This is a genomic window from Brevundimonas sp. 'scallop' (assembly GCF_011045535.1).
Classification (GTDB): Bacteria; Pseudomonadota; Alphaproteobacteria; order Caulobacterales; family Caulobacteraceae; genus Brevundimonas; species Brevundimonas vesicularis.
In genome coordinates this window covers 168,344-224,853 of sequence record NZ_CP039382.1, presented here as the reverse complement: position 1 = coordinate 224,853, position 56,510 = coordinate 168,344, and the positions used below count along the sequence as shown (strand labels likewise).

The window sequence follows — 56,510 nt, the reverse complement described above, 5'->3', positions numbered from 1 at the left end:
CTATGCCGTCACATCGACGGATGCGGATCGACAATGGCTTTTGCGCTGTCAACAACTGATACCCGGCGATGACGACAGCATAGGGTTTGCCGCACACCGAATGGCGGACCGTGTTTCGTACGAAGCAATGCTCCAGATTCACCACCTGACACCCTGCGAAAAACACATCGTGACGATGATGTTGGCGGGGATGGAGACGGGGCGTATTGCTTAGAAGCAGGACATCTCCATTGAGACACTGCGCACTCACATCAAACATGCCTATCGCAAGTTGGACGTCAGCAGTCGTGGCGAACTATTCGCCAAGGCTGTGGACTTCGCGGGTCTTTAGGCAGTGGCACGATTCGGCGGAGACGTAGGTTCCGTTTGGCGGGCCATTGCGTGAACATGCCGTCCGGTCCGCGACGCAGCGGCTGATCGAGCTACCCCTTCAGGGGCGCTCCAATTTTCGTGGCAATCTCCCGGCTCGCTATCGGCGCCGGGCAGATGCCTTGGTGCTCGCGCGCGATTGTACCTGCGAGAAGCCGTAGAATGGATATGGCGCCGGCCACACGAACCCTTAACCGTGCCTGATATACAACCCGTGATAGTAATCGTGAGGTTGGCATGCGGACGTTCGGACCCATTCCTGCTGCAAGGCGACGCGGGCGCGAGGGCGTGGCGGCGGTGGAGTTTGCGCTGGTAGGGCCGATCCTGGTCCTGCTGCTGATCGGCATCGTCGTTTATGGCGGCTGGTTTTTGATGGCCCAGGCGGTTCAGGCCCTGGCGTCGGAGGGCGCCAGGGCGGCGATCGCGGGGCTGGACGCGGCCGAGCGCGACGGTCTGGCGCGGCGCGAGGTCAGCGAGGCGGTGCGGGGCGTGGCGCTGAACCCCAAGCACACGACCATCGAGGTGATGGAGGACGCCGGCCGGCTGCGGGTCGTCGTCGTCTATGACGCGAGCGACAGTCTGATCATGGCGCTGGGCGGAATGCTGCCGCGTCCGCCGTCTGTCATTCGGCGGTCGGCGGTCATCCATGTGGGCGACTATTGATGAGCGTCCGGGCGCCTTGTCTGCGGCTCCGGTTCGGCGCCGATCGGCGCGGGGCGGTGGCGGTGATCGCGGCGGTCGCAGGCGGCCTGCTGTGCCTGTTCACGGCGGCGGTGATCGACCTGGGCGTTCTGGTTCTGCACACGCGCCGGGTTCAGGGGGCGGCGGATCTCGCGGCGCTGTCGGCGGTGCGAAACCTGGCGCAGGGCGAGGGTGCGGTCTTGCGCGCGGCCCAGGCGACGGTCGAGGCCAATGTGGCGCCCGACGTCTCGGTCACGGTGGCGACGGCCCTGGGCGTCTACACGCCCGACCCGGCCAAGGCGCGCAATGACCGGTTCATGACGGGCGGGATGAAGCCGAACGCCGCGCGGGTCGAGGTCACCAGCCGCGCGGCGATGTTCTTCACGCCGCTGTTGCTGGGCCGCGATCAGGTGCGGGTCACCCGCCGGGCCACGGCGACGACGGGCGGCGGGATGCCCAAGGCCATGATCGCGATCGGGTCGCGTCTGGCGCGACTGGACGGCGGCGTGGCCAATCAGGTGCTCGGCGGCCTGACCGGGGCCAAGGTCTCGCTCAGCGTCATGGACTATCGTCGTCTGATCGATCTGGACGTCAATCTGCTGGGGTTCACCGACGCCCTGGCGTCCGATCTGGGCGTCCAGGTCGGCGACTATGACCGGCTTCTGGCGACCCAGGTCGACGCCGGCCGTGCGCTGAGGGTGCTGGAGCGGCTGGCGGGCGGCCAGGACGGCGGGGCGCTGGGCAAGCTGGCCTCGGCCTCGGTCGGAACGAAGGTCAGGCTGAGCGACCTGATCGGGCTGGAGGCGCAATCGCCCCACGGGATCCGCGAGGGGCTGGACGCGTCGGTCTCGGCCATGGATCTGGTCATGGCCATGCTAGAGGTCGGGGGCGGGGACCGACAGATAGCGCTGAACCTGGGCGTGCCGGTCGGGCTCGCCGATCTGAAGACCAGCCTGGCGATCGGCGAACGGCCCAATCGCTCCCCGTGGCTGACGGTGACGGCTGACGGCCAGCCGATCATCCGCACGGCCCAGGCGCGGCTCTATGTGCGGGCCAGGACGGCGCAATCCCTGTCGGGTCTGGCGCGGGTCGAACTGCCGATCCTGATCGAACTGGCGGCGTCCGAGGCGCGACTGAAGTCGCTGTCCTGCGATCCGACGCGCGCGGTCGAGGTCGATGTGCGGCCGGGCCTGGCGCGCGCATCGATCGGTGTGGTGGACGAGGCGAAGTTGGGCGATTTCAAAACCCTGCTGGCGCCCCAGCGCGCGACCCTGCTGTCAGTCCTGGGCCTGGTCAGCATTGCGGGCAAGGCGGATGTCGAGGCGGCGGACGCCGGCTTCAGATCGCTGAGGTTCGACGCGGGCGACATCGACAATCAGCGCACCAAGACCATGGCCTCGCGCAGCTTCGCTAGCGGGGCGGTCGCCAGCCTGCTGGCGCGGCTGGACGTGGATGTGAACTTGATCGGCTTGGGCCTGGGGCTCGGCGACCTGACCAAGGCGCTGGGGCGGCTGCTGGAACCGCTGGGGCCGGTGCTGGACGGCGCGCTCAATCCCGTGCTGGACCTGTTGGGCCTGAAGCTGGGCGAGGCCGATGTGACGGTCCACGGCCTGTCCTGCCCGACGCCGGGGCGCGCGACCCCGCGTCTGGTCGGCTGAACCTTAACCGCGGGCGGGACGCAGACCTTCAGCCGAGGCCTGCTGCATGGCCGGACGCTTTTGACCGCCCGAGGCGATGATGCGGTCGATGCGGGCCTTTTCGGCGCGGAAGGCGGTCAGGTCGGCGCCGGCCAGTTCGGTGCCTTCCTGGGTGCGCACGCCGGCGGGATTGATCCGCTGGCCGCCGCGCCACAACTCATAGTGAAGGTGCGGGCCGGTGGAGGCGCCGGTCGAGCCGACGTAGGCGACGATCTGACCCTGGCTGACCCGCTGGCCGGCGCGGATGCCCGAGCCGTAGCGCGACAGGTGGCCATAGCCGCTTTCCAGTCCGTTGGTGTGGCGGATGCGCAGCCAGTTGCCATAACCGCCCCAGCGGCGCGCCTCGACTACCACGCCATCGGCGGGAGCCACGACCGGCGTGCCGGTTCCGGCGGCGAAGTCGATGCCTTGGTGCATCTTCTTGTAGCCCGAGATCGGGTGGGTGCGGAAACCGAAGTTGGAAGACACGCGGCGGAAGCTCTGCAGCGGCGTGCGCATCATGGCGGAGCGCAGGTTCTTGCCGTTCGAATCGAAGAACTGGGCCTCCTTCGCGCCGGCGGGCTTGAAGCGATAGAAGGTGACGCCGCGCAGTTCGGCGTACATCAGGTCGCCCACGTCCACCGTGCGTCCGGCCTCGGTCACTTCACGGTCGAAGACCATGGTGAACTCGTCGGAGGCGCGGATGTCGCGCTGCATGTCGAACTTGGTGGCGAACAGGCGGCTGGCCGAACGAACGATGGAGGCGGTGGCGCCCAGTTCACGCGCGCTGGCCGACAGGCTGCGCTCGACATCGCCCTTCAGGACGACGGTCTCATGGGTGACTTTTTCTTCCAGCGAACGCAGGCGCAAGGCGCCGTCGAAGCTGCGCGACACTGTCAGTTGCGACGCCGGGCCGGTGCGCATGGTCAGGCCGATCAGGCGGGCGTCGCCCCGGCCGTTGCGCGGTTTGGCGATGGCGGTTTCGAACTTCAGTCCGGCGCGCAGATCGGCCAGGTCGAAGGCGTTGGCGACGGTGGCGGCGACGGCGCTGGCTTCTTCGGGGGCGACGCCGGTGCGGCGCACGGCCTGTTCGAAGGTTTCACCGCGGCGGATCTGGACGTTGACGGCCTCGGGCGCCGTCAGGCCGGCGGGCGCATTGGCGGCGGCGAAGGCCTTGGCCTCCATGGCCGCCATCTGAGCCGAAGTCAGGGCGGGAACTTCTTCGGCCTGAGCGGGTTGATAAGCTCGACCAGCGAGCATCGCCACCGAGATTGCAGCGGCCGCCGTGAGCATATGCGGCGCGAGCCGCGTCGGCTGGCGGCGTGGGTCGAACTGAGCCATCGGTCCCCGTCGTATTGCGACGCCTTCGGCGCCAAAGCTTTACTCGTTCTCGAAGATCGCGCCGTATCGCCCGTGGCGCGAAGGCGGTCCTATACCGCGCTTGTCTCATTTTGGAAAGCAGACCGTTACAAACGGTTAACGTGCGTCAGACAAAGCTCGACGGTGAGGGGATCCCGACCTGTCGATTCGCCGTTATCTGGCCCAGCTTGACCGGCAGGAAGCGGGCGCCGACGACCGACCGTCACGCTTTGATGTTGTGCTGGAGACAAGGATGACCAAGGTGGACGGCCCGCTGTTTCAATCACGCGATCGATCCGTTTGACCGACACACCGTCCAAGCCAAAGCCAAAGCCAAAGCCGCAGGCCAAGACCCGTCGCGTCCTGCGCGCCGTCGCTGTCGGCGTTCTGATCCTGGCGCTGCTGATCGGCGTGGTGGCGGCCCTGATCTATCTCAATCGCCGCGCGGTGGCGCGCAATGTCCTCGTTGGCTGGCTTGACCAGCGCGGGATCCCGGCCGATGTCGAGGTGGAGCGGATCGAGATCGACGGCTTCGTCGGCCGCATCCGCATCGGCGATCCCGACAATCCGGATGTCGTGGTCGAGCGAGCCGAGGTCGACTACGCCGTCGCCCTGCCGTGGTCCAGGTCGGGCCTAGGCGTGACCCCCAGCCGCATCCGCCTACTGCGACCGGTCGTCCGGGCCAGCTGGAAGGGTGGAAAACTGTCGTTCGGCTCGCTTGACCCGCTGATCAAGGAGTTCACCGGCGGACCGCCGCGCCCGGATTCGCGCGGGCCCCTGGTCATCTTCGAGGGCGGCCGCGGGCGGTTGAATACGGAATACGGGCCGGTCGATCTGCTGGCTGACGCCCGGATTGACGACGGCAAGCTGATGCGGCTGGCGGCGCGCCTGCCGAAAGCCGCGCTGAAGAGCGGCGAAACGCAGGCCCAGGGCCTGACCGGACTCCTGGACCTGACCACGACCGGCGACCGGATGGCGATCAAACTGTCGGCCGCCGCCGACAGCTTCGCGACACCGGCGGCCCGAGGGCAGGGGGCTGCGCTGACGCTGACCGGCGATCTGCCCTATCCAGATCTGAAGACGCGGCGCGGCGACGGCCGGGCGGTTCTGGACGCCCGCCTGACCGGCGAGCGCCTGGGAACCCCGACGCTCAGCGCCCGCAGCGCCGATGTCGCCGCCCGGTTCGACGGCGTCGTCTCCGGCTGGATCGAAACCTTCCGGCTGGACGGCGATGTCACGACCGCGCTGAAGGCGGCGGCGGTCGAGGGCGCGGACCTGCGCATCGCCGATGTCGACGCTACGGCGACGCGGGGCAAGCTGACGGTGTCGCGCGACGACGCCGTGCGCTGGCGCATGCAGGGGCCGCTGGCCCTGACCGCCGGTTCGGGACGGACGGGTCAGACGACGATCGGCGGATTGTCGTTGACGTCGCGCGACCTGGCCTTGGGCGGCAAGGATGCGGCCTTCGAGGCGACAGGCCCATTGAGCGCGACCTTCGACCGTTTCGGTTTCGGCGACCTGGCGCTGAAGCGCGGCCGCGCCGACCTGGATCTGGACGTGGTCAGCGACGGCGGGGTTCAGATCGCGGCGAACGGATCGCTTCGCGCCGCGGACGGGGCCTGGCCCCTGTTCGGCGCCGTCGGCCCGGACGACATCGCCGAGCTGGCCGAGATGAAGCGCGCGCTGGGACGCTTCGCCCTTAACGCGCCCGCCATCCGCTTCGCCACGGGCGCGGCCGGCACGACTGTATCCCTGTCGCGTCCTGTCACCCTGACGCCCGCCAACGGCGGCGTCCTGACGGTGGCTCAAGGTCAGGGCGGCGCCTATCAGGCCGAGCCGGGGCGGCTGGGCGGCGGGGCGCTGACCCTGACCGCAACGCGCGGCAAGGGCCTGCCGGAAATGTCCGTCGCGATCCCGAACTGGCGCCTGACCGAAGGCGGGTTCGAAGCGACGCTGGACGGTCGCGCCCGACTGGATTTCGATCTGGCGCGCGGCATCGACGCCCGGACGCGCGGCGTCCTGGCTATGAACGCCGGCCGGCTGACCTATGCGACATCGGACTGCGTCGACCTGACCGTCGCGCGGCTGGAGCTGGACGAGAACGACGTCCATCAGGTCGCCGGCAAGCTGTGTCCCCAGGGCGGTCCGCTGTTGACGTCGAAGGACGGCGTCTGGCGCGTCGCGGGCGGTTTCGCCCAAGTCTCGGCCCAGGCGCCATTCCTCGGCATGCGGTTCGCCGACGCCTCGGGCCGTGTAACCGTCGATGGGACCAAGGCGGGCATCGGCTTGACCGCCAATGTGGCCGCCGCCCGCGTCATCGACGCCCTGACGCCGGAAAGGTTCGAACCGCTTTCGGCCACAGGATCTGCGACGCTAGCCAACGAACGCTGGAGCGGCGCCTTCGATCTGAAGGGCACGGGCGCGGCGGCCGCCTATGGTCTCGGCCGCCTGACCCTGGCGCACGATGGCCGCACCGGATCGGGCGGCATCGTCATCACCGCCCCGAACGTGACCTTCGCCGAGCATGGGCTTCAGCCGGCGATGCTCAGCCCCTTGGCCGCCGACTTCCTGCAGTCGCCGGTCGAGGGCGCCGTCAGCTTCGACGGGCGTTTCGACTGGACCAAGGACGCCGAACCGACCTCCAGCGGCCATCTGGTAACGCCGGCCCTGGATTTCGTCAGTCCGGTCGGGGCCGTGAAGGGCCTGCGCGGCGACATCGTCTTCAGCAGCCTGACGCCCCTGATCACCGCCCCGAACCAGAAGCTGACGGCCGACAGCCTGGCCGTCGGCACGGCCGTCACGGCGCTGGATGTGACCTTCTCGGTCAATGAGGCCGGGGTGCTGATCGACGGCGCCCAGGTCGTCGCCGGCGGCGGGACCGTCTCGGTCGAGCCCTTCACCGTCCCGCTGGACGCGACCCAGCCCTACAGCGGCGTGATCGTGCTGGACCGGGTGCAGCTGGGCGATATCGTCGCCGACACCGGCTTTGACGACAAGGTTCAGCTGGACGCGGTCGTCTCCGGCCGCCTGCCCTTCATCATGGACCCCAAGCGCGGGCTCAAGATCACCGCCGGCAAGCTGGAGGCGGTCCAGCCGGGCCGCCTGTCGATCAAGCGGGACGTCCTGACCGATGTCGCCGCCAGCGGCGGGGGCGGCGAGGTGTCGGAAAACGTCGTCGAGGACCTGGCCTATCAGGCGATGGAGAACCTGTCCTTCGACCAGCTCAGCGCCGATGTGAACAGCCTGGACGGCGGGCGTCTGGCGGTCCTGTTCCACATCCGCGGCCGCCACGATCCTCCCAAACGCCAGGAGCTTCGGCTGACGATCGGCGAACTGATCAGCCGCCAGTTCCTGAATCGCAAACTGCCGTTGCCGTCCAACACCCAGATCGACCTGACTCTGGACACGACCCTGAACGCCAACCAGCTGATCTCGGATCTGCTGGCCGTCAATCGCGCGCGCCAAGGGCAGCAGGATGCGACGCCCGCGCCCGTCCCGGCGCCTGCCGATTGAACTTCACCATTCAGCGCGCGTTCATTGGACGGCGTGCTATTAGAGACATCACCCTCGGCCGAACCGGAGCCCACGTCATGATCCACAAGCGCCAATTGGCCGGCCTCGGTTTCGGAGCCGTCGTCGTCGCCCTCGCGGCCTGCGCCCCGACCATCCGTCTTGAGGTCGCGCCGATCCAGATCTACGCCAAGCTGGACGCCGACGTGCGCGTTCGGCTGGACCAGGAGCTGCAGCAGCTGTTGCAGCAGAACCCCAACCTCTTCTGATTTCCCGCTTCTCTCTGAAAGGGACAGGCTGACATGACCTTCCGCAAACTCTTCGTCATCGGCGCCGCCGTTGCGGCTCTGGGCGTCGCGGGCGCCGCCATCGCCCAGACCAGCGCCCAGAAGGCGCAGATCGACCAGGCCAAGGCCGCTGGCACCGTGGGTGAGCAGGCCGACGGTTACCTGGGCTTCCGCACCCCGACCTCGGACGCCAGCCTGCGCGCCGCCGTCGACGCCACCAACTCCGGCCGCCGCGCCGCCTACGCCCGCAGCGCCGCCGACGCCGGCACTTCGGCCGATGTCGCCGGGGCCCGTATGTTCGAGGCCCAGCTGTTGCCCCGCATCTCCTCGGGCCAATGGTACCGCAACGCCCAAGGCCAGTGGGTCCAGCGCTAACGACCGCATGTTTCCCACCCCTCGGGCGATATCCCGGGGGGTGTTTTTATCTGGCGATCAGTGACGGCGTCAGGCGGCGGCGCGTCGATCCATCAGCGCCGGCAGCAGCAGCCCTTCGGCCAGCGCCCTGACCACCGGCACGGCGACCGCATCGCCCATCAGCTTCAGCGCCGCGCTTTCGCTCGACGGCAGGCGATAGTCGTCAGACACGCCCATCAGCCGCGCGGCCTCGCGCCCGGTCAGCCGCCGAACCCGCGCCAAGCCCCGATCGCACACCACCACATATTGACGCGATGAGCCGCCGGCCGGCGTCCTCAGGCATCCGGCCAAGCCATCGAACCGGATTTCCAGACGCTGGACCTTGTGGCCGTTCTCGGTCCGCACCCGGCGATAGGCGGCGCCGACGCAACGCTGTCCAGAGGCCAGGGCCGACGCGATCCGGGCGCGGTGCAGCGGCGCGGCCAGGGCCAGGATGGCGTCCGCATCATCCAGCCAAGTGACGGAGTCTTCCGGCTCCAGAATGGCCGCCAGGTCCAGATTGCGCTGCGACGGCGCAGGCAGCGACCACCAGGCCCAAGCCGCCTTCACCGCCTCGGGCAGCCGCGCGTGGGCGGCGACCAGACGCGCTGAATGGAAGGGCTGGGTCGGACCGGCCGCGCGCGGGGCCTCGCCCTGAATGGCCACAACGAACAGGCGCGGCCGCGACTGGGGCAGCCAGTGGGCGGCGTCCATCTCCAGCGCGCCGACCGTATAGCCCGCCTCGACCATCGCTGTGCAGACGGCCGCGAAATCCCGCCCCACTTCGGTCCTTGGCCCGGAAGTCAGCAGGCCGATGACGTTTTCCAGCACGATCACGCGCGGGCTGCGCCCCTCGGCCGCCAGCCCTTGCATCAGCCGCCAGAAGCCCCAGAAGGCCCCCGATCGCCCGGCCTCCAGCCCGCCGCGCGCGCCCGCCAGGCTGACGTCCTGACAGGGCGACGAGGCCCAGGCCAAGTCGGCCCGCCCCGGCAGATCGTCGACGGTCAGGGTCCAGACATCGCCCTGACGAAACGGGGTATGTGGATGATTGGCCGTGAAGGCGCGCGCCTTGGCCCCGTCCATGTCGTTGGCGAAGACGGTGTCGATGCCGGCGGCGGACAGTCCCAAACCCGCCAGGCCGCCCCCGGCGAAGAACTCGAATGCGGTGGGGCGAATCGACATGGGACCAGCATAACCCAGCCGCGCCCCTTGACCGAGGGCGGCGGGGACCTCACCTGCGCCCGAACCAAAAGGAGCCGTCATGCGCCTCATTCCGCTCGCCGCCGCCCCGTTCGCCATCGCCCCAATTGTCATCGCCCTTGCCGGCGTCTCGCTCAGCGCCTGTTACGACCGCGAGGATTCCAAACCCAAGCCCGCGCCGCAGCCCCAGGCCGCCGTCACCCTGGGCGGGGTCGATCTGGGCCAGCCGGTGCGGGCGCTGGGGACCGAACCCTTCTGGGGCGTGGAGATCACGCCGGACGCCCTGATCTACACCCGCGTCGATCAGCCGACCCAGCGCGCGCCGAACCATGGCGCGACGGTCCAGGGCACGGTCGCGACCTTCGCCAGCTCGACCAATCTGAACAAGGCGCTGAACGTCGTGCTGATCGCCACCGAATGTTCGGACGGCATGAGCGACCGCACCTATCCGCTGACGGCCAAGGTCGAGATCGGCGATGACGAGCTGACCGGCTGCGCCGCGCCTGCGTCGATGCTGACCACCCAGCCCGCGCCCTAGCGCGTGATCGTGTCGGATCGGGGCGCAACGCGGCCCCGTCCGAAGCGTGAATCATGCGCTTAAAGAGAGCGTCACCACCATTCGGCGTCGCGCAGCATCCGTGCGTAGCGGCGGCTGACCGGCGCCGACAGGCCGCCGGTAAGCGTCAGGGTCGCGCGGCCGTCGCCGCGTTCGACGGCGCGCACCGCCTCGCGCGCCACCCACCAGCTGCGGTGCGTCTGGGCGCCCTCCAGCCCCTCCAGTTCCTCCACCGCGTCCGACAGCCGCATCAGGATCAGGTCCGATCCCCGGTCGGTGTGGATGCGCAGATAATGGTCCTCGGCCTGCACCGCCCGGATCGTCGCGCCTTTCAGCTTGATGGGCAGACGGTCCAGAAACCGAACCGGGCGAGCCGCTGTCTCGGGCGGCGCCGCATGGGTCTGGACCGGCACGGCCCGCCCCAAAAAGACGTTCAACGTCGTCACCGCCGCCGTGATGACCACGACGGGCACGACCAGTTCCGGCAGCACCGCCAGCGGATAGAGCCTCTGGGCGAAGAACAGGCCCGTCGCCGCCCAGACCAGCACGCACAGCGGCCCGGTGATGATCACGACCATGACCGCAATGCTCAGCCATGGCCGCTCGTCGGAATCCAGGAACCGGCTGACCAGCACCCCGCACAGATGTCCCCACAGCCCGCCCAGCACCATGACCAGCACCCAATAGGCCAGCCGTACGGGCAGCGACGCGCCCGCGCTGCCGAAGGCGCCGGTCACCGCCAGAAAGACGCCCGCCAGAACGGCGACGATGAGACCGCGCAAGAAGGTGCGGCGGCGGTCGGCGGCAGGGGACGTCATCGGGGCTTTCGCAGTCGGAAGATCGCGCCTTGAAACCACGATTTTCGGCCGGGCGAAAGCCGGGCGCGCGACGGCGCCCCGGCGTGACCGATCAGCCCTGGCGCGGGGTCATTCCCGCCACGGCGCGGAAACCGGCCGCGGCGAACCGGACCATATAGTCGCCGGCCGTCTCCAGATCGCCCGACCGCGCCCGCCCGTTCGACAGCCGGTCCAGGCGCCCCGTCTCGCCCAGCGTCAGGGTCAGCGCGCCCGATAGATTGTGATAGCCCCAATACAGGTCGACCTCGCTGGCGCCGGGCAGCACCTTGGCGATTAGCTCGATCAGCCGGTGGATGGCCGGGTCGAAATAGCGCGCCATCGTCTCGCCGCCGAAACTGGGGTTGGCGTTGGTCTGGGCCACCAGGGCGGAATAATGTTTCCAGCCCGGCCCGCCCTTCAGCGACCATTCGAACGGCGGTCGCAGGAAGGCTTCCAGCAGGCCCTCCAGCGTCATGTCGTCACCCGCCGTCTCGGCATAGCGATCGATGGCGGCGACGCGGTCGTCGTTCCAGACCTCGGCCCGGCGCAGGAAGACCGCGTCGAACAGCTCGCGCTTGGCGCCGAAATAGTAGTGGACCAGGGCCGTATCCACGCCCGCCTCGCGCGCCACCTCGCGGATGGTGACGCCGTAGAAGCCGTGTTTGGAGAACAGATCCTCGGCTGCATCCAGGATCAGATCGCGCGTCTCGCCCGCCGCCTTGGCCTCGGTCTTGGGCGGGCGGCCGCGCCGCGCCGGCGCAGCGCCCGCCGCCTTGCGACGCGCGGCGGCGACGGGGCGGGGAAGGGGGGCGGCGGCGTCCGGCTTGCTCATCCGGCAAGGCTAGGCGCACGATCGCGGCGGTGCAACGGCGCCACGGTCGACGACCCAAGTGACGCTGCGTCAGTCCAGTGTTTGACAGACGGCCGAAACCGGGTAGGTTCCGTGAAAATCATTGAACGCTGAATAAAAGCGTCCATCGGGCTGGAAACGACAAAGGGGTCTAGGATCATGAACCGTCATGTGAAGTGCGCGCTGCTGGCCGGCGCGGCGTGGGGCGTGCTTGCGGGGGCCACTGTCGCCCAGGACGCGGAGGCGACCGCTCAGGCCGCGAACGCCGATCAGAGCGCAGCGACCGTCGACGACATCGTCGTCACCGCCCGCCGGCGCGACGAGCAGCTGAAGGACGTGCCGATCGCCGTGTCGGCCCTCAGCGCCGAACGGCTTGAACAGACGGGCGCCGTCAACATCACGGCCCTGCAGCAGCAGACGCCGAACGCCACGGTCCAGATCGCGCGCGGCTCCAACTCCACCCTGATCAGCTTCATCCGCGGCGTTGGCCAGCAGGATCCGCTGTGGGGCTTCGAGCCCGGCGTCGGCCTCTATGTCGACGACGTCTATGTCGCGCGTCCGCAGGGCGCGGTGCTGGACATCTTCGACATCTCGCGCATCGAGGTGCTGCGCGGCCCGCAAGGCACGCTTTACGGCCGCAACACCATCGGCGGCGCGATCAAATACGTGACCAAACGTCTGGGTCAGGATCCCAGCCTGACCGCCCGCGCCGAGCTGGGGCGCTTCAATGAGCAGAACTTCCTGGTCTCCGGCTCCATCCCCGTCGGCGACACCTTCGCCATCGGCGGCGCGGTCGCCACCTACAACCACGATGGCTACGGCAAGAACCTGAACACCGGTCAGGACCAGTACGACAAGGACGTCATTGCCTATCGCGCCAGCGCGGAATGGACGCCGAACGACAACCTGTTCTTCCGCCTGGCCTGGGACCGTGTCGAGGACGACTCCAGCCCCCGCCACGGCCACCGCGAGGTCACCTCGACCGACGGCCTATGGCGCGCGCCAGCCGGCAAATATGACACCTACGCCGGCATCACCGGCGAGCAGAAGGTCGTGACCGAGGGCGTGGCCCTGACCGGCGAATACCGGGTCAACGACATGCTGACCCTCAAGTCGATCTCGGCCTATCGTTCGGGCGACACGGCCACCATTATCGACTTCGACCAGACGCCGAACCCTACCCTGGACGTGCCGGCCATCTATGCCGACCACCAGTTCAGCCAGGAGTTCCAAGCCCTGTTCACCGGCGAGCGCTGGTCCGGCGTGGCCGGCGTCTATTATCTGGACGGCACGTCGTCGGGCGTCTTCGACACCATCGCCGGCAACCTGGGTCTGTCGATTGCGGCGGCGGGATCGGTGGACACCAAGTCCTTCTCGATCTTCGGAGACTTCAGCTACGATCTGACCGATCGCCTGCACCTGTCGCTGGGCGGCCGTTACACCCGCGACGACAAGGACGCCGCCGTCCTGCGCCAGTTCTATCTCGGCGCCACGCGCAGCCCGCTGACCGGCGGCACGCCGCGCGCGGTGTTTGCGACCCGCACCAACTATACGGCCTCGGACACCTTCGAGAAGTTCACGCCGCGCGCCAGCATCTCGTATGATTTCAGCGACGAGATGACCGGCTACGCCTCCGTCAGCCAGGGCTTCAAGTCGGGCGGCTGGGATATGCGCGGCGACGCCGCCCTGGTTCCCCAGACTGTCAACGGCTACCAGCCCGAGACGGTCACCACCTATGAAGTCGGCCTGAAGGGATCGGCCTTCGACCGCCGAATGAACTTTGCCTCGGCGATCTTCTATTCGGACTACAAGGACCAGCAGATCACGACCCAGCAGGTGGCCACGCCGCCCGCCGTCGGCATCGCCTCGGTCGTCGACAACGCCGGCGCCTCGACCATCTATGGCTTTGAGCTGGAGGGGTCGGCCTATCTGACCAGCGACATCACCGCCAACTTCTCGCTCGGCTATCTGAAGAACGAGTTCGACGAGTTCATCACCAATATCACCGGCACCCCGGTCGATATCTCGAACACGCGCGAGCCGCAGAACTCGCCGGAATGGTCGGCCTATTACGGCATGACCTGGCGCGGCGACATCATGGGTGGTGAAATCCGCGTCACCCCGTCGCTGTCCTACCGTTCGGACTACCACCTGTTCGACACGCCCGACCCCATCCTGGATCAGGACGGCTATGTGCTGGCCGACGCCAGCGTTGTCTGGACGGCGCCGAGCAAGCGCTGGGAAGTCGGCCTGTTCGGTCGCAACCTGACCGACGTTCGCTACAAGGTCGGCGGCTACAGCTTCCCGGGCGCCACCTACAACAACTCGATCAGCGCCTTCTACGGCCCGCCGACCACCTATTCGGCGCGCCTGACCTATCGCTTCTGATCTCCATTCCTAACGCCTGACGACGCGGGCGGCGGTCTCCGGGCCGCCGCCCCATCTGTTTGCAGGGAGCAGAGTTGCGGATAGGCTCGCCGCAACGAACAACAAGACGCCGAGGGGAAACGCCGATGACGACGGAGACGCTGACGGTCCAGGAGGCGCGGCCCGCGCGGCCTGAGCGGCCCGGCTACCGCTACTATGTGCTGGCGGTCCTGATCCTGATCTACATGCTGAACTTCCTGGATCGCCAGATCATCGGCATCCTGGCCGCGCCGCTGAAAGAAGAGTTCGGCATGTCCGACAGCCAGTTCGGCCTGTTGGGCGGCATCGCCTTCGCCTCGGTCTATTCGACATTGGCCATTCCTCTGGCCTGGCTGGCGGATCGATTCAGCCGGGTCTGGATCATGACCGGCGCCCTGGCCGTCTGGTCGGGCTTCACCGCCCTGTGCGGCATGGCCGGGTCGTTCGGCCAGCTGTTCCTGTGCCGGATGGGCGTGGGCATCGGCGAGGCGGGCGGCGTGGCTCCGGCCTATTCGCTGATCGCCGACTATTTCCCGCCGCATCAGCGCGCGCGGGCCATGGCGGCCTTCGCCTTCGGCATTCCGCTGGGCATGGCGGCGGGCACCCTGGTCGGCGGCCTGCTGGCGGCGACCTACGGCTGGCGCACGGCCTTCATCGTGGTCGGCCTGCTGGGCGTGCTGGTCGCGCCCCTGCTGCGTCTGACGGTGCGGGATCCCAGGCGCGGCGGAACCGACGCCATCAAGACCGAGGCCCAGGTCGCGGCCCTGGCCGCCGCCCCCGTCGGCACGGACCGGGCCGGCAAGATCGCCGCCCAGATCATGCTGGGCCTCGGCGCCGGTCTGCTGATCCTCGGCGCCTTGAGCTGGCTGATGGGTATGTCGCTCGGCAATCCGCTGGTGCTCGCTTTCGGCGGCCTGCTGGCGGTGGTGATCGGCGTGTCGCTGATGATCGCGCGGCGCACCGCCTCGGTGGTCATCCGCAAGCCCAGCTTCTGGCTCCTGGGCCTGGGCGCCGCCTCATCGTCGGTGTGCGGCTATGGCGTGGCCGGCTGGCTGCCGCTGTTCTTCATGCGCAGCTTCGACCTGACCCTGAAACAGACCAGCATTTATTATTCCGGCATTGCCCTGATCGGCGGCATCCTGGGCATCTGGCTGGGCGGCATGATCGCCGACAAGCTGTCCAAGAAGGGCAAGGGCGCCTATCCGCTGACGCCCGCCGTCGCCTTCCTGATCTCGGCGCCGTGCTTCATCCTGGCTATGAACTCGCCCTGGCTGATCGGCCTGGTTCTGCCCGGCGGCGGCAGCCATGTCCAGCAGCTGACCCTGGCCTTCCTGATCTTCCTGTTGCCGACCGGATTGAACCTGGCCTGGCTGGGCCCGATCACGGCGGCGGTTCAGCATTTGGTGCCGGCGGCCATGCGTTCCACCGCCTCGGCCCTGTTCCTGCTGCTGAACAATCTGCTCGGGATCGCGGTCGGCTTCTACTATTTCGGCTGGATGAGCGACCTGCTGGCGCCGCGCTTCGGCGAGGAAAGCCTGCGCTGGGCCATCTACACCGGCATGGGCTTCTATGTGCTGGCCGCGATCCTGCTGATCGGGGCGTCGCGCACCCTCAAGAAGGACTGGGTCGACTAAAGGGGGCCTGTGGACGGTTGCACCTGCGAAGGGGTGGGGCCTATAAGCCCCGCAACTCTCCCAGCAGCGGTTGCGACGGTCCCCCATGAACATTCACGAATATCAGGCCAAGCAGGTCCTCAAAGGCTTCGGCGCTCCGGTCGCGCAAGGCGTCGCGGTGACGTCGGTCGATCAGGTCGAGGCGGCCGCCAAATCGCTGCCCGGCCCGCTCTATGTCGTGAAGTCGCAAATCCACGCCGGCGGCCGCGGCAAGGGCAAGTTCAAGGAACTGCCGGCCGACGCCAAGGGCGGCGTTCGCCTGGCCTTCTCGGTCGAGGAAGCCGTCGCCCACGCCAAGGAAATGCTGGGCAACACCCTGGTCACCGCCCAGACGGGCGACGCTGGCAAGCAGGTCAACCGCCTCTACATCGAGGACGGCGCCGACATCGAGCGTGAACTGTACTGCTCGCTGCTGGTCGACCGCGCCTATGGCCGCATCGCCTTCGTCGTCTCGACCGAAGGCGGCATGGACATCGAAACCGTCGCCCACGACACGCCCGAGAAGATCCAGAACATCGTCATCGACCCCAGCGCGGGCGTGACCGACGCCGACGTTGCCGCCATCACCGCCGCCTACGGTCTGACGGGTGCCGCGGCCGAAGACGCCAAGTCGCTGTTCCCCGCCCTGTACAAGGCCTTCGTCGAGAAGGACATGGACATGCTGGAGGTGAACCCCCTGATCGTGATGAAGGACGGCCATCTGCGCGTTCTGGACGCCAAGGTCAGCTTCGACGGCAACGCCCTGTTCCGCCACGATGACATCAAGGAACTGCGCGACGAAACCGAAGAAGACGCCAAGGAAATCGAGGCGTCCAAGTGGGACCTCGCCTACGTCTCGCTGGACGGCAACATCGGCTGCATGGTCAACGGCGCCGGTCTGGCCATGGCGACGATGGACATCATCAAGCTGTACGGCAAGGAGCCGGCCAACTTCTGCGACGTCGGCGGCGGCGCCGGCAAGGAGAAGGTCGCGGCGGCTTTCAAGATCATCACCGCCGACCCGAACGTCCAGGGCATCCTGGTCAACATCTTCGGCGGCATCATGAAGTGCGACGTCATCGCCGAGGGTGTGGTCGCGGCCGTGAAGGAAGTGGGCCTGAAGGTGCCGCTGGTGGTGCGTCTGGAAGGCACCAACGCCGAACTGGGCAAGAAAATCCTGAACGAGTCGGGCTTGACCATCCAGGCCGCCGACGACCTCGACGACGCCGCCCAGAAGATCGTCGCGGCGGTCGGCTAAGGCTTCGGCCTTACTCGCCACCGCCCCGCTGACACATCGAATTCAGAGCACAGACCCATGTCCATTCTCGTCGACAAGAACACCAAGATCATCGTCCAGGGCCTGACCGGCAAGACCGGCGGCTTCCACACCGAACAGGCGCTGGCCTATCACGGCACCCAGATGGTCGCCGGCGTGCACCCCTCCAAGGGCGGCACGAACTGGACCGGATCGCACGGTGAGAGCCTGCCGATCTACGCCTCGGTCGCTGAAGCCAAGGACGCCACGGGCGCCGACGCCTCGGTGATCTACGTCCCGCCGTCGGGCGCGGCCGCCGCGATCATCGAAGCCATCGACGCCGAAATCCCTTTCATTACCTGCATCACCGAGGGCATCCCGGTGATGGACATGGTCAAGGTCAAGCGTCGCCTGGAAGGCTCCAAGTCGCGCCTGCTGGGGCCGAACTGCCCCGGTATCCTGACGCCGGACGAGTGCAAGATCGGCATCATGCCGGGCAACATCTTCAAGAAGGGCTCGGTCGGCATCGTGTCGCGTTCGGGCACCCTGACCTATGAAGCCGTGTTCCAGACCACCAACGAAGGTCTTGGCCAGACCACGGCCGTCGGCATCGGCGGCGACCCGGTCAAGGGCACCGAGTTCATCGACGTGCTGGAGCTGTTCCTGGCCGACGAGGAAACCACCTCGATCATCATGATCGGCGAAATCGGCGGCGGTGCGGAAGAAGACGCCGCCCAGTTCCTGATCGACGAAGCCAAGAAGGGTCGCAAGAAGCCGATGGCCGGCTTCATCGCGGGCCGCACGGCTCCGAAGGGCCGCACCATGGGCCACGCCGGCGCCGTCGTCTCGGGCGGCAAGGGCGACGCCGAATCCAAGATCGCGGCGATGGAAGCCGCCGGCATCCGCATGTCGGAATCGCCCGCGCGCCTCGGCAAGACCCTGGTCGAAGTCCTGAAGGGTTAAGATCGCACGACATTCTCCCTCCCCGACGCGGGGAGGGAGAAGAAAAATGCCGCTTTTGTCGGCGATGAACGCCCTCGGCTCAGGTCGGGGGCGTTTTTTCTTGGGCCTGCGACCAATTTCCTACCAAATTGCCCCGTTTCGGTCATGACCCGTCAGGAAACGACGCCTATATGACGGGCGCGCCCCTCACGGAGATGTGTCCGTCGGGGCCCAGGGATTGCGAAACGATGGCGGACGATGCCGGTCGGCTGAACCAGGTCTTTGCCGAGACCTCATTCCTTTACGGGTCCAATGCGGCCTACGTCGAGGAGCTTCAGGAGAAGTGGGCGAAAGACCCCGGCTCCGTCTCCGCCGAATGGAAAGCCTTCTTCGACCAGCTGCGCGACAACGCCGCGCTGGTGACCGCCTCGGCCGGCGCCGGCAGCTGGGGTCGCGGCGTGGCGACCGAACCGACCGAGGAGACCGGCGTCTTCGACGGCCGATGGCCGGCCCCGAAGCCTGCTCCCAAAAAGCCCGGTGCTGCGCCGGCTGCTGCGCCCACGGCCGCGTCCGCCGACGTCTCGGCCGATGCGATCCGCGCCGCCGCCCACGATTCCATCCGCGCCCTGATGCTGATCCGCAGCTATCGCGTGCGCGGCCACCTGCAGGCCAAGCTGGATCCGCTGGGCATCGAACAGCCGGTGGAGAACCCCGAGCTGACGCCCGAATTCTACGGCTTCACCGGCGCCGATCTGGACCGCCCGATCTTCCTGGACGGCGTCCTGGGTCTTCAGACCGGCACGATCCGCGAAGTGCTGGAGATCCTGAAGCGCACCTACTGCGGCAATATCGGCATCCAGTTCATGCATATCGCTGAGCCGGAGGAGAAATCCTGGCTCCAGCAGCGGTTCGAGGGCGCCGACAAGTTCGAGCAGAACGCCTTCTCCAAGGAAGGCAAGCTGGCCATCCTGTCCAAGCTGGTCGAGGCCGAAGGCTTCGAACGCTTCCTGCACAAGCGCTTCCCCGGCACCAAGCGCTTTGGTCTGGACGGCGGCGAGGCCATGGTCCCGGCGCTGGAGCAGGTCATCAAGCGCGGCGGTTCGCTGGGCGTCGACGAGGTCGTGCTGGGCATGGCCCACCGTGGCCGTCTGAACGTGCTCGCCGCCGTGATGGGCAAGCCCTACAAGGTCATCTTTCACGAGTTCCAGGGCGGTTCGGCCGTGCCGAGCGACATCGAGGGCTCGGGCGACGTCAAATATCACATGGGCGCCTCGTCGAACCGCGAGTTCGACGGCAACCACGTCCACCTGTCGCTGACCGCCAACCCGTCGCACCTCGAGATCGTCAACCCGGTCGTGCTGGGCAAGGCGCGCGCCAAACAGGCGTTCGACATTCGCGAGGCCAACGAGGGCGTGCCCGAGGGGCAGTGGGCGCTGGATCGTTCCAAGGTCGTGCCGCTGCTGATCCACGGCGACGCCGCCTTCGCCGGCCAGGGCGTGGTCGCGGAGTGCTTTGCGCTGATGGGACTGAAGGGCTACCGCACCGGCGGCACGCTGCACTTCGTCATCAACAATCAGATCGGCTTCACCACCAGCCCGCGCAACTCGCGCAGTTCGCCCTATCCGTCGGACGTGGCTCTGATGGTCCAGGCCCCGATCTTCCACGTCAACGGCGACGACCCCGAGGCCGTCGTCTTCGCCGCCAAGGTGGCGACCGAATACCGTCAGAAGTTCCACAAGGACGTGGTGGTGGACATGTTCTGCTACCGCCGCTTCGGCCACAACGAAGGCGACGACCCCACCTTCACCCAGCCGCTGATGTATTCGAAGATCCGCGCCCAGCCCTCGACCCGCGAACTGTATTCGCAGCGTCTGGTGGTCGAAGGCGTGATCAGCCAGGCCGAGGTGGACGCCGAAGTCGAGCGGTTCGAGAAATTCCTCGACGAGCAGTTCGAGGCCGGCAAGACTTGGTCCGCCGAGAAGGCCGACTGGCTGGACGGCCAGTGGCAGGGCTTCCAGTCGCCCAAGGATGAGCTGCGCGGCGACACCGCCGTGCCGCTGGCCAAGCTGACCGACCTGGGCCACCGCCTGACCACGATCCCCAACAGCGTCGACATGCACAAGACGCTGAAGCGCGTCATCGACGGTCGCCGCGAAGCCATCACCTCGGGCCAGGGCCTGGACTGGGCCACGGCCGAGAGCCTGGCGTTCGCCTCGCTGGTCGATGAAGGTTTCCCGATCCGTCTGTCGGGTCAGGATTCGGTGCGCGGCACCTTCTCGCAGCGTCACTCGGGCATCATCGATCAGACGACCGAAGAGCGCTACATCCCGCTGAACAACCTGCGCGAAGGCCAGGCCAATTTCGAAGTCATCGACTCGGCCCTGTCTGAAGAGGCGGTGCTGGGCTTCGAGTACGGCTATTCGCTGGCCGACCCCAATACGCTGGTCATGTGGGAGGCCCAGTTCGGCGACTTCGTGAACGGCGCCCAGGTGGTGATCGACCAGTTCATCTCTTCGGGCGAACGCAAGTGGCTGCGCATGAGCGGCCTGACCATGCTGCTGCCGCACGGCTATGAAGGCCAGGGACCGGAACACTCCTCGGCCCGTCTTGAGCGCTTCCTGCAACAGTGCGCCGAAGACAATATGCAGGTCGCCAACTGCACCACCCCGGCCAACTACTTCCACATCCTGCGTCGCCAGATGCACCGGCCGTTCCGCAAGCCGCTGATCCTGATGACGCCCAAGTCGCTGCTGCGTCACAAGAAGGCGGTCTCGTCCATGGCGGACCTGGCGGAGGGCTCGGCCTTCCACCGCGTCCTGCACGACGACGCCCAGACGCGGCCCGAGATCGCCGGCATCACGATCAAGGCGGACAAGGACATCCGCCGCGTCATCCTGTGCTCGGGCAAGGTCTATTACGACCTGCTGGACGCGCGCGAGAAGAAGGCCAAGGACGGCCAGGCGGTGGACGACGTCTATATCCTGCGTCTGGAGCAGTTCTATCCGTGGCCGATCCAGTCGCTGCGCAAGGAACTGGCCCGCTTCCCCAACGCCGAACTGGTCTGGTGCCAGGAAGAGCCGAAGAACATGGGCGGTTGGACCTTCGTGGATCCGTGGCTGGAGCTGACGCTGGACAAGCTGGACGTGAAGGCCAAGCGCGCCCGCTATGTCGGCCGTCCCGGCTCGGCCTCGACCGCCGCCGGTCTGATGAGCCGGCACCTGAAGGAACTCGAAGCCTTCACGACCGAAGCCTTCGCCTGATACACGTATAAAAGACCGACTAGAGACGAGCTGGACCTGACATGGCCGACATCCTGACCCCCGCCCTCGGTGAATCCGTCACCGAAGCCACCATCGCAAAGTGGACCAAGAAGGTCGGTGATCCGGTCAAGAAGGACGAACTGCTGGTCGAGCTGGAGACCGACAAGGTCTCGCTGGAGGTCGTCTCGCCCGCCGACGGCGTGCTGGGCGACATCAAGGCGGCCGAGGGCGACAATGTCGTTCCCGGCACGGTCCTGGGTTCGGTGACGGAAGGCGCGTCCGCCCCCGCTCCGGCCGCGGCGCCCGCCGCTGCCCCTGCCAAGGCCGCCAAGGCTGACGCCAAGGCCGCGCCGGCCGCCGCTGCTCCGGCCGCCGCCGCGATCGACATCACCGTGCCGGTCATGGGCGAGAGCGTCGCCGAGGGCTCGATGGGCAAGTGGGTCAAGAAGAACGGCGACACGGTCAAGAAGGACGAACTGCTGGTCGAGATCGAGACCGACAAGGTCGCGGTCGAAGTCTCCGCCCCGGCTGACGGCGTTCTGACCATCGCCGCCGACGAAGGCGCGACTGTCACGCCGGGCCAGAAGATCGGCTCCATCTCGGGTTCGGGCGCAGCCGCATCGGCTCCCGCCGCCGCTCCGGCCCCTGCCGCCGCGCCCGCGAACACCGGCTCGGCTCAGGTTTCGGGCGCCAAGAACGAAACCCTGTCGCCCGCCGTCCAGCGCGTGGTCGGCGAGAACAATCTGGATCCCAAGTCCATCAACGCCACGGGACCGAAGGGCAACATCACCAAGGCCGACGCCATCGCCGCCATCGGCCAGGCCTCGGCTCCGGCCCCTGCCGCCGCCGCCGCTGCGCCCGCGGCCCCGCGCGCCGACCAGCCGCGCGAAGAGCGGGTGAAGATGACGCGGCTGCGTCAGACCATTGCCCGTCGCCTGAAGGAATCGCAGAACACGGCCGCCCAGCTGACCACCTTCAACGAGGTGGACATGACCAACGTCATGGCCCTGCGCGCCCAATACAAGGACGTGTTCGAGAAGCGCCACGGCGTGAAACTGGGCTTCATGTCCTTCTTCACCAAGGCCGTCGTCGCGGCCCTGCACGAAATCCCCGCCGTCAACGCCGAGATCGACGGCACCGACATCATCTACAAGAACCACTACGACATCGGCGTCGCCGTCGGCACCGACAAGGGTCTGGTGGTTCCGGTCCTGCGTGACGCCGACACCCTGTCGCTCGCCGGCATCGAAAAGGGCATCGGCGCCCTGGGCAAGGCCGCGCGTGACGGCTCGCTGACCATGGATCAGATGCAGGGCGGCACCTTCACCATCACCAACGGCGGCACCTACGGCTCGCTGATGTCGACGCCGATCCTGAATGCACCGCAATCGGGCATCCTGGGCATGCACAACATCGTCCAGCGCCCGATGGCCATCAACGGCGAGGTCAAGATCCGCCCGATGATGTATCTGGCCCTCAGCTACGATCACCGCATCGTGGACGGCAAGGAAGCCGTGACCTTCCTGGTCCGGGTCAAGGAACTGCTGGAAGATCCGGCGCGGGCCCTGCTGGACCTCTGATTTCCTGAAAGGCGGCGATGATCTCGCCGCCTTTTTCTTTGCTGCGAGGCGCGACCATGCTGACCCTCTACGCCGCGACCGGATCCTGCAGCCGGGCCAGCCATATCGCGCTGGAAGAGTCGGGGCTCGCCTATGAGGTTCGTCTGGTCGACTTCGCCAAAGCCGAGCAACGCGAGCCGGCCTATCTGGCGATCAATCCCAAGGGGCGCGTTCCTGCGCTCGCGACCGATCAGGGCGTCCTGACCGAGAGCCCGGCCATTCTGGCGCACATCGCCGCCCTGTCGCCGCCCGGCCTGTTGGCTCCGACCGATCCCTTCGCCTTCGCGCGGATGCAGGCGTTCAACCTCTATCTGGCCACGACCGTCCACGTCGCCCATGCCCACGGTCGCCGCGCCTCGCGCTGGAGCGACGACCCCGCCGCCCAGACGTCGATGGCGGCCAAGGTGACGCAGAACATGCGCGACGGCTTCGCCTTGATCGAGGCGGACCTGACTGGCGAATGGGCGATGGGCGACGCCTATACAGTCGCGGACCCCTATCTGTTCACCTTCGCCGGCTGGCTGGAAAGCGATGGCGTGGACATCGCGGAGTTTCCTCGCGTCCAGGCGCATTTCGAGCGCATGAAGGCGCGTCCGGCGGTCCAGCGCGCCCTGGCCGCCAAAGCTTAGCGGGCGCGCTCGCAGACCAACGGTTGTGTCTAATTTGCGCCGGTCGTTAACGATCCGAATCGGCGTCGCATTTTCCCTGATTACAACCGCAGAAAATGGCGCCTTATTTCGGACATGGAGTGGGCGGCGCGCGCGATAGGGATGTTCTACGTCTTGGGCGGACTGATGCTTTTGTATCAGGCCTGGCTCAACTGGCGTCTGCAGCGGGCCTTGTCCGGCGTCATCGCCGTTCCTGCAGACGATCAGATCGCAGACGGCGTGATCGCCGTGGGCGGTGTGGTGGTCCTGATGTCGGGCGTCGCGCTGGCGGCGCTCAGCGCTTGGGCCGTGGTCGCCTTCCTCGCCGGTTGGGCGATTCAGGCCGCCTATCTGCTGTGGGTCAACCGCGCCGATCTCGACAGCCCGCTGGCTAGCGGCCGGTTGAAGTCGGTGCATGCTTTCGCCGGCTATACCGCCGTCACCGGCGTGGTGCTGTGGCTGCCGCTGACAGGCGTCCTGGGCTGATCAACCGAACTCGGCTTCCAGGTCGGCCAGACGTGCGGCCTGGTCCTCGGCGATCAGGGCGTTCAGCAGCGGATCGATGTCGCCTTCCATGATCTGGGGCAGGCTGTGCAGGGTCAGGTTGATGCGGTGATCGCTGACCCGCCCTTGCGGATAGTTGTAGGTGCGGATCCGCTCCGACCGGTCGCCCGACCCGACCTGTGACTTGCGGCTGTCCGAGCGGGCCAGATCCTTGGCCTGACGCTGCATGTCGTACAGGCGCACGCGCAGGTTCTTCATCGCCTTGTCGCGATTGACGTGCTGGGACTTCTCCGACGACGTCACCATGATGCCGGTAGGCAGGTGGGTGATGCGCACGGCGGAATCGGTCGTATTGACGTGCTGGCCGCCCGAACCCGACGCGCGGAAGGTGTCGATGCGGATGTCCTTGTCGTGGATTTCGATCTCCACGTCCTCGACCTCGGGCAGGACCGCCACCGTCGCCGCAGAAGTGTGGATGCGCCCCTGCGACTCGGTCGTCGGCACGCGCTGCACCCGGTGAACGCCGCTCTCGAACTTCAGCCGGCCGAACACGCCTTCGCCCGTCACCGTGGCGATGATCTCCTTATAGCCGCCGGCGTCGCCCTCGGTCGCCGAGTCCAGCTCGATCCGCCAGCCGCGCGTGGAGGCGTAGCGCGAATACATGCGGAACAGGTCGCCCGCGAACAGGGCCGCCTCGTCCCCGCCGGTGCCGGCGCGCACTTCCAGCACGGCCGAGGCGTTCTCGTCGGCGTCGCGCGGGGCCAGCAGCAGGGCGACCTCGCGTTCCAGATCGGGCAGCCTGTCGGTCAGCGCCCGCAGCTCCTCCTCGGCCATCGCCGCCATTTCCGGATCGGCCGTCATGGCTTCCAGGTCCGCCATTTCGGCGCGCGCGCGCGCCAGGCCCTGGACCGCATCGACGACGGGCTTCAGCTCGGCGTGCTCCTTGGACAGCCGCACGATCTCGGCGCCGTCGGTCGCCGAACCCATGCGCGCCTCCACCTCGTGGAAACGGTCGAGCACCTGATCGAGACGGGCCTGGGGCAGTCGCAAGAGGAAAATATCCTGAGAAAAAGAGGAGCGCCGTCCTTACCCGCCGGGGGGCGTCGTGTCGATTGCAAGCCGTGTCCGGGCGTGGACCAGCGCCGGCGCCGCGCTTGTGATCGGCGATAACAACCGGGTCACGATAGCGTCAGTCGCGGTGACGCAATCCGCTCAAAGCCATTAGTTGAGATCGAACAACCGTAAGGAGGACGCCATGTTCGATCGCCCGCCCCCGTCGCAGCCGGACGCCGCCGAGGTCGCCGAAAGCGTCGATCGCCTGTGCCGCCTGTACGACAACCGTCTGGCCGAGACCGGCGGCGACTTGTCGCCCGAGGACGCGCGCGAACTGAAGGCCATGGCCGCCATCTATGATCTGGACACCGACCGCCCCTCGACCGAGGTCTGGCGCGACCTTCGCGCCGTGGTCACGCGTCAGGCGCCGATTGACGCCACGGCGCCGGCCGAGATCGAGGCCTTGACCCTGCTGGTGGTCGAGGACGATCCCGACGCCGCCGCCTCCCTGACCGAACTGCTGACCGAGGCGGGCCACAATGTCGTCGGCCCGTTCCACAGCGCCGCCGCCGCCGAGGCCGCCGCTGCGCTGCACAGCATCGATGCGGCGCTGCTGGACATCAATCTGTCAGGCGAGATGACCGGGGTGGAACTGGCCCGCGTCCTGACCGACCGCTGGGCCGTGCGGGTCATCTTCATTTCCGGCGATGTGGCCGCGGCCGCGAAGAATGCGGACATGGCCGAAGCCTTGGTGCTGAAACCCTACAACGGCGCGCAGATTCTGGAGGCGGTGGCGCGCCTCGCCTGAGGGTCGGATCGAGGCCCTGACGCTTGCGTGTGCAGCTTGCGTCCGGGGCTCAGGCGGGCGATCACGGATCATGCTGTCGAACCGGTCTCGCTATGCTCTGCGCGCCATGGTGCATCTGGCCGGTCTGCCGGACGGCGGCCCCGCGACCATCGCCGAGATCGCGGAAGCGGCGGCGGCCCCGCGAAAGTTCCTGGAGGCCATTCTGCTGGATCTGCGCCGTCAGGGTCTGCTGGCCTCGAAGCGGGGCAGGGCGGGCGGCTATGCGCTGGGCGCGCCAGCCGACGCCATCAGCTTCGCCGACGTGATCCGCGCCCTGGAAGGCCCGCTGGCCCTCGCGCCTTGCGCCTCGCGCACCGCCTACGGTCCGTGCGAGACCTGCCCGGATGTCGAGACCTGTCCGTTGCAGCCCGTGCTTCAGGACGGGCGCGACGCCATCGCCGCCGTCTTCGAGGCGCGAACCCTTCTGCAAGCCGCCGTCACTTCTTCTCCTATTGACCGACTAGGGAAATAGCCCGCACCGTTCGCCCCTGTTTCAGAGGACGCCATGCAAGATTTCCTGCTCTTCCTCGCCGTCGGTTTTCTGGCCCAGATCGTGGATGGGGCGCTGGGCATGGCCTATGGCGTGATCTCCTCGACAGTCCTGCTGTCGTTCGGCGTGCCGCCCGCGACAGCGTCCGCCAGTGTCCACGCCGCCGAGGTCTTCACCACGGCGGCCTCGGCGGGGTCGCACACGGTCAACAAGAACGTGAACTGGAAGCTGTTCGTGCCGCTGGCCCTGGGCGGCGTCGTCGGCGGCGGTTTCGGCGCCTTCGTCCTGACCAGCATCAACGGGGATCTGCTGAAGCCCTTCATCACCACCTATCTGGCCATCATGGGCGTGGTGATCATCTGGCGCGCCAGCCGTCAGACGCGCGAGCGAATCTTCCCGCGCAAGTTCGCCGGCCCTCTGGGTCTGGTCGGCGGCTTCTTCGACGCCATCGGCGGCGGCGGCTGGGGACCCACGGTCACCACCACCCTGGTCGGCACGGGCCAGGATCCGCGCGTCTCGATCGGCACCACCAATACGGCGGAATTCTTCGTCACCTCCGCCATTTCCGCGACCTTCCTGGTCGCCCTGCTGACCGGACATTGGCAGGAGGCCGAGGGCTTCTCGACCCACGCCATGGCGGTGCTCGGCCTGATCATCGGCGGCCTGATCGCCGCCCCCTTCGCCGGCGTCATCGCCCGCATCGCCCCGCGCCGCGCCCTGACCTACGGCGTCGGCGCTGTGGTGCTCCTGTCCGCCGGCTATCAGGCCCTGCGGCTGTTCAAGGTGATCTGAAACGAAAAACAGCGGCGGGCTCGCACCCGCCGCTGTCTCACTTGTCCCGACGATAAGGATCAGCGCGCGCGGGCGCGGAACCGCGTCAGGAATTCTTTGATGTTCTCGCGGATCGCCGTCTCATTGGCCATGCGCAGACGGTCGCCAGCCACGAGGGCCTGACCCATCGTCGCTGTTCCCGTCGCCGAGACAGTTTCGTCGAAGACCGTGCGTTCGCCACGGGCGATCGTGTAGCGAACCTGGCTGGACACCGTCATGTCGAAGCCGGCCAGAGGCTGCTTCAAATTGATGAGCGATGCCGAGACCGTCATGGGCTGACCCTCGGTTCCCATGTAGCCGGCTGCGGCCAGGGAGCCTTCGAGCGCGGTCTTGAAATCCGCATTCGAGACCTGCGAGGTCCACAGAGGATTGGTGCTCTAGCCGCCGGAAACCGACACGCTCGTCACCGACCGATAGCCCAGGTCGCCGGCCGATGCGGTCAGGCCCGGTGTCGCCGACAGGGTCATCATGGCGGGGTTGGACGGCGTGGCGCAGGCCGTGACGCCCATCAGGGCGGCGATCAGGCCGGCCGCCGCGATGCAGCGGATCATTGCTCGCCGCCGGTCGCTGCGGGAGCGGCCGGCGTCCGGGCCGCCGCCGCTTCTTCGGCGGGCGTGCGCAGGGTGACGACCAGAGGATTGGGCTTCAGATCGTTGAGGGCGCCCGACGTCGCATCGACGGCGCCGCCGATGATCCCGCCGACCAGGACGTTGCCGGCCAGGGCTGCGCCGCCGGCGCCGGACATGCTGCTGGTGATCTCGTGGGTCTGCGAAACATACCCTTCCTTCGACACCGTGATGTTGAACGCATCCTTGCGCGACATGCGGAAGGTGCAGGGGGTGGCGGCGCATTCGAAGCCGTTGGACGTGGTCGCCTGAGCGCCGGGCGGCGTGCTCTCGACGGTGAACTCCTGCGTCGTGCCTCGCGTCATCGTCGCGCAAGCAGGCAGAGAAAGCGCCACGCCGACCAGCGTGAACGCACGCGCGCCAAAGCGCGCGACAGTCTTGGAAATCATTAAAACCCTCGATGGAATAGGGTCCGGCCTCCCCAGGCGGACCTAAAGCCTAGGTTGCACTTTCATCATCGAGCGTCAATCACGGAACGGTGAGGTTTGACGACAGGGGTGTGGCGGGATGACGCAGGCTACTCCGCCGCCTGAAGCTCCGCCGCGCGTGCGGCGTCCAGTTCGGCGGCCTTCTGTTCAACCAGGTCGACGATGTGGTCGATCATGCCGTCGTTGGCCTGTTTATGGGCGATCTTGCCGTTCAGATAGATCATGCCCGCGCCCTTGCCTCCGCCGGTGAAGCCGATGTCGGTATAGAGAGCCTCGCCCGGTCCGTTCACGACGCAGCCGATCACCGACAGGCTCATCGGCGTCGAGATATGGGCCAGCTTCTCTTCCAGCACCGCCACCGTCTCGATGACGTTGAAGCCCTGACGCGCGCATGACGGGCAGGCGATGATGTTGACGCCACGGTGGCGCAGGCCCAGCGACTTCAGGATGTCGAAGCCGACCTTGATCTCCTCGACCGGATCGGCGGCTAGCGACACGCGGATGGTGTCGCCGATCCCGGCCCACAGCATCGACCCCAGGCCGATGGCGGACTTGATGGTGCCGGTACGCAACGGCCCCGCCTCGGTCACGCCCAGATGAAGCGGGCAGTCGATCGCCTCGGCCAGCTGCTGATAGGCGGCGACGGTCAGGAAGGGGTCGGACGCCTTCACCGATATCTTGAACTCGTGGAAGTCGTGGTCCTGCAGGATGCGGGCGTGGTTCAGCGCGCTCTCGACCATGGCGTCGGGGCAGGGCTCGCCGTACTTTTCCAGCAGTTCCTTTTCCAGCGAGCCGGCGTTGACGCCGATCCGCATCGAGCAGCCATTGTCCTTGGCCGCCTGGATCACGTCGCGGACGCGGTCGGCCGAACCGATGTTGCCCGGATTGATGCGAAGGCAGGCGGCGCCCGCCTCGGCCGCCTCGATGCCGCGCTTGTAGTGGAAGTGGATGTCGGCGACCAAGGGGACCTTGGCCTCGCGCACGATAGTCCTGAAGGCGGCGGTCGATTCCACGTCGGGGCAGGAGACGCGCACGATGTCGGCGCCGGCCTCTTCCAACTGACGGATCTGGTCGATGGTCGCCGCCGCATCCGTCGTCGGCGTATTGGTCATCGACTGGACGCTGATCGGGGCGTCGCCGCCCACCAGGACGGAGCCGACGCGGATCTGGCGGCTCTTGCGACGCTCGATGTGGCGCCAGGGTCGGACGTGCGTGTGATCGCTCATGGGAGCATCATATAGGCCGATGATGACGGCGGGACCACGGCCGACGCATCAGTTCGGCGCGGGGGCGGGTGATGAGGGCGCTGGCGCGGGGGAAGGCGTCGCCCCTGGCGTCGCGGCCGCCTGGGTCCGGGCCTGGGCGGCCTGAGCCTGGACCTGAGCGCGCGCCTGGCTGGCGGCCAGCGCCTTGGCCGCTTGGTCCGCGCGGCTGTTCAACTGGGCCAATGGCGTCAGCACGCCGGCCAGCGGTCCGCCGTATTCGCCGTTCAGGAAGACGTCGAAGGCGGCCGGGTCGGACACGTCCACCGTCGCCGCCACGCCGATGGGCGCGCGCCAGGCCTCGCCCGGCGCCATCTGGCGCGCGAACAGGGCCTGACCGTCGCCCAGCCGCACGACCAGGGCGCCGGCCGTCTTGGCCTGGATCACCACCATCGAGGCGTTGGCCGAGGCGCCATAGACGGCCCCGCGCGGGTTGAACGCCTTCTGCACCGGCTCCGGATTGGCGGCGGCGGCGATCACGGCCGGATCGGTCGGATCGACCCCGGTCAGTTCGGCCTCCAGCCCCGGGGTGATGTACAGCGCCGGCGTCGTCTGGTCGGGCGGGGCGGACATGGGCGCGCTGAGCGCGACCTGCGGGTCGGGATCGGCCGCCCCGGTCCAGGTCTTGGGCACGGCGGCGATATCGGACGGATGGGCGGTCTGATGCAGGCTGGCGCGCTGGAACACATTCCAGCCGACGACGGCGACCACCACGGCGGCGATGCCGGCGACGATGCGCGGCGAATGGCGTTTCACGTCCTCGAAGGCGATGCCGATGGGCGCCTTCAGCGGCACGGAGGTGTCGGGGCTCTCGCGCTTGAATCGCTCGACGGCCGTCTGTTCGTCCAGCGCCAGGGCCGAGGCATAGGCCCGAACATAGCCCAGGGCGAAGACCCGCGAAGGCAGGGACGACCAGTCGTTCTGCTCCAGGGCGGTCAGGAACCGGCGATGCACTTTGGTTTCGGCGGCCAGCTCGGCCGGCGACTTGCCCGACCGCTCTCGGGCGGCGCGAAAACCGTCGCCCAGGGTCGCGGCGTCGACGAAGGCGGCCGTCGGATCCGGCCGGTCCGCAATGCTTTCGATCGCCTCGGGGGCGACCCCCGCATTCAGCGTCATGACGCCTGACCCCATGTCCGGGAAACACAGCGCCGACGCGCCGTTCACAGGGCTCGAGATAGACGATTGCGCGCCGACCAGCAACGCCGCCCTTGCGTCCAGACGCCTGCGATCAGACCGCGACGTTCAGCTTGCGCGCCAGGGATTCGATCTCGTTTCGGACTGAGCCGGTGGATAGGTTCAGCAGATTGGCCATGCCGCGCCGCGCCGCATTCAGGTCCGCCGACAGGATCATCCGCTTGACCGGCCCGACACCGCCCGCCGGCGCCGACAGTCGGGTGAAGCCCAGCACGATCAGGGCGAAGGCCTCCAGCGGCCGCCCCGCCAGTTCGCCGCAGATCGAGACCGGCGTGCCGGTGTCGGCGCAGGCCTTCTGGATGGTCTGGAGCGCCCGCAGGGTCGGCGGCGACAGCGGGTCGTAGCGATCCGACACCAGCGGATTGGTCCGGTCGGCCGCGTACATGTATTGGAACAGATCGTTGGTGCCGATGGAGACGAAATCCGTCAGCGGCAGCAGAGCGTCCAGATGCCACAGCAGCGACGGACATTCGACCATCGCCCCGACGCGCAGCAGGGCCGGCAAGGCGCGCCCGCGACGCCGCGCCCAGGCGCATTCGATATCCACCAGCTCGCGCGCGGCCCGGAACTCGTCCACCGTGGCGATCATCGGGAACATGACGCGCAGCTCGCGCCCCGCCCCCGCCGCCAGCAGCGCCCGAAGCTGCATTCGCAGCAGCGACGGCCGATCCAGACCCAAACGGATGGCACGGCGGCCCAGCGCGGGGTTCTCTTCGCGCTCGGCCTCCAGATACGGCAGGACCTTGTCGCCGCCGATATCCAGGGTACGGAAGGTGACGGGTTTATCGCCCGCTGCGTCCAGCACCAGCTTGTAGAGCGCCGTCTGGGCGTCCAGCCGGGGCAGTTCGTCCGAGACCATGAACTGGAACTCGGTGCGGAACAAGCCGATGCCCTCGGCGCCCGTCTCGATCATGTTTTCCAGATCGACCGCCAGACCGGCATTGGTCAGGACCGTGATCCGCTGCCCGTCCAGGGTCACGGCCGGCACGTCGCGCAGCTGGGCGAACTCGGCCTGGCGCTGTTCGCGCACGGCCATGCGCGACTGCACCGCCTCCAGCATATCGGGGCGGGGGCGCAGATAGGTCTCGCCGGTCTCGCCGTCGGCGATGACCATGTCGCCTTCCGACAGCCGGTCGCGCAGGCCCATCAGACGGCCGACGCACGGGATCTGCAGCGCGCGCGCGACGATGGCGGCGTGGCTGGCGGCCGAGCCCTCTTCCAGCAACAGCCCCTTCAGCTTGTCGCGCGGATATTCCAAGAGGTCGGCGGGGCCCAGGTTTCGCGCCACCAGGATGGCGTCGTCGGGCAGTTCGCGCTCGCCCGGCTTGTCGCCCGCCAGCACCCGCAGCAGCCGGTTGGCGAGGTCCTCGAAGTCGTGCAGCCGCTCGCGGATATACGGGTCGCGCGCCTGGGCGAAGCGGGCGCGGTGTTCGTTCCTGACCCGGTCCACCGCCGCCTCGGCCGTCAGACCGTTCCTCACCGCCTCTTCCAGCGACCGGTTCCAGCCGCGGTCGTCGGCGAACATCCGATAGGTTTCCAGAACCTCGAACGACGGACCGGCCAGGCCCTGGCCCTTGTCCAGCATGACATCCAGGCCGCTCTTCAGCGTGGCCAGCGCCAGCTTCAGCCGCGCCTCCTCCATCGCCGGTTCGTCGGATAGCAGGCGTTCGGGCGCCAGCGGCGCCTCGTGCAGAACCACATGGCCGAAGGCCAGGCCGTCGGCGAACTTCTGGCCCTTCAGTCGTTCGGGCCGGTGCGGCGCCAGCTCCACGTCGCGCAGCTCGTCCAGCGCCAGCAACTCGCCCGACGACACGGTTTCGGACAGGACCATGGCGATGGTCTGGATGTCCTCGACCTCTTCCTCGTCATAGCGCCGCTCGGTGCGGTTCTGGACGACCAGGACGCCGATGGCCCGGCCGCCGCGCAGCAGCGGGGCGCCCAGGAAGGCGTGATAGGGGTCTTCGCCCGTCTCGGGACGATAGGAGAAGGACGGGTGCGACGGCGCGTCAGACAGGCTGATGGGCTGGGCCATCCGCGCCACTTCGCCCACCAGGCCCTCGCCGGGCCGCAGCCGGGTGTTGTGCACGGCGTCGGGGTTCAGACCCTCGGTGGCGAAAAGCTCGAGCTCGCCCGACGCGCGACGCAGATAGATGGAGCAGACCTCGGCGACCATCGACCGGGCGATGATCTTGACGACCATGTTCAGCCGGTCCTGCGCCGGCGTCGCGCCCGCGCCGGCCCCGCCCAGAGCCTCGCGGATCTGGCGCAGGAGGATCCGGGGTCCTCTGGTCATCGCGCCGCCTGCCGGCATCATGTCTCCCGCGCCTCTTTCGTGGATATAGGCGCCCTGTTCAGATCACCTATACTGCGTCCAGACCATAGGCCGAATGCAGGGCGCGAACGGCCAGCTCGGCGTAGGCGGCGTCGATCAGCACGCTGATCTTGATCTCGGAGGTCGAGATTGCCTGGAACTTCACGCCCTTGTCGGCCAAGGCCTTGAACATGGTCTGGGCGACGCCCGCATGGCTGCGCATGCCCACGCCGACGACCGAAACCTTGGCCACGTCCTCGTCGACGCGGATTTCCTCGAAGCCGAGCTGTTCCTTCGCGGCGGTCATCAGGTCGGCGGCGCGCACGGCGTCGCGACGGCCGGTCGTGAAGGTCAGGTTGACCGTTCCGGCGGTGCGCGACTGGCTCTGCACGATCATGTCGACGTTGACGTTGGCCTCGGCCAGGCGCGTGAAGACGTCGGCGGGGGCGTCCACCCGGTCGGACAGGCCCAGCAGGGTGATGCGGGCCTCGTCACGGCTCATGGTCACACCGGACACGATACGTTTTTCCACGATCTCCTCCTCGTCGCAGATCAGGGTTCCACCCTTGTCGGGCATGACGCCATTCGCGTCGGGTTCGATAAAGCTAGACAGGACGCGGACCGGGACCTGTTTGGCCATGGCCAGCTCGACCGAGCGGGTCTGCAGCACCTTGGCGCCCAGGGACGCCATTTCCAGCATCTCTTCGTAGGACACCTTGGCCAGGCGGCGCGCGCGGTTCTCGATGCGAGGATCGGTCGTGTAGACGCCGTCCACGTCGGTATAGATGTCGCAGGGGCAGCCCAGGGCCGCCGCCACGGCGACCGCCGAGGTGTCCGAACCGCCGCGCCCCAGGGTCGTGATCTTGCCGTCCGCCGTCACGCCCTGGAAGCCGGGCACGATGGCGATCTCGCCGGCGTCGACGGCGGCGCCCAGTTTTTCGCCGGGGATGTCGATGATGCGGGCGCGGGCGTGGGCGTCGTCGGTCAGGATCGGCACCTGCCAGCCCATCCACGAGCGGGCGTTGAAGCCCATGTTGCGCAGGGTCGCGGCCAACAGGCCCGAGGTCACCTGTTCGCCCGAGGCGACCACCACGTCATATTCGTCATCGCTGAGCGACAGGCCCGCGGCGGCCGGTCCGGCGCCGTCGGTCCAGGCGACCAGTTCATTGGTCTTGCCCGCCATGGCGGAGACGACGACGGCGACCTGTTTGCCCGCCGAGACTTCGGCCGCAACGATCCGCGCCGCACGGCGAATGCGTTCGAGGTCGCCCATCGAGGTGCCGCCGAACTTCATCACCAGTCGTGTCGTATCGGGCCGCGTCATCGTGGCGTTCCGCCCCCTGCTTGCGTGAAAGGGCGCGAAGGTTCATCCCTCGCGTCATGACCGCTTCTAACGGCGCCGCTCCGTCTCGCCTACCCCAACAGGGGCAAGGTTTTTCGCAAAATTCGTCCGAAACGGCGTTCGGCGCATCGATCGACCCCGCCGACGTCGCGCGCTTCTCGGCCCAGGCGGCCGAATGGTGGGACGCGCACGGGCCGTTCGCGCCGCTGCACCGCTTCAACCCGGCGCGGCTGGCGTTGATCCGCGACCAGCTTTGCATGCGGCTGGGCCGCGATCCCAAGGCGCGGGCGCCCTTCGAAGGTCTGACCCTGCTGGACGTGGGGTGCGGCGGCGGACTGATCGCCGAGCCGATGCGACGGATGGGCTTTGACGTCACCGCCATCGACGCCTCGTCCGAGAACATCGGCACGGCCCGCGCCCACGCCGACATGGTCGGCCTGGACATCGCCTACCGCGCCGCCACGGTCGAACAGATTGAGGCGGAAGGGGCGGGGCCGTTCGACGTCGTCCTGACGATGGAGGTGATCGAACACGTCGCCGACCCTGAAGCCTTCGTGCGCGCCTGTTCGCGTCTGGTCCGGCCGGGCGGGGTGATGATGGTCGCCACCCTGAACCGCACGCTGAAGTCGCTGGCCCTGGGCAAGGTGGCGGCGGAATACATCCTGCGCTGGGTGCCGGCCGGCACCCACGACTGGCGCCAGTTCCTGAAGCCCGACGAAATCCGCACGATGCTGGCCGCCGAGCCGGTGACGGTCGAGGGGCCCTATGGCCTGAACTACGACCCGCTTCACGACCGATGGAGCCAGACCGACGATGCGGGCATCAACTATATGATGGTCGCCACGCGCGCGGAGTAATCGCACCGATCTCTCCCTCCCCGTCCGGGGAGGGTGGTCGCGCAAGCGACCGGCATTGGGTAGCAGACGCACCTAGGGGGAAAAGTAGACACGGACGTTGTCTAGAAGGCTGCTGGGTGGGGTTGCTCTAGCGTCGTACCCCGGCCGATCCAGTCAGCTTTTTTCAGCTTGAGCGTGTGGCTCTTCCGGCCTAGCGACGGGCACCATGAAGGAACAATGGCTGAAGAACGCGCTGATAACCGAGTACGCGAAACTGCTGGGCGAAATCCAGCGTATCGAGAAGCCGCCGAAGTACGAGACACGCCTGCAGGCCGACAGGGAGCGCTTCCTGGCCGAAGCGCCTGAAAGAGAGGCCAGGCGAAAACAGATTCACGAGGGCTTGCCGCACCTCGCCTACGTTATCCGCATGTTCGAGCCGGAGTGGGATGAAGCAGCCGTGAAGCCGATCAGGCCGCGTGCGGCCAATTCCGGTTTGCCGCCGGAAGGGATCGGTGGTGCGGCGATGGATATTTTGAGGGAGGCGACTGAACCGCTAACCATCGCCGAAGTGGTGGACATCATCGCGGAAAGGAACGGTTTCGTCCTCGATACCGTCGATCTTCGTCAGAAGTACCACACCGCCGTCAACCACCAGATCAAGTCCACGTATGAGGCCTTTGTCCGCCGGATTCCCGGCAAGCCCGATCGGTTCATCGCTGGTAGAGGTTAGCGACGCACCTGCTTCAAGGAGCGCGACTGAAGCGGCTTCCAGTGCGCGATCACCTCCCGCCGAAGTCGTTCGCGCAACTCCTTGATGGTGTCGGCGAAGGGGTTTGCGGCCCGACGTGCGATGTTCAGGGGGCTGGCGGTCCAGTCCAGGATGTCAGCTTCGTAGTCGCGGACATGAGCGCTCGGCTTGTAGCCGATCACGGCCTCCTCCTTCAGCCACGCGGTGAGGCCTTCTTCGGCAAGTTCCCGATCGTCCGACACAGTAACGTTCGTAGCGCCCCAGGCCCCTTCCCGGTGCAATGCAAGCAGCGTCTGCCGCAGGCTGGCGCCTTCAGAACTGCCGGTCAGGTGTTCGGTGAGGCGGGTTCGCAGGCCATAGGACTCGCCCGTATAGACGTGTTGGTAGTCGCCGTGCGTCCACAGGGGGCGCGCCGTGCTCTCGATGAAGCCAGCTTGGTCGAGTATCGGTTTCGCGTTCTTCAACAAGACGACGTACACGCCCGGTCGGTCCGGAACCAACGTGGGCATAGCGGTGAAGGTGGCCGCGTCGATGAAGTCGAAGCCCTCTTGCCAATTCTTCTTTCCACGGCGCGGTCGCAGAGGGCCGCTCTGGACCTCCTTCCCCTTTGCACGACGGGCGTTATCGCGCTCTTCCCGCGTCGGAGGGCGCCATCCGCCAACTTCACCGACATTATCGACATAGCGGCAGAGCCGCTTCCGCCCCTGAAAATAGCCGACCATCCCTGATTGACCCGCCTGGCTCATGGCCGCCATCAGGTTGCCTACACGTTCCTTCTTCTTCCCCTTCGTCCGGGCGAACTCAACGCGCCACCCGGCATCAGCCGCGTAGAGGTCGAAGTAGTTCTGTACAATATGTCGGTGAGTATCCTCGACGGACCGGATCGTCCGAATCAAGCTTTCAGCCCCGTTCGTGCAAGCCTCTGGCGTCGCATAAGAGACGGAGTGGTTCACCTGGAGCAATTTACGCTTCCCGCGAAACTGATTCCAGCTAGCAGCCTTGTCGGTGAACAAGACAGCGTCATGAGCGAGCGCCTTGTCGATTTGGAGGCGTGGATGGCTTTCGTGTTTCGCCACCCAGGTCTGGATGGGGCCTTCGCGCGATTTGGCGACTACGGCGATCATGGTCCGATCAGAAGCCCGGTAAGGGAATTTCCGATGGTCTTGCCGTTCCTTTTTTACGTTCTTCGGCCGGATGAAGCCGCCAAATTCCCCGCCGTCGATCTCTACCTCGCCCGTCAATTCGTGCGACTGAGCGTATTTGGAAATCGCATCGCGAAACTTGTGAAGCCAGACGAACGCCGTCTTGTACTCGATCCTCAGAGAATCGGCCAAGCTGGTAGCGCTCAGGCCATCCGCCTCTTCGCAGAAGCGTGCCAGCATGAAGATGATTTTATCGTAGGACAGCTTTCTATAGGCCCAGGGCGTGCCTGATGTCGGCGAGAACTGGCGGTCGCATGCCTTGCACTTGAAGATGTCGCGCGCCTTGTACGTGTAGATGGCATCGCAGGAGCACTTCGGACAAACTGGACGTCCTCCAGTTTCAGCGAAACGCATCCGGACGAACAATTCCCGCGCCGCCACCGGGTCGCGCGGTGCGTTGAACGGCGTCAAGGCGTTCGCCTGGCCAATCTCCGACACCGCCTGAAGCAATCGAGTTCCAGCTATAAAAGTCGCATATGTGCGATTTTCTTAGCCGTGCATTAACGGTAGCAGTCAAGATGTTTATCTCATATATGCGATTTTCGATGTGTCGCCTGTGGCGCAAAAGTCGCATTTTCGATGCGTCGGGGCCGATTTGTCTTGTCACAGGATGATGAGCGACTACGCTGTCACCATGCCGGTCCAGACTCTGACACCATCAAACGCCCCGCTGACCGACGCCCAATGGCGCGATATCGCGAAGGGCATGTTGAAGGCAGAGCTGAAGCGGCAGAATTTGACGTACGCAGACCTGTCAAACCGCTTGGCCTCTCTGGGAGTCGATGAGAGCGAGGCCAGCATCCGCAACAAAATCAGTCGCGGTTCCTTCTCTTTCGTCTTTGCGCTTCAGGCGACCAAGGCTATCGGCCTTGATCTCATCGCGTATCGCCCTGACATCAGTTACGTGGTTCAGCCGACGTCTGGTTTTTATCCGGCGAAGCAAAAGCCATAGCCCTTGCCTGACGCGTATGCCGGACCGTTCTGGCATTGCGTTCCAGCCACAGCGTTGGACGTAGCTGGCCTTGCTGCGACCTTCTCGCAGTTGCATAGCGGGTGGTTTCCCCGTAACGGAATTCGGTCGAGGAATTTCGATTTGCAACGCTTGCTCCGCCTCCTTTGCGTCTGCCTGGGCGTGACCGTCGTGGTCGCGGTGCAGATGCATGGGGTGATCAACGGCCAGCACCGGATCGAGCACAGCCTTCAGTTCCCCGGCGTCTCCTATGAGGAGGCCGCCGACATCGCCCATGATCACGACGAGGATCATGGCCACAGTCATGACGCGAACGTCGATGATGCGCCCTCGGACAACGCGACCGCTTTCGATGTCGCCGACGACGGGGGAAAAACCCCGCTCGGTCATCACCATCACGGCGGCGGCGACATCCACATGGCCCTGGCTTCGCCAGTCCACCCCGCAGCATCGGGTGCCATGACGGCGCTCGATCTCGGCCCGGCGCCCGACGCCGTGCCGCCTGGCGCTATCCTCGATGCGCCGCACCAACCTCCCAGACAGAACGCCTGATCGCCTGAAAAGCTGATCCTGCGCGGCCTCACGGCCGTGCGCGTCCTGTTGGAGACATCTCTTGAAACCTTCCAAGTCCGGCTATGCCGGATGGCGAGGGCGAGGCGCGGCTGCATCCGCCTTCGCGCTCGTCCTGACGGCGGCCTGGTCGCCGCCTGCCATCGTGCTCGCCCAATCGCCGTCCCCTGCCGGGGTCGCGACGAGCGGCCAGCCGCTCACCCTGAACGCCGCGCTTCGGCGCGCCGTCGAAGCCGACCCCGCAAAGGCGGGCCTCGATGCGCGCCTGCGCGCGGTCGACGCCGGCGTTCGCCAGGCCGACCTCAAGCCCAATCCCACGCTCGGTCTGACGGTTGAAAACCTGCCGACCCTGGGCGGCGGCGACATCCTGGGGCGCACGGAAACCACCCTGTCCTACGAGCAGAGACTGGAACGCGGCGGCGATCGCCCGGCGCGCACCACCCTGGCGCGGAGCGAAGGCCTTCTGGTCGTCGCCCAGGCCAGGATCGCGCAACTGGACCGTATGGAAGCGGTCCAGCGCGCCTGGGCCGAGGCCATGGCCGCCCAGGCCACCTTGGAGATCGCGCGCGAGCGGCTTTCGCTGGCGGAGCGCTTCCAGACCGAAGTGCAGCGTCGGGTCAATGCGGCCCGCGACCCGCTGTTCGCCGGCGCCCGCGCCGAGGCTGAACTGGCCCAGGCCCAGATCGACTTCGACCAGGCCGAGATCGCACTGCGCGTGGCGCGGATCGTCCTGGCCAAGTTCTGGGAGGGGACCGCCGACTTCAACCTGGGTCAGTCCGACTTCGAGGACACCAGCGCCTCGCGCGTCGCCGCCGGCGAGGTCGCCTCGACCGACCTGGAGGCCTTCCGCGCCCGTCAGGCCATCGCCGACGCCCAGGCGCGGCTGGAGGAAGCCCGCGCCGTGCCTGATCCCACGGTCAGCGTCGGCGTCCGGCACATCTGGGACAATGAGGTCGCCCTGGTCTTCGGCGGATCGATCCCGCTGCAGCGATACGACCGCAACCAGGGGGCTATCGACCGCGCTCGCGCCGAAGGTCTGGCGGCTCAGGCTGACCAGAACGCCCTGCGCCAGGAACGCGAACGCGAGATCGCCCGACTGCAGGTGCAACTGCTGGCGCGGGCGAACGAAGCCCGACGCATCGCCGAGGAAACCCTGCCGCAGGCCGAACGGGCCGTGACCCTGGTCCGTGACGGCTTCGCACGCGGGGGCTTCACCTACAACGACGTGATGAGCGCCCACACGGCGCTGCTGCAGACCAAGGCCCGCCGCGTGGCCGTGCTGCAGACCTTCCACAACGACCGCGCGCGGCTGGACCGCCTGACCGGCGCGCACGCCGACCTGCTCGGCCTGGAGACCCAACCATGAAGATGTTTCGCACTTCAGCGACCGCGCTGAGCGGCGTCCTGACCGCCGTGGCCTTGACGCTGAGCGCCTGCGGCGGCGGCGATCAGGCCGCCAAGCCGGAAGGCGAAGCGGCGGCCGCCGCCGACTACGAGCGCGGGCCGCACAACGGCCGCCTGCTTCGTGACGGCGACTTCGCCATCGAGGTGACCATCTATGAGGAAGGGCCGGAGCCCCTGTTCCGTCTCTATCCCTACCTGAAGGACAAGCCGGTTGACCCGAAGCTGGTCCAGGCCAGCATCGCCCTGACCCGCCTCGGGCCGAAGGTGGATCGCTTCACCTTCACGCCGGAGAACGACTACCTGACCAGTCCGGGCGTCGTGTCCGAGCCCCACTCCTTCGACGTCTCGGTCGCCGCCACTCAAGGGGGCAAGCGCTCGACCTGGTCCTATCAGTCCTATGAGGGGCGGACGGTCATCAGCGCGGACGCCGCGCGCGCGGGCGGCGTGACGACCCAGCAGGTCGGCCCCGCCGTCCTGGGCGAGACCCTGCCGCTCAGCGGTCGGGTCGAGATCACGCCCGAAGGCCAGGCCGAGGTGCACGCCCGCTATCCGGGCCGCGTCATGTCCCTGACCGTCCAACTCGGCCAACGCGTCTCGCGCGGTCAGGTCGTCGCCCGCGTGGAATCCAGCGAAAGCCTGCAGACCTACGCCGTCACGGCCCCCATCTCCGGCGTGATCACGGCCAAGAACGTCAACCCCGGCTCGATCACCGGCAATGGCGCGCCCATGCTGGTGATCGGCGACCCGACCCGACTGCACGCGGAGTTCTTCCTCTATCCGCGCGACGCCGAACGGGTTCGTGTCGGTCAGCGGATCGAGATCAAGAGCCAGGCCGGCGAACACACGGCCAGCGGCGTGATCGAGGCGATCCTGCCGTCGGACGACGTCCTCAGCCAGACCCTCGTCGCCCACGTCGAACTGCCCTACCAGGGCGGCGTCTGGCGACCGGGCCTCGGCGTGTCGGGCCTGGTCCAGGTCGGCGAAGGTCAGGTTCCGCTGGCGGTGCGCACCAAGGCGCTGCAGCCCTTCCGCGACTTCACCGTGGTCTACGCCAAGGTCGGCGACACCTATGAGGTGCGCATGCTCGACCTGGGCCGTCGCACCGAAGAGTGGACCGAGGTGCTGGGCGGCATCGCGCCGGGGACGACCTATGTCGTCGACGGCGCCTTCCTCATTCGCGCGGACATCGAGAAGTCCGGCGCGAGCCATGACCACTAGGGGGATGCGTCATCATGCTTGAACGCATCATCAGCCTGTCGATCCGGCATCGCTGGATCGTGCTGGCCCTGGTCCTGACAGCGGCGATCATCGGCGTCTGGAGTTTCCAGAAGCTGCCGATCGACGCCACGCCGGACATCACCAACGTCCAGATTCAGATCAATACGGAAGCGCCCGGCTATTCGCCGCTTGAAGCCGAGCAGCGCATCACCTTCCCTGTCGAGACGGCCGTGGCGGGCGTGCCGGGGCTGTCCTACACCCGCTCGGTCTCGCGCTACGGCCTGAGCCAGGTCACGGTCGTCTTCGAGGACGGGACCGACATCTATCGGGCGCGCCAACTGGTCAACGAGCGGCTTCAGACCGCACGGGACCAACTGCCCGCCGGACTGTCGCCGGAGATGGGACCGATCGCCACCGGCCTCGGCGAAATCTTCATGTACACGATCGAGGCCAAGCCGGGCGCCCGCAAGGCTGACGGCACGCCCTATACGCCTGAGGATCTTCGCACCCTGCAGGACTGGGTGATCCGCCCGCAGATGCGCAACACGCCCGGCGTCACCGAGGTCAACACCATCGGCGGCTTCGAGCGCCAGTATCACGTCACGCCCCGCCCTGAACGTCTCGCCGCCTTCGGCGTGACGATGAACGAGGTGGTGTCGGCGCTGGAGCGCAACAACGCCAACGTCGGCGCCGGCTACGTCGAACGCTACGGCGAGCAGTGGTTGATCCGCGTGCCGGGTCAGGCGTCGACGGCGCAGAACCTGTCCAACATCGTCATCACCACGCGCGGCGGCGTTCCGATCCGCATCGCCGAGGTGGCCGAGGTCGGGCTGGGCGAAGAACTTCGCACCGGCGCCGCGACCGAGAACGGCAAGGAGACGGTCCTGGCGACAGTCCTGATGCTGGCCGGCGAAAACAGCCGCGTCGTCGCCCAGGCGGCGGCGGCTCGTCTGGAAGAAGCCGCCAAGGCCCTGCCGAAGGGGGTCGTCGCTTCGCCCGTCTATGACCGCACCGACCTGGTCGAGCGCGCCATCAAGACGGTCGAGAAGAACCTGGTCGAGGGCGCCCTGCTCGTGATCGTGGTTCTGTTCCTGCTGCTCGGGAACTTCCGCGCGGCCCTGATCACGGCGGCGGTCATCCCGATCACCATGCTGATGACCATCACCGGCATGGTGCGCACCGGCGTCTCGGGCAATCTGATGAGCCTCGGCGCCCTGGACTTCGGTCTGATCGTCGACGGCGCCGTCATCATCGTCGAGAACTGCCTGCGGCGTTTCGCCGAGGCCCAGCATCAGCAGGGCCGCCTGCTGACCCGCGAGGAACGCTTCTCCCTGGCGGCGCGCGCCTCCAGCGAAGTGATCCGCCCATCCCTGTTCGGCGTCCTGATCATCACCCTGGTCTATGTGCCGATCTTCGCCCTGGACGGCGTGGAGGGCAAAACCTTCCACCCCATGGCGATCACCGTGGTGATCGCCCTGACCGCCGCCCTGGTCCTGTCGCTGACCTTCGTGCCGGCGGCCGTGGCCATGTTCGTCACGGGCAAGGTTCAGGAGAAGGACAGCTTCCTGATGCGCTGGGCGCGCACCGGCTACCAGCCGGCGCTCGACTTCGCCCTGAAGGCCCGCGTCGCCATGGTGGCGATCGCCATAGCCCTTGTCGCGGGGGCCGCCCTGGTCGCTTCCCGCATGGGTTCGGAGTTCGTGCCGAACCTGGACGAAGGCGACATCGCGATGCACGCCCTGCGTATTCCGGGCACCAGCCTGACCCAGGCCATCGAGATGCAGACCGCGCTCGAAGCCCGTCTGGCCAAGTTCCCGGAGGTCGAACGCGTCGTCGCCAAGATCGGCACGGCGGAGGTCGCCACCGACCCGGTGCCGCCTTCGGTCGCGGACACCTTCATCCTGCTGAAGGACCGCAAGGACTGGCCCGATCCCCGCAAGCCGAGGCTCCAACTCGTTCGCGAGATGGAAGAGGCGGTGAACGAGATTCCCGGCAGCAAGTACGAGTTCACCCAGCCCATCCAGATGCGGTTCAACGAACTGCTGTCCGGCGTTCGCGCCGACGTGGCCATCAAGGTCCACGGGGATGATCTGGACCAACTCGTCGCCTTGGGCTCCCAGATCGAGGAGATCGTCGGTTCCGTTCGCGGCGCCGCCGACCCGCAGTCCGAGCAGGTCACCGGCCTGCCCATGCTGCTGATCACGCCGAACCGCGACGCCATCGCGCGTCTGGGCCTGAGCATCGACGACGTTCAGTCGGTGATCTCGACCTCCATGGGCGGCGCCACGGCGGGGCAAATCTTCGAAGGCGACCGACGCTTCGACATCGTCGTGCGCCTGCCCGAAGACCTGCGACGCAACACCGACGCCATCGGCCGCATCCAGGTGCCGCTGCCGGGGCCGAACGGTCAGCCGCGCGGCTTCGTGCCGCTCAGCGAGATCGCCACGATCGCGCTGGAGACCGGCCCGAACCAGATCAGCCGCGAGGACGGAAAGCGCCGCATCGTCGTCACCGCCAACGTCCGCAATCGCGACCTGGGCTCCTTCGTCAGCGAGGTGCAGCAAAGGGTGGATCAGGAAGTCGACCTGCCCGCCGGATACTGGGTCTCCTACGGCGGCACCTTCGAGCAACTGATCTCGGCCGCCAAGCGGCTGCAGTTGGTCGTGCCGGGGGTGTTGCTGCTGATCTTCGGCCTGCTGTTCGCCCTGTTCCGTTCCTGGCGGGACAGCGCCATCGTCTTCTCCGGCGTGCCTCTGGCGCTGACCGGCGGGGTGGCGGCGCTGGCGCTGCGGGGCCTGCCCCTGTCGATCTCGGCCGGCGTCGGCTTCATCGCCCTGTCGGGCGTGGCCGTGCTGAACGGGGTGGTGATGGTCAGCTTCATCCGGGGCCTGATCGAAGAGGGCAAACCCGTCGGACAGGCCATTCGGGAGGGGGCGCTGACGCGTCTTCGTCCTGTGCTCATGACGGCGTTGGTCGCCAGCCTCGGTTTCGTGCCGATGGCGGTCAACGTCGGCGCGGGCGCGGAGGTCCAGCGTCCGCTGGCCACCGTGGTCATCGGCGGGATCGTCTCCTCGACCATTCTGACCCTGCTGGTCCTGCCGGCGCTCTACAGCCTGGTGCATGGACGCGACGCCTCGAGCGACCGCCCCAAGCCCGCCTGGCTGGACCATCTGCCCTTCCGTCGTCGCCGCGCGCTCTGACGCGATCGGCCGCCCCCGTTCAGGGGCGGCCGGTCTTCAGCGCCGCTTCCTCTAAACGACCGCCGCCGATGACGGCGGATGTCGCCTCACTGTTCCAATCGCAAGGATGCACATGACTTCCGCACCCTGCCGCGACCGACTGTCGTGGCTTCGATCACTCTGGACCCTGGCGGTCCTGGTGGTCGGCTTCCTCTTCTTTGAAGGCCTGCTCAGCCAGGTCCTCGCCCATGGCGTCGCCGAGGGCGACAAGGGCTACATCCAGGAAACCTCCGGCTTCCTCTTCTGGCCCTTCGTCTACCTAGGGGCCAAGCACATGGTCACCGGCTACGACCACCTGCTGTTCCTGTTCGGGGTGATCTTCTTCCTCTACCGAATGAAGGACATCGGCATCTATGTGACCCTGTTCGCCATCGGTCACTCATCGACCCTGCTGCTCGGCGTCCTGACCAACATCAGCGTCTCCAGCTATCTGGTCGACGCCATCATCGGCCTGTCGGTCGTCTACAAGGCCCTGGACAACATGGGCGCCTATCAGAGGTGGTTTGGCTTCCAGCCTTCCACCAAGGCCGCCACGATGATCTTCGGCCTGTTCCACGGCTTCGGCCTGGCGACCAAGCTGCAGGACTTCCAGCTTTCGCCCGACGGCCTGCTCTGGAACCTCGTCGCCTTCAACATCGGCGTCGAGATCGGACAACTGCTCGCCCTGGGGGGCATCCTCATCCTGATGGGCTTCTGGCGCCGCACGGACGGCTTCTGGAAGCACGCCTACCTCACCAACGTCGTGCTGATGACGCTCGGCTTCATCCTGACGGGCTATCAGCTCGTCGGCTTCTTCGTCATGTGATCGGAGACACCCTCATGTATAACGCAAACCGTCCCACCAAAGCCGACCTGCCGTCCACGGGCCAACTGCTGAAGTCCACCGGCATCGCCGCCGTCGTCGCCTCCGCGCTCCTGGTCACGGTCGTTCTGCCCGCCGAATACGGCGTCGATCCCACTCGCATCGGTTCGGTGTTCGGCCTGACGGAAATGGGGCGCATCAAGGTCTCCCTGGCCGCTGAAGCCAAGGCGGACGAAGCCGCCGACGCCGCAGCAGCTGCCGCGACGCCGGTCGCAACCGCCCCTGCGCCCGCCGTGCTCGCGGGCGCCGCTCAGCCCGCCGCCGCCCCTGCGACGCCGGCTGGCGCCGGTCAGCGCACTGACGAAACCGTCCTAACGCTCCAGCCCGACCAGGGCGCCGAGATCAAACTGGTCATGGAAGAAGGCGCCAAGGCGCAGTTCACCTGGACCAGCAGCGGCGGCAAGATCAACTTCGACACCCATGCCGACCGCCCCGGCGTCTCCTACCATGGCTACGGCAAGGGCTCGTCCCAGAGCGAAACCGGCGTCCTGACGGCGGCCTTCACCGGCAGCCACGGCTGGTTCTGGCGCAACCGCAACGGCGAGCCGGTCACCATCACGCTAAAGACCGAGGGCGCATACACCGAGGTCAAACGCGTCGTCTGACGGTAATCACGACCGATGAGGCAGGGGCGCGCCGTTTTGCGGCGCGCCCTCATTCCTTTACGGCGCCTACCGACGCTGCTTCGGCCACCGGCGGTGATTGTCGTCAATCACGACAGGGTGGGCGTGCGAAACGCCGGCTGCATCGGGACGCATCCCTTCGTTGAGATGCTCGTGGTCCGGTTCCAGTTCATTGTGGTGGTGCAGCAGGTTCAGCGGATCATGAGCGGGCCAGATGATCAGCGCCAGAAGTGCGCCCAAGCCGCACAGCGCCGCGAGCACGACAAAAGCGGCCTGAGGATCGGCCTCGGCCGACACCAGTCCCGCCACCGGATAAGCGATCAGCCAGCAGGCATGCGACAGGGCGAACTGGGCCGCGAACAGCGCCGGACGTTCGCCGGCCGTCGATGAGCGGCGCAAGGCTCGACCAGCAGGGGTGATGGTCAGTGAGTAGCCGAAGCCCATGATGATCCAGAGCGTGATCAGCACCGGATAGCTGCGTGCGAACAGAGCGCCGGCGATCAGCACCGCCGTCATCAGCAGCGCGCCCGCAACCATGGCGCTGCGGTCGGTCACGCGCTCCAGGGTCTTGGGCAAGAGCACCGCCGCCGTCATCGACCCGCCCCCGAACGCGGCCAAGGCCCAAGCGGTCGCCTGTTGCGACAGGCCGAAGTTCGACTGCACCAGGACGACCGTATTGACGAAGACCATGGCGCCGCCGGCCGCTGTCGCCAGGCTGACCGCCAACAATCCGCGCAGCCTTGGCGTCAGGGCGAACAGCTTCACACCTCCTGTCAGGCGGCGCAGGAACGGCAGAGTCTGGGCCGTCGACAGCCTAGGCAGGACCGCCGTCACGACGAAGCCGGCGGACAGGATGAAGCCCAGCGCGGTTCCGACGAACAGGTTGTGATAGCTGATGACCGACAGCAGGACGGCCGCCAGCACGGGACTGGCGACGCTCTCGAGGTCGGAGGCCAGCCGGGAAAGCGACAGCGCCTTGGTGTATTCGCCCTCGTCGTCCAGCAAGTCGGGGATCATGGCCTGGAAGGCCGGGGTAAAGGCGGCGGAAGCGACATAGAGCACCGTCATCAGGCCATAGACCTGCCAGGCCTCGCTGACGAAAGGCAGGGAGGCCGCGACGGCGGCGCGCACCACATCCAGCGAAACCAGTAAGGTCTTGCGCGGCAGCTTGGCGGCCAGGGCGCTGGCGAAAGGCGCCACGCCGACATAGGCGATCATCTTGATCGCCAGGGCGACGCCGAGGATTGCACCGGCTCCAGCCCCCGCCAGATCATGGGCGAGCAAGCCCAGGGCCACGGTCGCCATGCCGGTGCCGAGCAGGGCCGCGACCTGGGCGATGAACAGGTGGCGATAGGCGGCGTTCCGGAGCGGGGAGAACATCAGGGGCCTTTCCCATGCGGCGTTTCGACGTTTGACCTATCCCTACCAGGGGGATAGGTCAAACCCGTGGCACACATCTCTCATGCGTCTCATCCGGAAGTCATCAAGCGCCTCAAACGCGCCGAAGGGCATCTGCGTACGGTCATCCAGATGATGGAGGACAAACGCGCCTGCCTTGACCTGGCCCAGCAGCTTCACGCCATCGAGAAGGCTGTCGCGGCGGCGAAGAAGACCCTGATCCACGACCACATCGACCACTGCCTGGCCCACGCCGCCGACGGCGACCCAGTCGAGGCGAAGCAGGCGATGGCGGAGTTCCGCGAGATCACGAAGTACCTGTAGCGGACGGCCGTTCTGAAGCGCGGCCGCTGCCTGCCAATTCGCCGCTGGTGAAGCTAGTATGGCGTGCGCGCGGTCGCGGCCGCGCGCTGGGGCGACGCATCATACGCCGCCTTGTCGTCAGTGTCCGCGCGACCAGTGAGACAAGGCCATGACCGTTTCTTCCGACGCCCTTAGACCGCCCCGCCTGACCCTGGCGGCCCTGTTCCTCAAGTTTCTGCGGTTTGGTTTCTTGGCGTTCGGCGGCCCCGTGGCCCAGATCGCCATGATCCGCCGCGCCCTGGTCGACGAAGAGCGGTGGATTTCCAGTTCGCGCTTCAACCGGCTTCTGGCCGTAATGCAGGCGCTTCCCGGCCCCGAAGCCCACGAGTTGTGCGTCCACATGGGCATGATGGCGCGCGGGCGGATCGGCGGCCTGCTTGCAGGCCTCGGCTTCATGGCGCCCGGCTTCGTCCTGATGCTGGCGGCGGCATGGCTCTATGAGCGCTTCGTCGCCGGCCAAACCGGCCTGAGCGGGCTGTTGCTTGGCGTTCAGATTGTCGTGGTCGCCATCATAATCCGCGCCGTCCAGCGCATCGGCGCTCATGTGCTGGAAGACCGATTGTTGTGGATGCTGGCGATCGGCGCCTTTGTCGCCTCCCTGCTGCACGCGCCCTTCTGGATACCGCTTGTCGCGTGCGGCCTGATCTACGCCATGGAACAGCGCCCGTGGGCGGCCGCCGCCATCGCCGCAGCCGCTGTGCTCATCGCCATCCTGCCAGGCGTCAGCCTGGATGTCACACCGCCTGCGATCACGATCTCATCCGAGCCGTCGCCTCAACTCATCGCCCTCTTCATCGCCGGATTGAAGGGCGGCCTGTTGACGTTCGGCGGCGCCTACACCGCCATCCCCTATGTGCGGGCCGACACGGTGGGGCGCGGCTGGCTGCCGGACGGGGTCTTTCTGGACGGCGTGGCGATCGCTGGCGTCCTGCCGGCGCCCCTGGTGATCTTCGGCACCTTCACCGGCTACGTCGTCGGCGGGTGGTTCGGCGCCCTGGCGGTAACCGCCGGGATTTTCCTGCCCGCCTTTGCCTTCTCCATGGTGCTGTTCAACCACCTGGAGGCCGTGGTCGAGAATCCGGCGCTGCACCGGCTCCTGGCTGGCGTGGCGGCCGCCGTCGTCGGCGTGATCGCCGCCACCTCGCTTCAACTGGCCTGGACCACGGCCCGCTCGGCGCCGTCGTTATGGATCGCCGGAGCGGTCTTCATCGTCGCCCTGGTCGCCGCCTGGCGGATCAAACCGCGCTGGACGCCTATCCTCATTCTGGGCGGTGCGGTGGCTGGATGGATCGCGCTCTAGCGATCGACGGGCCACGCCCCATCTGTCGCCAAGCCGCAGCCTCCGCGTTCAGTTCTTCGACAAAGGCCGCCTTCCCATCCTGATAGGTCGCGCCGTTCGATCCCGGACCGGCCACGATCCGCGCCTTCAGGGCCGAATAGGCTGCAGCGCGATCTGGAAAGGCCAGTAGGTAGTCGCGAAAGGCCAGGTGACGTGCGATCTGCGGCGCCCCGGTTTCGAACACATGCAGATGATGGGTTCGTGTACCGTCAGGCGCGTTCTTGCGAAAATAACGCCGACCTTCGATCCCGTGAGCCCCCATCGCCTCGTAGCCGATCGCCACCAGGCGCTATGCGGATTGATCGATGGCCTGAAGGCAGGAAGTTTCCCCCAGGATGTCGATGATCGGCTTCGCCAGAATGCCTGGCACAGCCGTGCTGCCGATGTGGTGAAGCGTCATATCGGCCGGAGCAATAGCGGTCCTGACTGCACGCGCCTCCACCTCGAAGGCCGGAGCCCAAGTCGGATCGTGGGGAAGGACCAACGTCATCTAACGAGCGGCATAAAACTCGGTGGGATGGACACCCAGCACTTCAGCCAGCTTCCCGAGAATCGCCACCGTCGGATTGCCTTCACCGCGTTCAATGCGACCCAGGTGGCGCATCGCCAAGCCCGCTTCGCCTGCCAGCATCTCTTGGCTCAGCCCGCGTTCCTTGCGGATGCGTCTGATATTTGCGCCGACGATCTTCTCCCATTCCATCGGGGCGATGGTGTTAGCGGAGCGATAACCTCTCTAGGACATTTATGTCCTATTCTTCGTGAGGGGGGATTATGGGATGTCTGGCGGGTCTGATGTTCGGCGCGGTTGGCTTTTTCGTCGCCGGCCCGATAGGCGCGATCATCGGTCTGCTCATCGGCATCCTTGGAGCCGTAGGAGCAAAACGCCGATGAGAAGATTGCTCGCTCTGATAAGCGCTGGGGCGCTGCTGGCCGGCTGTACCACCACGCCGCCGCCGGAGGTGCGGATGATCCCCACCGCTGACCACGGCGTGGGCGTTCGCTTCTCGCGCGGCAACGCCCTGATGGTGTCGAACGGGCCGTCCGGCGCGATCATGCTGCTGCCGGTGCGCTACAACGACAGCCAAAAATTCTACTTCTCGATCGCCGCCTTCAACACCTCGGGCTATCCGATCAATATCGGCGCTGAGGATGTGCGCCTCTATCTGGATGGCCAGCCCTACAGCGTTCAGGACTTCGACTACCTGCGCCACACGGCGCGCATGACCGCCCAGCGCAAGATGAACCTGGCCTGGGCCGACGCGGCGGTGGAGTACTTCCTGACCGTCCAGGAGTTGGAGGACCATCCGCGCCGCCACGAGATCGCCTACCGCAGCGCTTCGGGGCAGTTGCAGACGTCGCACGACCACATCCAGCGGCGCCTCGGTCAGACCATCTCCACCCTGGGCCGAACCATGCTGGAGACGACCACCATCGACCCCGGCACGACCCACGGCGGTGCCATCCTGGCGAAACAAGTCGTCATTCCCGACGGCATGATCCGCGACATGGTCATTGAGGTGCGATTCGGCGGCTTCCCACACCGCTTCCGACTGAACCTGGCTCCGTCGGGCACCTATGCGCCCACGCCGGTCGACATCCCGGCCGTCCCAGCCCAGGTCACGCAGGGGCTAATGCGCACCAGTGAGACCTGGCACTGGACCGAAGGCCCGCCGCCATCGCCTACGATCTTCAAGCGCATGCCAGTGATCGAGTAGGTCGCGCGATCAGCAACCGATCAGCGCTCGCAACACGAGCGACGCTTCTTTGCCCTGAGCGATCGGGCGTCCATTGTGAAGCCCGACGAACCCAACGCCCCCGGCAGGGGCGGGCGTGATCTCCAGCAGGTCGTCACCCTTGGACAAAACCAAGGGATACAGGCACGGATTAGTCATTGAACAACATCCCACAGTTGGGCGAACCCGTCCTTTCCGACAGGATGCAGCACGCCCTGATTTCGTTGATTTCGAAGACAAGCGCGCACGCGTTTCAGCATGACGTCGAGTTCGACCGCGTTCTCGATGCACATGCCGCGCCGCTTCATGACGCGCTCGGTGATCGTTCTGGGCGGTAGCGGTTGATCAGCTTCCCGCAGCACATCCAAGAGGATGTTTGTAACCTCGCCTTTCTGCGAGCGCTTTAATGACGGACGGCTTGGGCGGATTGCGCTGATATCCACGGAAGCGTCAAGAAGCCGAATGGCCGCTTCAATATGAGCCAGGTCAGCCGTCAACTTCTGCACGGTTGACCTCGCATGGGTGACGTCGCCAGCGATCTCAGCGTACTTGCGCACGAGCGCATGCAACGCCAGCTGACTGTTAGCACCTGGGGGCACTAGGCTTTGTCTTGTCGGCATATCTCCTGTCCTACGTGACACGCTCTGCCGATCAGGTGCGTGGCGACCTGATGCTTCCCGCAAAGCGTTGCTCGCAGGACGGAATGTACAAAAGATCCCGTTAAATCAGAAACTTATTTAGGTGCGTTTGCTACCCAATGCCGCAAGCGACCGGGTGGGGGCGGCCAAGCAAGGCCGCAACTGCCTAACCCCATGACATACTTGCGACGTGTCGCCCTGCCGCCCCCGCCCGGCTTCGCCTTCGGCTCAGCCACCCTCCCCCGCAGGGGGGAGGGAGAGGCGTCCGTGCCACCCTAGACCTTCGAAGCCCGGCTGCGCGTCCAGGCGTACAAGCCGAACACCGCGACAGCGAAGCCGACGATGCCCGCCAGCATGGCCGGCCACGCCGATCCTTCGGGCAGCATGGCGAAGGGCGCGTCGTCCCGGGTCGCCACGATGACGCCGGCGGTGAAGACGCCGAACAGGCTTTCACCCACGATCAGGCCCGAGGCCAGCAGCACGCCCATCCGGCGCGCCACGTCGGCGTAGCGGGTGGACGAGACCGCCTTGTCGTAGATCCAGCCGGCGACGGCGCCGATGACCAGCATGGTGGTCACCGCAGCCGGCAGATAGAAGCCGATGCCGACGGCCAGCGGCGGCAGCTTGACCTTGCCCTTGGTCGCCTTCGACACGACCGCGTCCAGCACGATGATGACCACGCCGATCGCCGCGCCCAGACCGATCAGGTCCCAGCGCAGGTCGCCGCCAATGACGCCGCGAGCCAGGGCCGAGATCAGGGTCGCCTGGGGCGCCGCTAGGGTCTTGGCGCCTTCCACGATGGCGGGCGGGCCGCCTTCGAAGCCGAAGGCCTGGTTCAGCAGGTTCAGGATGAAGGGGATCACCAAAGCGCCGGCGCCGACACCGACGATCAGCGCCACCTGCTGGCGCCACGGCGTGGCCTCGACCAGCTGGCCGGTCTTCAGGTCCTGGAGGTTGTCATTGGCGATGACGGCGACGGCGAAGACCACCGCCGTCACGATCAGGGCGAAGGCGATGATCGACGGATCGGCCGGCACGCCGGCGATGGCCATGACACCCAGCATCAACAGGGAGGCGATCACGATGGCCAGGATGCCGACGCCCGACACGGGGCTGTTCGACGAACCGATCAGACCGGCCATATAGCCGCAGATGGCCGCCACGGCGAAGCCGATCAACACCACATAGACCAGGCCGCCGATCACCAGCAGCGGCGTCGATCCCGCCAGGGCCGGGGCGCTCTGGGCGAACCAGGCCAGGAGGCCGGCGATGCCGACCAGGCAGGCGACCGAAACGCCGCCCACCAATTTGATGGGCAGGTCCTGCTCGGTGCGCTCAAGCACTTCGCCGTGGGCGCGTTTGGCGTTAGCGGCCAGCGCCGAAGTCAGGCCGCCGATCAGCGGACCGGCCAGTTTGATCAGGGTCCATATGGCGGCGACGCCGATGACGCCCGCGCCCATGAACCGCACTTCGCGCGCCCAGACGGTTGTCGCCAGCTCCTCGGCCGGCGCGCCGGCGGGCAGGGTCGAGGCGATCGACGGAATGCCGTGCGCCGTCAGCCACGCGATGGTGTCCGGGCTGGTCAGGATCGGCACAGCGATGGCCCAGGCCAGCACCAGGCCGAACAGCTGCGCCAGACCGACCGTCAGGCCGATCAGGTGACCGGCGCCTAGCAGGGCGAACTGCATGCCAAAGCCCATGCCGGTGGCCCCGCCGCCCAACGCGGCCGGCAGCTTGAAGAACTTGGCCGCTTCGCCCGCAAAGACCCGACCCGCGACCAGCAGGGCGTAGCCGGACGACACCACAGCGCCGGCGACCACGACCCACAGGCCCGACTTGTTCTCGCGCACCGCGCTTTCGGTCTGTTCGGCCCCACGCGAGCCGACCTTTAGCACCTCGGCGGCGGCGATGCCTTCGGGGTAGGGCAGCCCGCCGTTGACGACCAGCGCCCGGCGCAGCGGGATCGAGAAGGTCACGCCCAACACGCCGCCCAGGATGCAGATCGCCACCGACTGCCAGAACGGAAACTCCAGCCACCAGCCGATCATCACCAGGCCCGGCAGGACGAAGATGATCGAACTCATGGCCCCGCCGACCGAGGCCACGGTCTGGACGGTCATATTCTCCCAAATGGTCGAGGTGCGGAACGCCCGCAGCACCGCCATCGAGATCACCGCCGCCGGAATGGCCGAGGCGAAGGTCAGGCCGACCAGCAGGCCCAGATAGGTGTTGGCGGCGGTGAAGATCACCGCCAGCAGGCAGCCCAGCACCAGGGCGCGGAGCGTAAGTTCTAGCCGGCCCTTGGGGGCGGCGGCGGCGTCTGTCATATGCGAGGTCCCACGTTTGCGCGGACGTAAGCGCATTCTGTCGCAGGCGGCAACTGGTCGCGGTCAGATGCGGACGCCCCCGCCGCTTGGCCCCGCGACCCGGACGGGCTAGGACCGGCCCATGCCCGAACTTCCCGAGGTCGAAACCGTCCGACGCGGCCTGACGCCGGTGCTGGAGGGCGCGCGGCTGTCACGGGTCCGGATCAACCGGCCCGACCTGCGATTTCCCTTCCCCGAGCGTTTCGTCGAACGGCTGGAGGGGGCGACGGTCCTGCGGATCGACCGGCGGGCCAAATATCTGCTGATGCCGTTGTCCACCGGCGAGACCTGGATCACCCATCTGGGCATGACCGGCCGCTTCACCCTGGACGGAACCCTTCTGGGCGAGTTCGAGGAGGCCGCGCCCATCGCCGGCAAGCACGAGCATTTCAGCGGCTGCGCCATCCGCGATGGGGCGGCGACCCGCATCGGATACGCCGACGCGCGCCGGTTCGGCTTCATGGGCCTGATCTCTAGCGATCAGGTCGAAACCCATCCCTGGTTCGCCGGCTTGGGGCCCGAGCCGCTGGGCAACGGCTTTTCCGGCGCCCATCTGGTCGAGGCCTTCGCGGGCAAAAAGCAGAACATCAAGGTCAGTCTGCTGGACCAGCGGATCGTCGCCGGCCTGGGCAATATCTATGTGTGCGAGGCCCTGTACCGCGCCCGCATCTCGCCCTTGGTCGCGGCTGGATCGGTGTCGAAGGCGCGGCTGGAGCGTCTGGCGACCGAGGTTCGAAACGTCCTGAACGACGCCATCGCGGCGGGCGGCTCGACCCTGCGCGACTTCGCCAACGCCGAGGGCGGCCAGGGCTATTTCCAGCACCGGTTCGACGTCTATGGCCGCGAAGGCGAGCCTTGCCGAGGCGACAAATGCACCGGCGTCGTCGCCCGCATCGTCCAGGGCGGCCGTTCCACCTTCTACTGCCCCTCCTGCCAGAAGCGATAAGCCTTCGAGGTCCGACCCATGCGCAAAATCCACTTGTGGATCAGTCTGATCGTCGGCGTCCTGGTCTGGGGCGCCTATTTCGTCCACTTCGTCCAGGGCTTGCGCGACGGCGACCTCGGCGACCTGATCTGGTGGTTCGTCGCCGCCCTGGTCGTCGCCGCCGTCGCCGAGGCCGCCGCCACCGGCCTGATCGCCCGGCTGTTCCGCCGCCGCGCCCGCGTGCTGGACGAGGGGCCGACGCTTCAGGCGGCGTTGAAGGCGGGTCATGTCGCCCTGATGCTGCTGGTCGGCCTGGTCCTGATCTCGGCGCTGATGCTGGCCCTGTCGTCCGTCTTCGGCTGGACGCTGGACCTGTCGGGCGCGCGGGGCCAGGTGATCGCCGCCAATCTTCTGCTGGGCATGGTGGTCGTGGTCGAACTGGTCCGCGCCGCCCTGACCCTGGCGCTGATGCCCCGACGATAGCGCCTGCGCTAGCGGGCCCCGCCTCGCGCCTGTATGACCGCCGTCAAAGGAGACCGACCATGGCCGACGCCTATTCCAACCTGCTGATCGAACGCCACGCCGACGGCTATGCGGTGGTGACCCTGAACCGGCCCGAGGCGCTGAACGCCCTGAACGCGGCCCTGTTCAAGGATCTGGCCGACTTCCTCGACAGCGTCGAACAGGATGACAGCGTGCGCTGCCTGATCCTGACCGGCTCAGGCGAAAAGGCCTTCGCCGCCGGCGCCGACATCAAGGAGATGGCGGACCAGACCTATGCCCAGATGTACATGGGCAACTATTTCGCCCTCGGCCACGACCGCATCACCCGGTTCAGAAAGCCGATCATCGCTGCGGTCAACGGCTTCGCCCTTGGCGGCGGCTGCGAACTGGCCATGCTGTGCGACTTCATCGTCGCCTCTGACAAGGCGAAGTTCGGCCAGCCCGAGATCAACCTGGGCGTCGCGCCGGGCATCGGCGGCTCCCAGCGCCTGACCCGTCTGGTGGGCAAGTCCAAGGCCATGGACATGGTCCTGACGGCCCGGATGATGGATGCGACGGAGGCCGAACGCGCCGGTCTGGCCTCGCGCGTCTTCCCGCAGGACACCCTGCTGGATGAAACCCGCCAGATCGCCGCCAAGATCGCCTCGCAAAGCCCGCTGGCGGTCATGGCCAACAAGGAGATGGTCAACGCCGCGCTGGAGACGACCCTGACCCAAGGCGTCCAGTTCGAACGCCGCCTGTTCCACTCCCTGTTCGCCTTCGAGGACCAGAAGGAGGGCATGTCCGCCTTCGTCGAAAAGCGCAAACCCGAGTTCAAGGGGCGATAGGTCGCACGCACGCGTCAACCGATCGCCGTGATCGGGCGTTAGAGGCGGATGATGATCCGCCTTTTCGCCTCGCTCCTTGCGACCCTGTTCGTTCTCGCCCCGGTCGCCGTCCAGGCCCAATCCCAGACCCAAGCTCAGGCTCCGGCCTTCAGCTCCAGCCGCATCATCGTCGAGACGCGCGGGCGGGGGCCGGACATCATCTTCATCCCCGGCCTGGGTTCGACCGGCTCGGCCTGGCGTTCGACGGCGGATCGGCTCGATAACCGCTATCGGGTGCATCTCGTCACCCTGCGCGGCTTCGGCGAGACCCAGATCGGCGACAATGTCAGCGGCGGTCTGGCCGGCCCCGCCGCCAGCGA

The 56,510-nt window shown here is 67.0% G+C and carries 50 protein-coding genes and 1 pseudogene (1 of these 51 cut by a window edge); 33 read left to right on the top strand and 18 right to left on the bottom strand.

What is annotated here, in order from left to right; translation table 11 throughout:
- The first annotated feature begins 606 nt into the window (after window positions 1-606).
- Together E4341_RS01080 and E4341_RS01075 are read left to right on the top strand one after the other, a co-directional pair.
- A complete protein-coding gene (locus E4341_RS01080; RefSeq protein ID WP_165114478.1) occupies window positions 607-1,032 on the top strand; it encodes a TadE/TadG family type IV pilus assembly protein in 426 nt (141 codons plus the stop codon).
- Window positions 1,032-2,708, top strand: a complete 1,677-nt coding sequence (locus E4341_RS01075; RefSeq protein WP_165114475.1) for a TadG family pilus assembly protein — start codon at window positions 1,032-1,034, stop codon at window positions 2,706-2,708. Before E4341_RS01080 ends, E4341_RS01075 begins: the two co-directional genes overlap by 1 nt.
- Before the next feature lie 3 nt (window positions 2,709-2,711).
- Here E4341_RS01075 and E4341_RS01070 read toward each other — a convergent pair whose 3' ends face one another.
- Window positions 2,712-4,067, bottom strand: coding sequence for a M23 family metallopeptidase (locus E4341_RS01070; protein WP_165114472.1), 1,356 nt, complete (start codon window positions 4,065-4,067; stop codon window positions 2,712-2,714).
- Window positions 4,068-4,385: 318 nt separating this feature from the next.
- Between E4341_RS01070 and E4341_RS01065 the strand changes: the two genes are divergently transcribed.
- From E4341_RS01065 to E4341_RS01055, 3 genes are all read left to right on the top strand, one after another.
- Window positions 4,386-7,598 carry a YdbH domain-containing protein gene (locus E4341_RS01065; protein WP_165114469.1) on the top strand — a complete coding sequence of 1,071 codons (3,213 nt, stop codon included), beginning with the start codon at window positions 4,386-4,388 and terminating at the stop codon, window positions 7,596-7,598.
- Window positions 7,599-7,675: 77 nt separating this feature from the next.
- A complete protein-coding gene (locus tag E4341_RS01060; RefSeq protein ID WP_055754620.1) occupies window positions 7,676-7,864 on the top strand; it encodes a YnbE family lipoprotein in 189 nt (62 codons plus the stop codon).
- Between the two features lie 33 nt (window positions 7,865-7,897).
- Window positions 7,898-8,257, top strand: coding sequence for a DUF1318 domain-containing protein (locus E4341_RS01055; protein WP_055754619.1), 360 nt, complete (start codon window positions 7,898-7,900; stop codon window positions 8,255-8,257).
- Between the two features lie 69 nt (window positions 8,258-8,326).
- Here the strand turns inward: E4341_RS01055 and E4341_RS01050 are convergent, their stop codons facing one another.
- Window positions 8,327-9,457 (bottom strand): DNA cytosine methyltransferase, encoded by a 1,131-nt coding sequence (locus E4341_RS01050; RefSeq protein ID WP_165114466.1) that lies wholly within the window; start codon window positions 9,455-9,457, stop codon window positions 8,327-8,329.
- Window positions 9,458-9,536: 79 nt separating this feature from the next.
- On the opposite strand from E4341_RS01050, the gene E4341_RS01045 reads away from it, so the two are divergent.
- Window positions 9,537-10,013 carry a COG3650 family protein gene (locus tag E4341_RS01045; protein WP_165114464.1) on the top strand — a complete coding sequence of 159 codons (477 nt, stop codon included), beginning with the start codon at window positions 9,537-9,539 and terminating at the stop codon, window positions 10,011-10,013.
- 71 nt (window positions 10,014-10,084) lie between these two features.
- Here the strand turns inward: E4341_RS01045 and E4341_RS01040 are convergent, their stop codons facing one another.
- Window positions 10,085-10,849, bottom strand: a complete 765-nt coding sequence (locus E4341_RS01040; RefSeq protein ID WP_165114462.1) for a LytTR family DNA-binding domain-containing protein — start codon at window positions 10,847-10,849, stop codon at window positions 10,085-10,087.
- A gap of 91 nt (window positions 10,850-10,940) precedes the next feature.
- The gene (locus E4341_RS01035) at window positions 10,941-11,699 is read right to left on the bottom strand and encodes a TetR/AcrR family transcriptional regulator (RefSeq protein ID WP_055808777.1); all 759 of its coding nucleotides are present in this window, start codon (window positions 11,697-11,699) and stop codon (window positions 10,941-10,943) included.
- A gap of 177 nt (window positions 11,700-11,876) precedes the next feature.
- Here E4341_RS01035 and E4341_RS01030 point away from each other — a divergent pair, with 177 nt between their 5' ends.
- The 8 genes from E4341_RS01030 (at window position 11,877) to E4341_RS00995 (ending at window position 23,984) form a co-directional block, all read left to right on the top strand.
- Window positions 11,877-14,105 carry a TonB-dependent receptor gene (locus tag E4341_RS01030; RefSeq protein WP_165114460.1) on the top strand — a complete coding sequence of 743 codons (2,229 nt, stop codon included), beginning with the start codon at window positions 11,877-11,879 and terminating at the stop codon, window positions 14,103-14,105.
- 125 nt (window positions 14,106-14,230) lie between these two features.
- Window positions 14,231-15,757: an MFS transporter gene (locus tag E4341_RS01025; protein ID WP_165114458.1), complete on the top strand. Its 1,527-nt coding sequence runs from the start codon at window positions 14,231-14,233 to the stop codon at window positions 15,755-15,757.
- Window positions 15,758-15,842: 85 nt separating this feature from the next.
- The gene (gene sucC / locus E4341_RS01020) at window positions 15,843-17,033 is read left to right on the top strand and encodes an ADP-forming succinate--CoA ligase subunit beta (protein ID WP_165114456.1); all 1,191 of its coding nucleotides are present in this window, start codon (window positions 15,843-15,845) and stop codon (window positions 17,031-17,033) included.
- 57 nt (window positions 17,034-17,090) lie between these two features.
- On the top strand, window positions 17,091-17,993 hold the full coding sequence (gene sucD / locus E4341_RS01015; protein WP_045809475.1) for a succinate--CoA ligase subunit alpha: 903 nt from the start codon (window positions 17,091-17,093) through the stop codon (window positions 17,991-17,993).
- Window positions 17,994-18,220: 227 nt separating this feature from the next.
- Complete coding sequence (locus E4341_RS01010; RefSeq protein ID WP_165114454.1) at window positions 18,221-21,232, top strand: 2-oxoglutarate dehydrogenase E1 component; 3,012 nt, start codon at window positions 18,221-18,223, stop codon at window positions 21,230-21,232.
- 41 nt (window positions 21,233-21,273) lie between these two features.
- Window positions 21,274-22,812, top strand: coding sequence for a 2-oxoglutarate dehydrogenase complex dihydrolipoyllysine-residue succinyltransferase (gene odhB, locus E4341_RS01005; RefSeq protein WP_165114452.1), 1,539 nt, complete (start codon window positions 21,274-21,276; stop codon window positions 22,810-22,812).
- A 56-nt stretch (window positions 22,813-22,868) separates the two neighbouring features.
- Window positions 22,869-23,480: a glutathione S-transferase family protein gene (locus tag E4341_RS01000; RefSeq protein ID WP_165114449.1), complete on the top strand. Its 612-nt coding sequence runs from the start codon at window positions 22,869-22,871 to the stop codon at window positions 23,478-23,480.
- A 141-nt stretch (window positions 23,481-23,621) separates the two neighbouring features.
- Window positions 23,622-23,984: a hypothetical protein gene (locus E4341_RS00995; protein ID WP_205751330.1), complete on the top strand. Its 363-nt coding sequence runs from the start codon at window positions 23,622-23,624 to the stop codon at window positions 23,982-23,984.
- On the opposite strand, the gene prfA is transcribed toward E4341_RS00995, so the two are convergent.
- The gene (prfA, locus tag E4341_RS00990) at window positions 23,985-25,052 is read right to left on the bottom strand and encodes a peptide chain release factor 1 (protein ID WP_165114443.1); all 1,068 of its coding nucleotides are present in this window, start codon (window positions 25,050-25,052) and stop codon (window positions 23,985-23,987) included.
- Window positions 25,053-25,257: 205 nt separating this feature from the next.
- On the opposite strand from prfA, the gene E4341_RS00985 reads away from it, so the two are divergent.
- The 3 genes from E4341_RS00985 to E4341_RS00975 all read left to right on the top strand — a co-directional run bounded on the left by E4341_RS00985 (window position 25,258) and on the right by E4341_RS00975 (window position 27,184).
- Window positions 25,258-25,863, top strand: a complete 606-nt coding sequence (locus tag E4341_RS00985; RefSeq protein WP_165114440.1) for a response regulator — start codon at window positions 25,258-25,260, stop codon at window positions 25,861-25,863.
- Window positions 25,864-25,933: 70 nt separating this feature from the next.
- A complete protein-coding gene (locus tag E4341_RS00980) occupies window positions 25,934-26,374 on the top strand; it encodes an Rrf2 family transcriptional regulator (protein ID WP_055808795.1) in 441 nt (146 codons plus the stop codon).
- A 33-nt stretch (window positions 26,375-26,407) separates the two neighbouring features.
- Window positions 26,408-27,184 (top strand): sulfite exporter TauE/SafE family protein, encoded by a 777-nt coding sequence (locus tag E4341_RS00975; protein WP_165114437.1) that lies wholly within the window; start codon window positions 26,408-26,410, stop codon window positions 27,182-27,184.
- 59 nt (window positions 27,185-27,243) lie between these two features.
- Here E4341_RS00975 and E4341_RS00970 read toward each other — a convergent pair whose 3' ends face one another.
- From E4341_RS00970 to E4341_RS00940, 7 genes are all read right to left on the bottom strand, one after another.
- Complete coding sequence (locus E4341_RS00970) at window positions 27,244-27,495, bottom strand: hypothetical protein (RefSeq protein WP_165114434.1); 252 nt, start codon at window positions 27,493-27,495, stop codon at window positions 27,244-27,246.
- A 105-nt stretch (window positions 27,496-27,600) separates the two neighbouring features.
- Window positions 27,601-27,774: a hypothetical protein gene (locus tag E4341_RS00965; protein WP_165114431.1), complete on the bottom strand. Its 174-nt coding sequence runs from the start codon at window positions 27,772-27,774 to the stop codon at window positions 27,601-27,603.
- Complete coding sequence (locus tag E4341_RS00960) at window positions 27,771-28,238, bottom strand: PEGA domain-containing protein (protein ID WP_165114428.1); 468 nt, start codon at window positions 28,236-28,238, stop codon at window positions 27,771-27,773. The genes E4341_RS00965 and E4341_RS00960 overlap by 4 nt, the downstream gene beginning before the upstream one ends.
- A 128-nt stretch (window positions 28,239-28,366) precedes the next feature.
- The gene (gene ispG, locus E4341_RS00955; RefSeq protein WP_066553905.1) at window positions 28,367-29,503 is read right to left on the bottom strand and encodes a flavodoxin-dependent (E)-4-hydroxy-3-methylbut-2-enyl-diphosphate synthase; all 1,137 of its coding nucleotides are present in this window, start codon (window positions 29,501-29,503) and stop codon (window positions 28,367-28,369) included.
- 48 nt (window positions 29,504-29,551) lie between these two features.
- Entirely contained in the window at window positions 29,552-30,655 is a 1,104-nt protein-coding gene (locus E4341_RS00950; protein WP_205751329.1) for a RodZ family helix-turn-helix domain-containing protein, read from the bottom strand.
- 112 nt (window positions 30,656-30,767) lie between these two features.
- Window positions 30,768-33,026: a phosphoenolpyruvate--protein phosphotransferase gene (ptsP, locus tag E4341_RS00945; protein WP_370458460.1), complete on the bottom strand. Its 2,259-nt coding sequence runs from the start codon at window positions 33,024-33,026 to the stop codon at window positions 30,768-30,770.
- A gap of 67 nt (window positions 33,027-33,093) precedes the next feature.
- Window positions 33,094-34,368: an aspartate kinase gene (locus E4341_RS00940; RefSeq protein WP_165114422.1), complete on the bottom strand. Its 1,275-nt coding sequence runs from the start codon at window positions 34,366-34,368 to the stop codon at window positions 33,094-33,096.
- 56 nt (window positions 34,369-34,424) lie between these two features.
- Between E4341_RS00940 and ubiG the strand changes: the two genes are divergently transcribed.
- Both ubiG and E4341_RS00930 read left to right on the top strand, forming a co-directional pair.
- The gene (gene ubiG, locus E4341_RS00935) at window positions 34,425-35,243 is read left to right on the top strand and encodes a bifunctional 2-polyprenyl-6-hydroxyphenol methylase/3-demethylubiquinol 3-O-methyltransferase UbiG (RefSeq protein ID WP_165114419.1); all 819 of its coding nucleotides are present in this window, start codon (window positions 34,425-34,427) and stop codon (window positions 35,241-35,243) included.
- A gap of 205 nt (window positions 35,244-35,448) precedes the next feature.
- Window positions 35,449-35,952 (top strand): hypothetical protein, encoded by a 504-nt coding sequence (locus E4341_RS00930; protein ID WP_165114416.1) that lies wholly within the window; start codon window positions 35,449-35,451, stop codon window positions 35,950-35,952.
- On the opposite strand, the gene E4341_RS00925 is transcribed toward E4341_RS00930, so the two are convergent.
- A complete protein-coding gene (locus tag E4341_RS00925; RefSeq protein WP_165114413.1) occupies window positions 35,949-37,583 on the bottom strand; it encodes an IS1595 family transposase in 1,635 nt (544 codons plus the stop codon). The two genes, E4341_RS00930 and E4341_RS00925, sit on opposite strands and share 4 nt — an antisense overlap.
- A 202-nt stretch (window positions 37,584-37,785) precedes the next feature.
- Here E4341_RS00925 and E4341_RS00920 point away from each other — a divergent pair, with 202 nt between their 5' ends.
- The 7 genes from E4341_RS00920 to E4341_RS00890 all read left to right on the top strand — a co-directional run bounded on the left by E4341_RS00920 (window position 37,786) and on the right by E4341_RS00890 (window position 46,040).
- Window positions 37,786-38,124 (top strand): DUF6471 domain-containing protein, encoded by a 339-nt coding sequence (locus tag E4341_RS00920; protein WP_165113652.1) that lies wholly within the window; start codon window positions 37,786-37,788, stop codon window positions 38,122-38,124.
- Window positions 38,125-38,304: 180 nt separating this feature from the next.
- On the top strand, window positions 38,305-38,694 hold the full coding sequence (locus tag E4341_RS00915) for a hypothetical protein (RefSeq protein ID WP_165118465.1): 390 nt from the start codon (window positions 38,305-38,307) through the stop codon (window positions 38,692-38,694).
- Between the two features lie 61 nt (window positions 38,695-38,755).
- Window positions 38,756-40,078 (top strand): TolC family protein, encoded by a 1,323-nt coding sequence (locus E4341_RS00910; RefSeq protein WP_165114410.1) that lies wholly within the window; start codon window positions 38,756-38,758, stop codon window positions 40,076-40,078.
- Between the two features lie 2 nt (window positions 40,079-40,080).
- Complete coding sequence (locus E4341_RS00905; RefSeq protein WP_165118463.1) at window positions 40,081-41,334, top strand: efflux RND transporter periplasmic adaptor subunit; 1,254 nt, start codon at window positions 40,081-40,083, stop codon at window positions 41,332-41,334.
- A 14-nt stretch (window positions 41,335-41,348) separates the two neighbouring features.
- Window positions 41,349-44,534 carry an efflux RND transporter permease subunit gene (locus E4341_RS00900; protein ID WP_165114407.1) on the top strand — a complete coding sequence of 1,062 codons (3,186 nt, stop codon included), beginning with the start codon at window positions 41,349-41,351 and terminating at the stop codon, window positions 44,532-44,534.
- A 112-nt stretch (window positions 44,535-44,646) separates the two neighbouring features.
- Window positions 44,647-45,378, top strand: coding sequence for a HupE/UreJ family protein (locus E4341_RS00895; RefSeq protein ID WP_165114404.1), 732 nt, complete (start codon window positions 44,647-44,649; stop codon window positions 45,376-45,378).
- 14 nt (window positions 45,379-45,392) lie between these two features.
- A complete protein-coding gene (locus E4341_RS00890; protein WP_165114401.1) occupies window positions 45,393-46,040 on the top strand; it encodes a transmembrane anchor protein in 648 nt (215 codons plus the stop codon).
- Window positions 46,041-46,106: 66 nt separating this feature from the next.
- On the opposite strand, the gene E4341_RS00885 is transcribed toward E4341_RS00890, so the two are convergent.
- On the bottom strand, window positions 46,107-47,438 hold the full coding sequence (locus tag E4341_RS00885; RefSeq protein WP_165114398.1) for an MFS transporter: 1,332 nt from the start codon (window positions 47,436-47,438) through the stop codon (window positions 46,107-46,109).
- 66 nt (window positions 47,439-47,504) lie between these two features.
- Between E4341_RS00885 and E4341_RS00880 the strand changes: the two genes are divergently transcribed.
- Window positions 47,505-47,780 carry a metal-sensing transcriptional repressor gene (locus tag E4341_RS00880; RefSeq protein WP_165114395.1) on the top strand — a complete coding sequence of 92 codons (276 nt, stop codon included), beginning with the start codon at window positions 47,505-47,507 and terminating at the stop codon, window positions 47,778-47,780.
- A gap of 148 nt (window positions 47,781-47,928) precedes the next feature.
- A complete protein-coding gene (gene chrA / locus E4341_RS00875) occupies window positions 47,929-49,119 on the top strand; it encodes a chromate efflux transporter (protein ID WP_165114370.1) in 1,191 nt (396 codons plus the stop codon).
- Here chrA and E4341_RS15455 read toward each other — a convergent pair.
- Both E4341_RS15455 and E4341_RS00860 read right to left on the bottom strand, forming a co-directional pair.
- Window positions 49,079-49,648 (bottom strand): annotated as a pseudogene (locus E4341_RS15455) (GrpB family protein). The gene chrA and the pseudogene E4341_RS15455 sit on opposite strands and share 41 nt — an antisense overlap.
- Window positions 49,649-49,858, bottom strand: coding sequence for a helix-turn-helix domain-containing protein (locus E4341_RS00860; RefSeq protein ID WP_165114356.1), 210 nt, complete (start codon window positions 49,856-49,858; stop codon window positions 49,649-49,651).
- 265 nt (window positions 49,859-50,123) lie between these two features.
- Between E4341_RS00860 and E4341_RS00855 the strand changes: the two genes are divergently transcribed.
- On the top strand, window positions 50,124-50,873 hold the full coding sequence (locus tag E4341_RS00855; RefSeq protein WP_165114349.1) for a hypothetical protein: 750 nt from the start codon (window positions 50,124-50,126) through the stop codon (window positions 50,871-50,873).
- 173 nt (window positions 50,874-51,046) lie between these two features.
- On the opposite strand, the gene E4341_RS00850 is transcribed toward E4341_RS00855, so the two are convergent.
- On the bottom strand, window positions 51,047-51,511 hold the full coding sequence (locus E4341_RS00850) for a hypothetical protein (protein WP_165114342.1): 465 nt from the start codon (window positions 51,509-51,511) through the stop codon (window positions 51,047-51,049).
- Window positions 51,512-51,804: 293 nt separating this feature from the next.
- Window positions 51,805-53,856, bottom strand: a complete 2,052-nt coding sequence (locus E4341_RS00845; protein ID WP_165114339.1) for an OPT family oligopeptide transporter — start codon at window positions 53,854-53,856, stop codon at window positions 51,805-51,807.
- A gap of 121 nt (window positions 53,857-53,977) precedes the next feature.
- Between E4341_RS00845 and mutM the strand changes: the two genes are divergently transcribed.
- The 4 genes in view from mutM to E4341_RS00825 are tightly spaced (at most 59 nt apart) and all read left to right on the top strand, a layout consistent with a single transcriptional unit that may run on beyond the window.
- On the top strand, window positions 53,978-54,841 hold the full coding sequence (mutM, locus tag E4341_RS00840) for a bifunctional DNA-formamidopyrimidine glycosylase/DNA-(apurinic or apyrimidinic site) lyase (RefSeq protein ID WP_165114323.1): 864 nt from the start codon (window positions 53,978-53,980) through the stop codon (window positions 54,839-54,841).
- Between the two features lie 18 nt (window positions 54,842-54,859).
- Window positions 54,860-55,303: a hypothetical protein gene (locus E4341_RS00835; RefSeq protein ID WP_165114320.1), complete on the top strand. Its 444-nt coding sequence runs from the start codon at window positions 54,860-54,862 to the stop codon at window positions 55,301-55,303.
- 59 nt (window positions 55,304-55,362) lie between these two features.
- The gene (locus E4341_RS00830; RefSeq protein WP_165114317.1) at window positions 55,363-56,151 is read left to right on the top strand and encodes an enoyl-CoA hydratase-related protein; all 789 of its coding nucleotides are present in this window, start codon (window positions 55,363-55,365) and stop codon (window positions 56,149-56,151) included.
- 51 nt (window positions 56,152-56,202) lie between these two features.
- Window positions 56,203-56,510, top strand: the 5' end (the start) of a protein-coding gene (locus E4341_RS00825) for an alpha/beta fold hydrolase (protein ID WP_240893591.1). It continues 592 nt past the right edge of the window; only the first 308 of its 900 coding nucleotides appear in the window; the start codon lies at window positions 56,203-56,205; the stop codon falls past the right edge of the window.

What these genes read in the sequence shown, in the direction of transcription:
- E4341_RS01080 (WP_165114478.1), top strand. Translation starts at nt 607, where the DNA reads ATGCGGACGTTCGGACCCATTCCTGCTGCAAGGCGACGCGGGCGCGAG.
- E4341_RS01075 (WP_165114475.1), top strand. Translation starts at nt 1,032, where the DNA reads ATGAGCGTCCGGGCGCCTTGTCTGCGGCTCCGGTTCGGCGCCGATCGG.
- E4341_RS01070 (WP_165114472.1), bottom strand. Translation starts at nt 4,067, where the DNA reads ATGGCTCAGTTCGACCCACGCCGCCAGCCGACGCGGCTCGCGCCGCAT.
- E4341_RS01060 (WP_055754620.1), top strand. Translation starts at nt 7,676, where the DNA reads ATGATCCACAAGCGCCAATTGGCCGGCCTCGGTTTCGGAGCCGTCGTC.
- E4341_RS01055 (WP_055754619.1), top strand. Translation starts at nt 7,898, where the DNA reads ATGACCTTCCGCAAACTCTTCGTCATCGGCGCCGCCGTTGCGGCTCTG.
- E4341_RS01050 (WP_165114466.1), bottom strand. Translation starts at nt 9,457, where the DNA reads ATGTCGATTCGCCCCACCGCATTCGAGTTCTTCGCCGGGGGCGGCCTG.
- E4341_RS01045 (WP_165114464.1), top strand. Translation starts at nt 9,537, where the DNA reads ATGCGCCTCATTCCGCTCGCCGCCGCCCCGTTCGCCATCGCCCCAATT.
- E4341_RS01040 (WP_165114462.1), bottom strand. Translation starts at nt 10,849, where the DNA reads ATGACGTCCCCTGCCGCCGACCGCCGCCGCACCTTCTTGCGCGGTCTC.
- E4341_RS01035 (WP_055808777.1), bottom strand. Translation starts at nt 11,699, where the DNA reads ATGAGCAAGCCGGACGCCGCCGCCCCCCTTCCCCGCCCCGTCGCCGCC.
- E4341_RS01030 (WP_165114460.1), top strand. Translation starts at nt 11,877, where the DNA reads ATGAACCGTCATGTGAAGTGCGCGCTGCTGGCCGGCGCGGCGTGGGGC.
- E4341_RS01025 (WP_165114458.1), top strand. Translation starts at nt 14,231, where the DNA reads ATGACGACGGAGACGCTGACGGTCCAGGAGGCGCGGCCCGCGCGGCCT.
- sucC (WP_165114456.1), top strand. Translation starts at nt 15,843, where the DNA reads ATGAACATTCACGAATATCAGGCCAAGCAGGTCCTCAAAGGCTTCGGC.
- sucD (WP_045809475.1), top strand. Translation starts at nt 17,091, where the DNA reads ATGTCCATTCTCGTCGACAAGAACACCAAGATCATCGTCCAGGGCCTG.
- E4341_RS01010 (WP_165114454.1), top strand. Translation starts at nt 18,221, where the DNA reads ATGGCGGACGATGCCGGTCGGCTGAACCAGGTCTTTGCCGAGACCTCA.
- odhB (WP_165114452.1), top strand. Translation starts at nt 21,274, where the DNA reads ATGGCCGACATCCTGACCCCCGCCCTCGGTGAATCCGTCACCGAAGCC.
- E4341_RS01000 (WP_165114449.1), top strand. Translation starts at nt 22,869, where the DNA reads ATGCTGACCCTCTACGCCGCGACCGGATCCTGCAGCCGGGCCAGCCAT.
- E4341_RS00995 (WP_205751330.1), top strand. Translation starts at nt 23,622, where the DNA reads ATGTTCTACGTCTTGGGCGGACTGATGCTTTTGTATCAGGCCTGGCTC.
- E4341_RS00985 (WP_165114440.1), top strand. Translation starts at nt 25,258, where the DNA reads ATGTTCGATCGCCCGCCCCCGTCGCAGCCGGACGCCGCCGAGGTCGCC.
- E4341_RS00980 (WP_055808795.1), top strand. Translation starts at nt 25,934, where the DNA reads ATGCTGTCGAACCGGTCTCGCTATGCTCTGCGCGCCATGGTGCATCTG.
- E4341_RS00975 (WP_165114437.1), top strand. Translation starts at nt 26,408, where the DNA reads ATGCAAGATTTCCTGCTCTTCCTCGCCGTCGGTTTTCTGGCCCAGATC.
- E4341_RS00970 (WP_165114434.1), bottom strand. Translation starts at nt 27,495, where the DNA reads ATGACGGTCTCGGCATCGCTCATCAATTTGAAGCAGCCTCTGGCCGGC.
- E4341_RS00965 (WP_165114431.1), bottom strand. Translation starts at nt 27,774, where the DNA reads ATGATCCGCTGCATCGCGGCGGCCGGCCTGATCGCCGCCCTGATGGGC.
- E4341_RS00960 (WP_165114428.1), bottom strand. Translation starts at nt 28,238, where the DNA reads ATGATTTCCAAGACTGTCGCGCGCTTTGGCGCGCGTGCGTTCACGCTG.
- ispG (WP_066553905.1), bottom strand. Translation starts at nt 29,503, where the DNA reads ATGAGCGATCACACGCACGTCCGACCCTGGCGCCACATCGAGCGTCGC.
- E4341_RS00950 (WP_205751329.1), bottom strand. Translation starts at nt 30,655, where the DNA reads ATGACGCTGAATGCGGGGGTCGCCCCCGAGGCGATCGAAAGCATTGCG.
- ptsP (WP_370458460.1), bottom strand. Translation starts at nt 33,026, where the DNA reads ATGACCAGAGGACCCCGGATCCTCCTGCGCCAGATCCGCGAGGCTCTG.
- E4341_RS00940 (WP_165114422.1), bottom strand. Translation starts at nt 34,368, where the DNA reads ATGACGCGGCCCGATACGACACGACTGGTGATGAAGTTCGGCGGCACC.
- ubiG (WP_165114419.1), top strand. Translation starts at nt 34,425, where the DNA reads ATGACCGCTTCTAACGGCGCCGCTCCGTCTCGCCTACCCCAACAGGGG.
- E4341_RS00930 (WP_165114416.1), top strand. Translation starts at nt 35,449, where the DNA reads ATGAAGGAACAATGGCTGAAGAACGCGCTGATAACCGAGTACGCGAAA.
- E4341_RS00920 (WP_165113652.1), top strand. Translation starts at nt 37,786, where the DNA reads ATGAGCGACTACGCTGTCACCATGCCGGTCCAGACTCTGACACCATCA.
- E4341_RS00905 (WP_165118463.1), top strand. Translation starts at nt 40,081, where the DNA reads ATGTTTCGCACTTCAGCGACCGCGCTGAGCGGCGTCCTGACCGCCGTG.
- E4341_RS00900 (WP_165114407.1), top strand. Translation starts at nt 41,349, where the DNA reads ATGCTTGAACGCATCATCAGCCTGTCGATCCGGCATCGCTGGATCGTG.
- E4341_RS00895 (WP_165114404.1), top strand. Translation starts at nt 44,647, where the DNA reads ATGACTTCCGCACCCTGCCGCGACCGACTGTCGTGGCTTCGATCACTC.
- E4341_RS00890 (WP_165114401.1), top strand. Translation starts at nt 45,393, where the DNA reads ATGTATAACGCAAACCGTCCCACCAAAGCCGACCTGCCGTCCACGGGC.
- E4341_RS00885 (WP_165114398.1), bottom strand. Translation starts at nt 47,438, where the DNA reads ATGTTCTCCCCGCTCCGGAACGCCGCCTATCGCCACCTGTTCATCGCC.
- chrA (WP_165114370.1), top strand. Translation starts at nt 47,929, where the DNA reads ATGACCGTTTCTTCCGACGCCCTTAGACCGCCCCGCCTGACCCTGGCG.
- E4341_RS00860 (WP_165114356.1), bottom strand. Translation starts at nt 49,858, where the DNA reads ATGGAATGGGAGAAGATCGTCGGCGCAAATATCAGACGCATCCGCAAG.
- E4341_RS00855 (WP_165114349.1), top strand. Translation starts at nt 50,124, where the DNA reads ATGATCCCCACCGCTGACCACGGCGTGGGCGTTCGCTTCTCGCGCGGC.
- E4341_RS00850 (WP_165114342.1), bottom strand. Translation starts at nt 51,511, where the DNA reads ATGCCGACAAGACAAAGCCTAGTGCCCCCAGGTGCTAACAGTCAGCTG.
- E4341_RS00845 (WP_165114339.1), bottom strand. Translation starts at nt 53,856, where the DNA reads ATGACAGACGCCGCCGCCGCCCCCAAGGGCCGGCTAGAACTTACGCTC.
- mutM (WP_165114323.1), top strand. Translation starts at nt 53,978, where the DNA reads ATGCCCGAACTTCCCGAGGTCGAAACCGTCCGACGCGGCCTGACGCCG.
- E4341_RS00835 (WP_165114320.1), top strand. Translation starts at nt 54,860, where the DNA reads ATGCGCAAAATCCACTTGTGGATCAGTCTGATCGTCGGCGTCCTGGTC.
- E4341_RS00830 (WP_165114317.1), top strand. Translation starts at nt 55,363, where the DNA reads ATGGCCGACGCCTATTCCAACCTGCTGATCGAACGCCACGCCGACGGC.